This window comes from Sphingomonas insulae, assembly GCF_010450875.1.
Lineage (GTDB): Bacteria > Pseudomonadota > Alphaproteobacteria > Sphingomonadales > Sphingomonadaceae > Sphingomonas > Sphingomonas insulae.
The window spans coordinates 868,262-924,494 of sequence record NZ_CP048422.1 but is presented as its reverse complement, the minus strand read 5'-3'; the positions used below and the strand labels follow the sequence as shown (position 1 = coordinate 924,494).

At 68.3% G+C, this 56,233-nt stretch carries 47 protein-coding genes, 2 tRNA genes and 4 pseudogenes (2 of these 53 cut by a window edge); 21 read left to right on the top strand and 32 right to left on the bottom strand.

What is annotated here, in order from left to right; all coding sequences use genetic code 11:
* The 3 genes from GTH33_RS06015 to GTH33_RS06005 all read right to left on the bottom strand — a co-directional run.
* Positions 1-974: the 5' portion of a phage portal protein gene (locus GTH33_RS06015; RefSeq protein ID WP_163957628.1), read on the bottom strand. The gene continues 130 nt to the left of window position 1, outside the view; 974 of the gene's 1,104 nt are visible here — the first part of the coding sequence; it begins with the start codon at positions 972-974; its stop codon lies off the left edge, out of view.
* A gap of 443 nt (positions 975-1,417) precedes the next feature.
* Positions 1,418-2,749 carry a DNA-packaging protein gene (locus GTH33_RS06010; protein WP_163957626.1) on the bottom strand — a complete coding sequence of 444 codons (1,332 nt, stop codon included), beginning with the start codon at positions 2,747-2,749 and terminating at the stop codon, positions 1,418-1,420.
* The gene (locus GTH33_RS06005; RefSeq protein ID WP_163957624.1) at positions 2,746-3,282 is read right to left on the bottom strand and encodes a hypothetical protein; all 537 of its coding nucleotides are present in this window, start codon (positions 3,280-3,282) and stop codon (positions 2,746-2,748) included. Before GTH33_RS06005 ends, GTH33_RS06010 begins: the two co-directional genes overlap by 4 nt.
* Before the next feature lie 285 nt (positions 3,283-3,567).
* On the opposite strand from GTH33_RS06005, the gene GTH33_RS06000 reads away from it, so the two are divergent.
* Positions 3,568-4,272: a PAS domain-containing protein gene (locus tag GTH33_RS06000; protein ID WP_163957622.1), complete on the top strand. Its 705-nt coding sequence runs from the start codon at positions 3,568-3,570 to the stop codon at positions 4,270-4,272.
* 16 nt (positions 4,273-4,288) lie between these two features.
* Here the strand turns inward: GTH33_RS06000 and GTH33_RS05995 are convergent, their stop codons facing one another.
* The 4 genes from GTH33_RS05995 to GTH33_RS05980 all read right to left on the bottom strand — a co-directional run bounded on the left by GTH33_RS05995 (position 4,289) and on the right by GTH33_RS05980 (position 6,435).
* Positions 4,289-4,579, bottom strand: a complete 291-nt coding sequence (locus tag GTH33_RS05995) for a hypothetical protein (RefSeq protein ID WP_163957620.1) — start codon at positions 4,577-4,579, stop codon at positions 4,289-4,291.
* A gap of 64 nt (positions 4,580-4,643) precedes the next feature.
* Positions 4,644-4,832, bottom strand: a complete 189-nt coding sequence (locus GTH33_RS05990; RefSeq protein WP_163957618.1) for a hypothetical protein — start codon at positions 4,830-4,832, stop codon at positions 4,644-4,646.
* Between the two features lie 99 nt (positions 4,833-4,931).
* On the bottom strand, positions 4,932-5,876 hold the full coding sequence (gene dapF / locus GTH33_RS05985; protein ID WP_212592681.1) for a diaminopimelate epimerase: 945 nt from the start codon (positions 5,874-5,876) through the stop codon (positions 4,932-4,934).
* A gap of 121 nt (positions 5,877-5,997) precedes the next feature.
* Complete coding sequence (locus GTH33_RS05980; protein WP_163957615.1) at positions 5,998-6,435, bottom strand: DUF6456 domain-containing protein; 438 nt, start codon at positions 6,433-6,435, stop codon at positions 5,998-6,000.
* Positions 6,436-6,524: 89 nt separating this feature from the next.
* Here GTH33_RS05980 and GTH33_RS05975 point away from each other — a divergent pair, with 89 nt between their 5' ends.
* The 3 genes from GTH33_RS05975 (at position 6,525) to GTH33_RS05965 (ending at position 9,708) form a co-directional block, all read left to right on the top strand.
* Positions 6,525-7,088 carry a helix-turn-helix domain-containing protein gene (locus GTH33_RS05975; protein WP_163957612.1) on the top strand — a complete coding sequence of 188 codons (564 nt, stop codon included), beginning with the start codon at positions 6,525-6,527 and terminating at the stop codon, positions 7,086-7,088.
* A 229-nt stretch (positions 7,089-7,317) separates the two neighbouring features.
* On the top strand, positions 7,318-9,162 hold the full coding sequence (locus tag GTH33_RS05970) for an ABC-F family ATP-binding cassette domain-containing protein (protein ID WP_163959654.1): 1,845 nt from the start codon (positions 7,318-7,320) through the stop codon (positions 9,160-9,162).
* A gap of 237 nt (positions 9,163-9,399) precedes the next feature.
* Positions 9,400-9,708, top strand: a complete 309-nt coding sequence (locus GTH33_RS05965; protein ID WP_163957611.1) for an ArsR/SmtB family transcription factor — start codon at positions 9,400-9,402, stop codon at positions 9,706-9,708.
* Between the two features lie 413 nt (positions 9,709-10,121).
* Here GTH33_RS05965 and GTH33_RS05960 read toward each other — a convergent pair.
* Both GTH33_RS05960 and GTH33_RS18120 read right to left on the bottom strand, forming a co-directional pair.
* A pseudogene (locus GTH33_RS05960) lies at positions 10,122-10,396 on the bottom strand (DUF3297 family protein).
* Between the two features lie 94 nt (positions 10,397-10,490).
* Positions 10,491-10,859: a hypothetical protein gene (locus GTH33_RS18120; protein ID WP_163957609.1), complete on the bottom strand. Its 369-nt coding sequence runs from the start codon at positions 10,857-10,859 to the stop codon at positions 10,491-10,493.
* A 311-nt stretch (positions 10,860-11,170) separates the two neighbouring features.
* On the opposite strand from GTH33_RS18120, the gene GTH33_RS05950 reads away from it, so the two are divergent.
* Positions 11,171-13,471, top strand: coding sequence for a TonB-dependent receptor (locus GTH33_RS05950; protein WP_163959649.1), 2,301 nt, complete (start codon positions 11,171-11,173; stop codon positions 13,469-13,471).
* Between the two features lie 230 nt (positions 13,472-13,701).
* On the opposite strand, the gene typA is transcribed toward GTH33_RS05950, so the two are convergent.
* Together typA and GTH33_RS05940 are read right to left on the bottom strand one after the other, a co-directional pair.
* Complete coding sequence (gene typA / locus GTH33_RS05945) at positions 13,702-15,546, bottom strand: translational GTPase TypA (RefSeq protein WP_163957607.1); 1,845 nt, start codon at positions 15,544-15,546, stop codon at positions 13,702-13,704.
* A 212-nt stretch (positions 15,547-15,758) separates the two neighbouring features.
* A complete protein-coding gene (locus GTH33_RS05940) occupies positions 15,759-16,817 on the bottom strand; it encodes an NAD(P)H-dependent flavin oxidoreductase (RefSeq protein WP_163957605.1) in 1,059 nt (352 codons plus the stop codon).
* A 452-nt stretch (positions 16,818-17,269) separates the two neighbouring features.
* Here GTH33_RS05940 and GTH33_RS05935 point away from each other — a divergent pair, with 452 nt between their 5' ends.
* From GTH33_RS05935 to GTH33_RS05925, 3 genes are all read left to right on the top strand, one after another.
* Complete coding sequence (locus tag GTH33_RS05935; protein WP_163959647.1) at positions 17,270-18,496, top strand: toxic anion resistance protein; 1,227 nt, start codon at positions 17,270-17,272, stop codon at positions 18,494-18,496.
* A 4-nt stretch (positions 18,497-18,500) separates the two neighbouring features.
* Positions 18,501-19,226: a hypothetical protein gene (locus tag GTH33_RS05930; RefSeq protein WP_163957603.1), complete on the top strand. Its 726-nt coding sequence runs from the start codon at positions 18,501-18,503 to the stop codon at positions 19,224-19,226.
* Positions 19,227-19,332: 106 nt separating this feature from the next.
* Complete coding sequence (locus GTH33_RS05925; protein WP_163957601.1) at positions 19,333-21,054, top strand: histidine kinase famiy protein; 1,722 nt, start codon at positions 19,333-19,335, stop codon at positions 21,052-21,054.
* A 7-nt stretch (positions 21,055-21,061) separates the two neighbouring features.
* Here GTH33_RS05925 and GTH33_RS05920 read toward each other — a convergent pair.
* The 6 genes from GTH33_RS05920 to GTH33_RS05895 all read right to left on the bottom strand — a co-directional run bounded on the left by GTH33_RS05920 (position 21,062) and on the right by GTH33_RS05895 (position 25,705).
* Positions 21,062-21,137, bottom strand: a tRNA-Val gene (locus GTH33_RS05920).
* Between the two features lie 66 nt (positions 21,138-21,203).
* Positions 21,204-22,139, bottom strand: a complete 936-nt coding sequence (locus GTH33_RS05915) for a MarR family winged helix-turn-helix transcriptional regulator (protein ID WP_243848359.1) — start codon at positions 22,137-22,139, stop codon at positions 21,204-21,206.
* Between the two features lie 182 nt (positions 22,140-22,321).
* On the bottom strand, positions 22,322-23,842 hold the full coding sequence (locus tag GTH33_RS05910) for an NAD(P)(+) transhydrogenase (Re/Si-specific) subunit beta (protein ID WP_163957597.1): 1,521 nt from the start codon (positions 23,840-23,842) through the stop codon (positions 22,322-22,324).
* Positions 23,843-23,933: 91 nt separating this feature from the next.
* Positions 23,934-24,245 (bottom strand): NAD(P) transhydrogenase subunit alpha part 2, encoded by a 312-nt coding sequence (locus tag GTH33_RS05905; RefSeq protein ID WP_163957595.1) that lies wholly within the window; start codon positions 24,243-24,245, stop codon positions 23,934-23,936.
* 186 nt (positions 24,246-24,431) lie between these two features.
* A complete protein-coding gene (locus GTH33_RS05900; RefSeq protein ID WP_163957592.1) occupies positions 24,432-25,568 on the bottom strand; it encodes an NAD(P) transhydrogenase subunit alpha in 1,137 nt (378 codons plus the stop codon).
* 11 nt (positions 25,569-25,579) lie between these two features.
* Positions 25,580-25,705: an aa3-type cytochrome c oxidase subunit IV gene (locus tag GTH33_RS05895; RefSeq protein WP_249055008.1), complete on the bottom strand. Its 126-nt coding sequence runs from the start codon at positions 25,703-25,705 to the stop codon at positions 25,580-25,582.
* Positions 25,706-25,858: 153 nt separating this feature from the next.
* On the opposite strand from GTH33_RS05895, the gene GTH33_RS05890 reads away from it, so the two are divergent.
* A complete protein-coding gene (locus GTH33_RS05890) occupies positions 25,859-27,280 on the top strand; it encodes a sigma-54-dependent transcriptional regulator (RefSeq protein ID WP_163957590.1) in 1,422 nt (473 codons plus the stop codon).
* 81 nt (positions 27,281-27,361) lie between these two features.
* Positions 27,362-28,108, top strand: a complete 747-nt coding sequence (locus GTH33_RS05885; protein ID WP_163957588.1) for an SDR family NAD(P)-dependent oxidoreductase — start codon at positions 27,362-27,364, stop codon at positions 28,106-28,108.
* Here GTH33_RS05885 and GTH33_RS05880 read toward each other — a convergent pair whose 3' ends face one another.
* The 7 genes from GTH33_RS05880 to glmM form a co-directional block, all read right to left on the bottom strand.
* Entirely contained in the window at positions 28,109-28,993 is an 885-nt protein-coding gene (locus GTH33_RS05880) for a bestrophin family protein (RefSeq protein ID WP_163957586.1), read from the bottom strand.
* Positions 28,994-29,064: 71 nt separating this feature from the next.
* Positions 29,065-30,120 carry a dihydropteroate synthase gene (folP, locus tag GTH33_RS05875; protein ID WP_163957584.1) on the bottom strand — a complete coding sequence of 352 codons (1,056 nt, stop codon included), beginning with the start codon at positions 30,118-30,120 and terminating at the stop codon, positions 29,065-29,067.
* Between the two features lie 168 nt (positions 30,121-30,288).
* Positions 30,289-31,443: a site-specific DNA-methyltransferase gene (locus GTH33_RS05870; RefSeq protein WP_163957583.1), complete on the bottom strand. Its 1,155-nt coding sequence runs from the start codon at positions 31,441-31,443 to the stop codon at positions 30,289-30,291.
* 174 nt (positions 31,444-31,617) lie between these two features.
* On the bottom strand, positions 31,618-32,286 hold the full coding sequence (locus GTH33_RS05865) for a ribonuclease HII (RefSeq protein ID WP_163957581.1): 669 nt from the start codon (positions 32,284-32,286) through the stop codon (positions 31,618-31,620).
* Between the two features lies 1 nt (position 32,287).
* On the bottom strand, positions 32,288-33,109 hold the full coding sequence (gene thiD, locus GTH33_RS05860) for a bifunctional hydroxymethylpyrimidine kinase/phosphomethylpyrimidine kinase (protein WP_163959643.1): 822 nt from the start codon (positions 33,107-33,109) through the stop codon (positions 32,288-32,290).
* Between the two features lie 704 nt (positions 33,110-33,813).
* Positions 33,814-34,038, bottom strand: a complete 225-nt coding sequence (locus GTH33_RS05855) for a DUF1272 domain-containing protein (RefSeq protein ID WP_163957578.1) — start codon at positions 34,036-34,038, stop codon at positions 33,814-33,816.
* Positions 34,038-35,378 (bottom strand): phosphoglucosamine mutase, encoded by a 1,341-nt coding sequence (gene glmM / locus GTH33_RS05850; RefSeq protein ID WP_163957576.1) that lies wholly within the window; start codon positions 35,376-35,378, stop codon positions 34,038-34,040. The genes GTH33_RS05855 and glmM overlap by 1 nt, the downstream gene beginning before the upstream one ends.
* A gap of 59 nt (positions 35,379-35,437) precedes the next feature.
* On the opposite strand from glmM, the gene GTH33_RS05845 reads away from it, so the two are divergent.
* Positions 35,438-36,694: a dicarboxylate/amino acid:cation symporter gene (locus GTH33_RS05845; protein ID WP_163959641.1), complete on the top strand. Its 1,257-nt coding sequence runs from the start codon at positions 35,438-35,440 to the stop codon at positions 36,692-36,694.
* Positions 36,695-36,783: 89 nt separating this feature from the next.
* Here the strand turns inward: GTH33_RS05845 and GTH33_RS05840 are convergent, their stop codons facing one another.
* Positions 36,784-38,598, bottom strand: coding sequence for a peptide MFS transporter (locus tag GTH33_RS05840; protein WP_163957574.1), 1,815 nt, complete (start codon positions 38,596-38,598; stop codon positions 36,784-36,786).
* A 140-nt stretch (positions 38,599-38,738) separates the two neighbouring features.
* On the opposite strand from GTH33_RS05840, the gene GTH33_RS05835 reads away from it, so the two are divergent.
* Together GTH33_RS05835 and GTH33_RS05830 are read left to right on the top strand one after the other, a co-directional pair.
* Positions 38,739-39,308, top strand: a complete 570-nt coding sequence (locus tag GTH33_RS05835) for a nitroreductase family protein (protein WP_163957572.1) — start codon at positions 38,739-38,741, stop codon at positions 39,306-39,308.
* A gap of 60 nt (positions 39,309-39,368) precedes the next feature.
* The gene (locus GTH33_RS05830) at positions 39,369-39,725 is read left to right on the top strand and encodes a GntR family transcriptional regulator (protein WP_163957570.1); all 357 of its coding nucleotides are present in this window, start codon (positions 39,369-39,371) and stop codon (positions 39,723-39,725) included.
* 227 nt (positions 39,726-39,952) lie between these two features.
* Here the strand turns inward: GTH33_RS05830 and GTH33_RS05825 are convergent, their stop codons facing one another.
* Positions 39,953-40,783: an arylamine N-acetyltransferase family protein gene (locus GTH33_RS05825; protein ID WP_163957568.1), complete on the bottom strand. Its 831-nt coding sequence runs from the start codon at positions 40,781-40,783 to the stop codon at positions 39,953-39,955.
* Positions 40,784-41,066: 283 nt separating this feature from the next.
* Positions 41,067-42,785, bottom strand: coding sequence for an acyl-CoA dehydrogenase family protein (locus GTH33_RS05820; RefSeq protein WP_163957566.1), 1,719 nt, complete (start codon positions 42,783-42,785; stop codon positions 41,067-41,069).
* A gap of 36 nt (positions 42,786-42,821) precedes the next feature.
* Here GTH33_RS05820 and GTH33_RS05815 point away from each other — a divergent pair, with 36 nt between their 5' ends.
* Entirely contained in the window at positions 42,822-43,745 is a 924-nt protein-coding gene (locus tag GTH33_RS05815; protein ID WP_249055006.1) for an L-threonylcarbamoyladenylate synthase, read from the top strand.
* Positions 43,746-43,847: 102 nt separating this feature from the next.
* Here the strand turns inward: GTH33_RS05815 and GTH33_RS05810 are convergent, their stop codons facing one another.
* The 3 genes and pseudogenes from GTH33_RS05810 to GTH33_RS05800 form a co-directional block, all read right to left on the bottom strand.
* Positions 43,848-44,243 carry an acyl-CoA thioesterase gene (locus GTH33_RS05810; protein WP_208404119.1) on the bottom strand — a complete coding sequence of 132 codons (396 nt, stop codon included), beginning with the start codon at positions 44,241-44,243 and terminating at the stop codon, positions 43,848-43,850.
* Positions 44,240-44,805 (bottom strand): annotated as a pseudogene (locus tag GTH33_RS05805) (DedA family protein). Before GTH33_RS05805 ends, GTH33_RS05810 begins: the two are co-directional and overlap by 4 nt.
* Before the next feature lie 4 nt (positions 44,806-44,809).
* Positions 44,810-46,870, bottom strand: a complete 2,061-nt coding sequence (locus GTH33_RS05800) for a S9 family peptidase (protein ID WP_163957562.1) — start codon at positions 46,868-46,870, stop codon at positions 44,810-44,812.
* A gap of 130 nt (positions 46,871-47,000) precedes the next feature.
* Between GTH33_RS05800 and GTH33_RS05795 the strand changes: the two genes are divergently transcribed.
* The 3 genes and pseudogenes from GTH33_RS05795 (at position 47,001) to GTH33_RS05785 (ending at position 51,648) form a co-directional block, all read left to right on the top strand.
* Positions 47,001-48,356, top strand: a complete 1,356-nt coding sequence (locus GTH33_RS05795; protein ID WP_163957561.1) for a methyl-accepting chemotaxis protein — start codon at positions 47,001-47,003, stop codon at positions 48,354-48,356.
* 115 nt (positions 48,357-48,471) lie between these two features.
* On the top strand, positions 48,472-49,401 hold the full coding sequence (locus GTH33_RS05790) for a DUF808 domain-containing protein (protein ID WP_163959636.1): 930 nt from the start codon (positions 48,472-48,474) through the stop codon (positions 49,399-49,401).
* 445 nt (positions 49,402-49,846) lie between these two features.
* Positions 49,847-51,648: pseudogene (locus tag GTH33_RS05785) on the top strand (aminopeptidase P family protein).
* 23 nt (positions 51,649-51,671) lie between these two features.
* Here GTH33_RS05785 and GTH33_RS05780 read toward each other — a convergent pair.
* On the bottom strand, positions 51,672-51,878 hold the full coding sequence (locus GTH33_RS05780) for a hypothetical protein (RefSeq protein ID WP_163956795.1): 207 nt from the start codon (positions 51,876-51,878) through the stop codon (positions 51,672-51,674).
* 176 nt (positions 51,879-52,054) lie between these two features.
* Here GTH33_RS05780 and GTH33_RS05775 point away from each other — a divergent pair.
* Positions 52,055-52,129 (top strand) — tRNA-Thr (locus GTH33_RS05775).
* Between the two features lie 440 nt (positions 52,130-52,569).
* Here the strand turns inward: GTH33_RS05775 and GTH33_RS05770 are convergent.
* Positions 52,570-53,682, bottom strand: coding sequence for a hypothetical protein (locus GTH33_RS05770; protein ID WP_163957558.1), 1,113 nt, complete (start codon positions 53,680-53,682; stop codon positions 52,570-52,572).
* 687 nt (positions 53,683-54,369) lie between these two features.
* On the opposite strand from GTH33_RS05770, the gene paoA reads away from it, so the two are divergent.
* The 3 genes and pseudogenes from paoA to paoC form a co-directional block, all read left to right on the top strand.
* A complete protein-coding gene (paoA, locus tag GTH33_RS05765; protein ID WP_163957556.1) occupies positions 54,370-54,999 on the top strand; it encodes an aldehyde dehydrogenase iron-sulfur subunit PaoA in 630 nt (209 codons plus the stop codon).
* On the top strand, positions 54,996-55,955 hold the full coding sequence (locus GTH33_RS05760) for an FAD binding domain-containing protein (RefSeq protein ID WP_163957555.1): 960 nt from the start codon (positions 54,996-54,998) through the stop codon (positions 55,953-55,955). Before paoA ends, GTH33_RS05760 begins: the two co-directional genes overlap by 4 nt.
* Positions 55,952-56,233 (top strand): annotated as a pseudogene (gene paoC, locus GTH33_RS05755) (aldehyde oxidoreductase molybdenum-binding subunit PaoC); it runs 1,928 nt beyond the window's last position. Before GTH33_RS05760 ends, paoC begins: the two are co-directional and overlap by 4 nt.

Here is a 56,233-nt window from a genome sequence, read left to right as displayed (position 1 = left end):
GCCCCGTCGAACCATCCCGCCAGCCCCTGCGCCAGCGTCGCCAGGATCGCGTCTGCCAGCGGCAACACCGTCAGCCGCCACAATGCCCGGTTCGCCTCGCGATAATTGGCATAGGTCGCATCGCCGGGCAGGCCGAGCAGCATCGGCGGCACCCCGAACGCCAGCGCGATCTCGCGCGCCGCGCCCTCCTTCAGCCCGACGAAGTCCATGTCGGCTGGCGACAGCGACAGCGCCTGCCACTTGAGCCCGCCCTCCAGCAGCATCGGCCGCCCGGCATTGCCCGCGCCCGCGAACCCCGCCTCCATCTCCGCCTTCAGCCGCTCGAACTGCTCCGCGCTCAGCGCCGCGCCATCGCCCGGATCGTACACCAGCGCCCCCGATGGCCGCGCCGCATTGTCCAGCAGCGCCTTGTTCCACCGCCCCGCCGCATTGTGCACCGCCACCGCGCCCGATGCCGCCCCCAGGCAGCCCATGCCGTAATGGTCGTCGACCGGATTGAAGCTGCGGATATGCACCACATCCGGTCGCGGCCCCTCGGCATCCAGCCGCGTCCGCCGCTCGCCCACCGCATAGCGATAGGCGGTCGGCCACCCGCCCGCATCCACCTCGACGCTCACCCGTTCCGGCCGCAGCGCATACAGCGCCGCCGCGGCGCCCTCCGCATCGCGCAGCACCTGGACATAGGCGTTGCCGTGCAACAGCAGCTGCGCCGCGACCGTCTCCAGCAGCGCCTGCCCGCCGGATCGCGCCTGCACCAATGCCAACACCTCGGCGGCACTGGCCTTCAATGGTGCCGCGCAGACGCTTTCCGCGACCAGCTTCACCGCCCGCTGTGCGATCGCATTGCCCGCGAACCCGTCCCGCACCTGCGCCTCATACGACCGCGGCCATTCCCCCAGCGCCACGCCCGACCCGGCACGCGACAACGCCGGCCGCCCGCCCTCGCGAGCGGCCTTCCACCCAAACAACCGCATGATGATCTCCCCCTAAAACCCTCCCGCCACGGGAAGGGGAACCGCTGCCATCGGCAGTGATGAAAGCGCGGCCGCAAAGGCCGCCCGATGTGTGAGTCACGGATCAGGAAGGGGTGCCACGCAGAGACGCGGAGAAAGGGAAAAAACAAGAGGGGCAAACAACGCACCCCACCCGTCATCCCGACGAAAGTCGGGACCCATGCCCCCACGACGCCAATGATGACCCGCACCAACCACCCACAACGCAACCATAGGTCCCGACGTTCGTCGGGATGACGAGGGAGGCGAAAGAAGCGCACCCCCTCCGCGCCTCCGCGTCTTCGCGCGAAAACCCCCTTCTTCTCCACGCCTCCGCGCCTCCGCGTGAACCCGATCTCACTCCGCAGCCGCACCGTCGCGCAGCCTCAGCGCCCCGGCACCGTTCCCTCCCCGGCCACGCCCCGCTACAACTCCCGCACCCCGGCCGCGCCACGCCGCCCCAGCATCAGTTCGGTCAACGCCCACACCAGCGCATCGGCGCGATCCGGCGACCGCCCCGGCCCCTGATAGCCGCCGCCGGCGACCAGCCCGCACATCTCGTCCTCCAGCGCCGCGAAGCGTCCGCAGTGTCGGACCCGCCCCCGCTCGTACAGGGTCGCGACCGGCTCCGCCCGCGCCACCTTGCCACGGCTCGCCCGCACCAGCTTCACCGGCAACGCGACGTCCGCCGCCAGCAGCACCGATCGGACCATCGCACCGCCCTGGTTGGCCTCCGCCACCACCCGGTCCGCCCGGTGTTGCGCCGCGCAATCCGCCACCGCCCGCGCCCACGCCTCGGGCGAATGCGCGGCGATGCTGGCATCGGCCAGGACATGGGCGATGCCGTCGCCATCCACGCCGACCGCGACGATGCCGCAGGCGTCGCCGACGCCGTCGCCCTCGATCGCTCCCGCCGGCGGGTCGACACCGACCACCACCCGTACCAGGTCGCCCGGCGCATCGCACCGGCACGCCTCCAGCCGCGCGCGCGACCACAGCGCCCCTGCCAGATCGTCGATCATCTCGCCGTCCAGTTCCTGCCGCCCCAGCGCCGTGCCGCCATAACTGTCCTCGACATGCTCGACGAACACGTCCGGCAGGAACGGATTGTCGCGCGTCCGCCCCCGCGTCTCGACCAGCCCGCGCGCGCGCAGCACGCGCTTCATCAGGTTGGTCGGCCGCGGCGTCGTCGTCACCAGCACGCGCGGATGCGGGCCGCGCCGCATTCCCATCATCAGATTGTCCCAGGCCGCATCGCCGCGCCGCCATTTCGCCAGCTCGTCGCACCATGCCGCATGATGTTCCGGCCCGCGCAGCTGGTCCGGCACGTCCGCCGAATAGACGAACGCGCGCGCACCGTTGGGCCAGCGCACCTCGCCGTGGCTCATCGTATAGCGCGGCGTCTTGCCCGCCTTCGCCACCGCGCGCAGCCCGCTCGGCCCCTCGATCATCACCCGCCGCACGTCCGCCGCGGTCGATCCGACCAGCGCGATCATCGCGTCGGGGTCGGCGGCGATCCGCGTCACCCACTCCGCTCCGGCGCGGGTCTTGCCGAATCCGCGCCCGGCGCGGATCAGCCAGATCCGCCAGTCGTCGCCCTCCGGTGCCTCCTGTCCGGGTTGCGCCCAGCCGCCCCGCTCCCATCGTTCCGCCAGTTCCAGCCGCACGTCGGCGGTCAGCGAACGCACCAGCGTGGCGCGTTCGTCCGCCGGCAGGGCCGCCAGCCGCGCCATCACCTCGGCCGATCGGCCGCTCATGCCGGCGTCTCCCCGGCGGCGCGGGCCTTGCGCGCCGCCAGCGCGTCGAGCTTGGCAAGGATCGCGGCATCCGCCTGTTCCCGCGTCGCGACCACCTGCGCCGGGCCGCGCGACCGCACCCGCCCCTCTCGCCGCGCCCGGTACAGGTTGAGCAGCTTGAACGCCTCGTCATACGCCAGCGGTTCGACACCGGCGCTGTCGCCGGCGACGGTCCCGCCGCCACCCGCCATCGCATGGCCGATCATCCGCATTTCCAGCAGCAGATAGCCCGCATCGATCATCCGCTGCCATTCGGCCGCAAACGGTTTGCTGATCCGCCGTTGGTAATGCACCTGCGACGGCTGGACACCGATCGCCGCGGCCGCCGCGGTGACGTTACAATTGCACGCCAGATGCGCGAAGAACGTGGCGCGCATGGCCGCCGTCCACCGCACCTTCACCCCCGACCGGCGCCGCGTCACCGCGCCATCACCAACCCCGACCGCCACCGCCACCGTCATCGCGGTTCCCGCATCCTTCCCGTCGCCGTCCATCGCCGCCCCCTGCATCCCACCACCTGAACGCGCATCGGGCCGGCAGCGACATGGGGGGTACCCAAGCCGCTCCGGCCCGACTCGCAATTCTTCAGCGTTCCTGTTATGTACCCAATGAGCGTGACGAAGTCAATCTGTTTGTACCAGATCGGTTATCCTGCTCGGTCGGTCGATGGTGATCGCCGGCGGGGCTTGATCCGCTCCGGCGATGGTCCGTACAATTGTCCCTTCTCGTCCCAAATCCTCCACCACCCTTTCACCGTTTCGTACAGGCAGCCTTTCACCATGTATCCTGCAGCGGGACCGATCGCCCATGGCATGATCGGCCTCGACCTTCAGATCGCGGATCTCGACGACGCCTACAGGACGCTGCTCGGCCTGCCCCGCGCGGCGACGCCCGATCGCTCCGCGCTCGACGTCCTGCATCCCGACGATCGCTTGGCCGGCGAACGGTTCCTGCGCCGCGTCTGGGACGAGGGCACGACGCTGTCCGCCACCCTCCGTCACCTCCATGCCGATGGCCGGGCGATCTGGGTCAACCTTTACGTATCGCGGCTCGGCGGTGATGCCGGCCGCCGCCTCGTCGTCACCTGTCGACCCTTGCCGCCGCAGGGGGAGCGCCCCTCGACCGTCGAGGCGCAATGGCAGGTCGCACGGCTGCTGCTCCAGGCACTCGACGGCGGCAAGCGGGCGTTCGGCGACGCGCTGATCGGCAATCCCGCCACCGAGATCCTGCTGATCGGCTATGTCGCGGAAGCAGAGGCGCGGGCCGTGGCGGCGGGCGAGATCGCCGGGCGGATCAACGTGGCCTGGCCGCTCACCCGGCGCTGGCTCGCCGCGCTGATCGATGCGGGCTTCATCGAGCCGGAAATCGGCGGTCCGATCGGTCCCGACACCCCGGTCCGCCTCAGCGTCCGGGCGCTGGCGATGCTCGAGGCGATCTTTACCGCGCTCGTCGCCGTCGTGCAGGGGCCGCTGGTCCCGGCCTAGGCGTCGGCCGGCGCGATCAGGGGCGTCGCGATCGCTTCAGCGCCCGTGGCAACGCCGACCGGACGCGGGCCAGCCAGCTCGGGCGCGGCGGCGGCGTCAGGGTGGTGACGATCGGCTGGAATTCGTGCGGCTCGAACGGTACCTGCGCCAGGTCGAGCATCAGGCCGGTGACGTGCTTGCCCAGCGTCGCGTGATTGTCGGCGTCGTAGGTCGCGCGCAACGCCTGGCCCAACGGGTACAATTTGCCGTCCTGCCGGAACGCCATATCCCGCTCGTCGCCATCCGCTTTGCCGAATCCATCCGTCATCGCGCCCTCGTTCCGACCCACCAACGATCGGACGGCGGCAAGGGTTCACGTCAGCGGATCGAACCTATTCGACCGACGATTCGTCGCCCTGGTCGTCGTTGGCAGCCTCTGCCGGGTCGCCGCCATAGCAGCGATCTAGATAGTGATTGGCGATGATGTAATGCGCGCGCACCGCCAGCGGATGGGTTGCCCGTTGCGCCAGTTCCAGTTCCGTCTCCGCCCGCTCGTAGAAATAGATCGTGTCGTCCCGCATCGTCTGCACTTCTGTCTTGCCGGGCGGGCCGGGTCGTTGCCCGCCGCCGCCATCATCTGGATATATCAGGCATAACGCCCGGGCCCGCCGCCTGTGCCGCTATCGTCCGGCGGTGTCGGCGATATGTGCCCAGGCCGCGATTTCGTCGTCGGCATGCGCCGCGACCACCAGGTCGCCGGCACGCCCGGCAGCGATGTCGACCGCAACCGACCCGCACCATTCCCATGTCGCATTGCCCGACAGGCTGACCATCGCGTCCTCGCTCACCTCGGCGCGGACCAGCCCGCCCTTGTTGAACACCGTGATCGGCGCGCCATAGTCCAGCCGCCCGGTCAGGCACGCCGCGAACGCCGATGCCGCCATCGCGCTGCCACAGCTGTCGGTCAGGCCGACGCCGCGCTCGAACGTGCGCACGAACAGATCCTTGCCGCGCACCTCGACGAACGACACGTTGGCGCGGTTGGGCAGCCAGTCCGGCGCCGCCTCGCACGCCGTGCCGATCGCGACCAGTTCCGCCTCGTCCACCGCATCGACGAACGTCACCAGATGCGGATTGGGCATCGCCACCGCGGTGAACGCCCGCGCGCTGCCCAGCGGCGCCACCCGCGCCTCGACGATCCGCTCGACGCCCGCCGCCAGCGGCCAGTCGCGCACGTCCAGCCCCGCCGGTCCCGCCGTCTCGCGCACCGTATACACCCCCGGCGCCAGATCGGCATCGCGCGCCGCCAGCGCGCTCGACGTCTTCAGCCGCACCCGCGCGGCATCGATCCCCAGCGCCTCGAATCCCAGCCGCGCGACGCAGCGCAGCCCGTTCAGGCACGTCTCCGCCTCGCTGCCGTCGGAATTGAACATCGTCATCGCAAAGGCGTGCTCACCATCGCCCGGGCCGAGCAGCAGCAGCCCGTCGCCACCCACCGGGCCGCGCCGGTCGGCGAGCGCCCGCGCCACCGCCGCCCATTCCGCGCCGGACAGCGTCAGCGCCCGCGCGTCGATCAACGGAAAATCGTTGCCCGAACCATGGCATTTCACGAAGTCGAACCGCACGTGCTGCATCCCCTGCGGTCCCCGCGGGCCGCTTATGTTCTCGTCTGCCGCGCCGTTACACCCGCCCCGCCGGCCACGGCAAACGATAATGATCCGGCCACGGCAACCACTTACCATCCGCTCACGGCAGCCGGTAATGGTCCGCCAGCCGGTCGAGCGCTAGCGTCAGCACCAGCCGCCCCGCCCGCGCCGGCCAACCCAGCCCCTTTTCGGCCACCGGCAGCGCGTCCCCTGCGCAGATCACCCGCCACGCGATATCCTGCAACCCCGCGCCCGCCGCCGCCATGGCGGCATCGAACCGCGCCTTTGCCGCCACCTGCGCCATCACCGGGTCCAGCCCGCCGCCGCCCGCGCCGCCACCATCCACCCGCGCCGCCCAGCGCATCGTCACCCGCGCGCCCAGCGCCGCCGTCTCGTAATCGCCGCGCAGCCGCTCGCCCGCCTCCAACTGCCGCGCATCGACCAGTCCGCGCGCACGCAGCCAGCCGAGCGGCGATTCGGCCACGTTGACGCGCACGCTCCGTCCCACGCCCACCGTCCGTTCCACCAGTTCCCGCATCGCCCATTCCCTTCCTCGAGTCGGTCCGGACTTGCCATGCCGTCAGCTTTGTAGGACAGAGAAATAACCGCAGCGGTTAAGGATCGCCGATGATTACCGCCATAAGACAGGTACGTAGGGCCAAGAACCTGACGCTGGACGAAGTCGCGCGCCGCTGCGTGCCTCCAACAACTGCCCAGACGATCGGCCGGCTGGAGACCGGCACCCGCACCGTCTCGGTCGCCTGGCTCAACCGCATCGCCGCCGCGCTCGACGTCGCGCCCGCCGATCTCGTCACCCTGCCCGACCGTGCTGCGCTGCCCGTCGCCGCGACGCTGGATGCGGAGGGCGCGCACGCCCCCCGCCAGCCGCTCACCCTCACCGCGCCACAGCCCTCGGCCGGCGGCGTCGCCATCGCGGTGACCGGTAGCACCGCCGACTATCGCGCCGGCGACCACATCTGGTGCGACCTGCGCGCCCCCGATGCCTTTACCCAGGCGCTCAATCGCGACGTCCTCGTCCCCGTCCCCGCCGGTCGCTTCCTGTTCGCTCGCCTGATCGGCATCGACGGCGACGCCCTCCTCCTCCTGCCGCTAACCCCGGGGGCTCGCCCCACATCGATCGCCTCACCCGCCTGGTTAGCCCAGGCCACCCGCCTGATCCGCACGTTGTAGGGTCACGCGAAGACGCGAAGACGCAAAGAGGCAAGCGCCGCAGGCAACCGCCGGCACATACCTTCGAACGACGGGAGAAACGCCGTCGCCCGGCGCAACCTCTTCGCGCCTTCGCGCCTTCGCGCCTTCGCGCCTTCGCGCCTTCGCGTGAATCACCCTTCTCGCCGAGACGATCCCCCCGAACACCCCCGGCTTTAGCTGCACCGCAACATCTGCTATGGCCGCCACCATGCTCAACCTCAACGGCATCACCGTGCGCCTCGGCGGCCGCACGATCCTCGACGGCGCATCCGCGGCGCTGCCCCCCGGCAGCCGCGTCGGCCTGATCGGTCGCAACGGCGCGGGCAAGTCGACGCTCGTGCGCGTCATCGCCGGCATGCTCGAACCCGACGACGGCAGCGCCGACATGCCGCGCGGCGCCCGCCTCGGCTATATCGCGCAGGAAGCGCCGTCAGGCACCGCCACCCCGTTCGACACGGTGCTCGCCGCCGACACCGAACGCGCCGCGCTGATGCTCGAATCGGAAACCAGCGAAGATCCGGACCGCCTCGGCGACGTCTACGAACGGCTGATCGCGATCGACGCCTATACCGCCCCGATGCGCGCCGCGCAGATCCTGCTCGGCCTCGGCTTCGACGAGGACATGCAGCAGCGCCCGCTCGACAGTTTCTCGGGCGGCTGGAAGATGCGCGTCGCCCTCGCCGCGCTGCTGTTCTCGCAGCCCGACCTGCTGCTCCTCGACGAACCCTCGAACCACCTCGATCTCGAAGCGGTGATGTGGCTCGAGGATTTCCTCGTCGGCTACAAGGCGACGATCGTCGTCGTCAGCCACGAACGCGATTTCCTCAACAACGTCGTCGATCACATTCTCCACCTCCAGAACGGCAAGATCACGCTCTACGCCGGCGGCTATGACAGCTTCGAGCGCCAGCGCGCCGAGCGCATGGCGCAGCTTGCCGCCGCCAAGGCCAACCAGGATGCGCAGCGCGCCAAGCTGCAGGATTACGTCGCACGCAACTCGGCGCGCGCCTCCACCGCCAAACAGGCGCAAAGCCGGCAGAAGATGCTGGCGAAGATGCAGCCGATCGCCGAACTCGCCAACGATCCCTCGCTCTCGTTCGACTTCCCCGATCCCACCGAACTGCGCCCCCCGCTCATCACGCTCGACATGGCGAGCGTCGGCTACAGCGAAACGCCGATCCTCAAGCGGCTCAACATGCGTCTCGACCCCGACGATCGCGTCGCGCTGTTGGGGCGCAACGGCAACGGCAAGACCACGCTCGCCCGTCTGCTCGCCGCGCAGCTGACGCCGATGGACGGAGAGATGGCGTCGTCGGGCAAGATGAAGGTCGGCTATTTCACCCAGTATCAGGTCGAGGAACTCGACGCCGACGATACGCCGCTCGAGCACATGACCCGCATCATGCGCGGCGCCAGCCCCGCCGCGGTCCGCGCGCAGCTTGGCCGCTTCGGCTTTTCGGGTGACAAGGCAGTGGGCAAGGTCGGCCGCATGTCCGGCGGTGAAAAGGCGCGGCTCGCGCTCGCGCTCATCACCCGCGACGCGCCGCACATGCTGATCCTCGACGAACCGACCAACCACCTCGACGTCGACGCGCGCGAAGCGCTGGTGCAGGCGCTCAACGCCTATACCGGCGCCGTCGTGCTGGTCAGCCACGATCGCCACATGCTGGAAATGACCGCCGACCGCCTCGTGCTGGTCGACAACGGCACCGCGAAGGAATTCGACGGCACGCTCGACGATTACATCGCCTTCGTCCTCGCCGGCGACAAGCAGCCCGAACCCAAGGCGAAGAAGCCGAAGGGCAAGCCGATCGACCGCGACGCCGAAAAGCTGCGCCGCAAGGCGATCCGCGATGCCGAAGCGGAGATCGCGGCGCTCACCAACGACCGCAACGCGATCGACCGCGCGATGTTCGATCCCAAGACCGCCGAACCCCGCTTCGCCAAACTCGCGATGAGCGACCTGATGAAGCGCCGCGCCGACGTGCAGGACCAGATCGAAACGCTCGAGGCGAAATGGCTGGAAGCGACCGAGGCGCTGGAAGCGGCGTGATACCGCGGATCGCGCACTGAATTACCAGGCGTACCATTTCGTCACCCCGGACCGGTTCCGGGGTGACGGGGTCAGGCCTGCACCGTCTTTCGGATCAGACCGCCACCACGCCCGAGCAGGACCTGCTAGGATCGCAACCAAACGGTTGCACCTTGGTAACATCTGGCTCAGAAGCAACTTCAAGGTTGCAATATCCGCAACCCACCGGTTGCCGCTCAGGCAACCAGAAGGGTGCCGATGCACAAACCTGTCGAAGCCGCCCGCCTCTTCGCGGCCCTCGCCGATCCTACCCGTCTGGCATTGCTGGTGATCCTGCGCAGCGGCCCGCCCCGTTCGATCGCGCGCCTGTCCGCCAATTCCGGCATGACGCGCCAGGCCGTCACCAAGCATCTGCGCATTCTCGAAGACGCCGCGCTCGTCCTGGTCGCACGAACCGGCCGCGAAACCCACTATAGCTATCGCCCCGGCGCCCTCGACACCGCCCGCACCGCGCTGGACGCGATCGCTGGCAACTGGACCGCCATCGCACCATCGACGGAGGGCTGACGTCCGGGCCCCGATCGCGCGCGCAGCCGTGAAGCAGACGGGGTTCACGCGGAGGCGCGAAGGCGCGGAGAAGCAAAGGGAGAGAGCGGCGCTCCCACCCACCACCGTCACCCCGGACATGGTCCGGGGTCCACGCTGCGGCGAGGCGCGCGGCAGACACAGCAAGCGCCCCAGCCGCCCGGCAGACCCCGGAACACGTCCCGGGTGACGACTGCCCCCTTATCACCGGCCCAAGCCTAAATGACGCTGAAGGAGTCCCACCCCTTCGCGTCTTCGCGTCTTCGCGCGAAAACACCTGTCATCCTTCTTCTCCGCGCCTCCGCGCCTCCGCGTGAACCCCTCGACCCAACACGCAAAAAAGGCGCGAAAGCCAAAGCCCCGCGCCTTTCGAACTTTCGACGATGTGCTTGGCCTCAGCCCTCGGCGTCGCCCTCACCCGCGTCACTCGCCGCAGGCCGCTCGAACCACGCCTCGACCTCGCCGTTCAGCTTCAGCGTCAGCGGCCGGCCGTGGCGGTCGACCTTCTTGCCAAGCGCGACGCGGATCCAGCCGGCGGGGCGGTCGTATTCCTCGACGTCCTTGCGCTCGACACCCTTGAAACGGATGCCGATGCCGCGCTCCAGCGCGGGCTGGTCGAAATAGGGGCTCGACGGATCGGTCGACAGGCGATCGGGGGCGTATCGGTCATGTCCGCGCGCTTAACCGCATCCTCCCCGGCCCGCTACGAAAAAGCGGCGCGGACGTAAGCCCGCGCCGCCTTCCCGACGAAACGCCGTGTCGGCTCAATAGCCGTAACCGTATCCGTAGCCGTCGCCGTAGCGCGATCCATAGTCGTAATAGCGCTCACGAACGACCACGCGCGGGGGCGGCGGCGGGGCATAGTAGCGATCGCGATACACGACCCGCGGCGGGGGCGGCGGCGCGTCGTAATAATAACCGCGGTCGTAATAGCGGTCGCGGTTGCTGCTGGCGACCGCCGCGCCGATCCCCAGGCCGACGATCCCGCCGAGCAACGCACCCGCAGCCACGTCGCCGCCGCCGCGGTGATGGCGATAGCCGCCCCAACGCTGCGCATCGGCCGGGGCCGCCGCCGTCAGCGCGGTCGCGGCCAGGGCGATGCCAAGGCCTGCCTTCTTCATCAATGCATTCATGACGCTTACTCCTCATCACAACGCTGGAGGGAAAACGCACAACGATCCAAGCGTGTTGCATCCCGTCTAGGCGAGTCGCCCTGAACCGGTCCGGAATGCGATGTTCATGCGCGGTTTATGCCTGCCGCATCGTCACGTTCATTCACGAAGCCGACACAATCCGCGCCTACCGCGCGGGCAAGCCCGGGGGGGCGCCATGCATCAGGGCACGACGACGCGGGGGCGACACCCGCGCGCTGCCGACCCGGCACCTTCCCCTTGCGCATCATCCAAAGGGGACCTTCGTGACCATATCTCGCTCGCTCAAGACCATGTTGCTGCTCGGCGCCGCCGGCCTCGCCGCGCCCGCATTCGTCGCGCCCGCCCTCGCCCAGACCGTGACGCCCGCCACCGATTCGCCTGCCGCTACGGCGGCGCCGGCCGACACCGGCGATCTCGGCGACATCGTCGTCACCGCGGAACGACGGTCGGAAAACCTGCAGCGCGTGCCGCTGTCGGTGGGCGTCGTCGGCGGCAGCGACCTGCGCACCTTCCAGGCGGGCGGCGAGGACATCCTGGCGCTCTCCGGCCGCGTCCCCGGCCTGTATATCGAAACGACGACCGGCCGCATCTTCCCGCGCTTCTACATCCGCGGCCTCGGCAACATCGATTTCTATCTCGGCGCCAGCCAGCCGGTCTCGATCATCCAGGACGACGTGGTCCTCGAACATGTCGTGCTGAAATCGAACCCCGTCTACGACGTCAACCAGGTCGAGGTGCTGCGCGGGCCGCAGGGGTCGCTCTTCGGGCGCAACACCACCGCGGGCATCATCAAGTTCGACACGATCCGCCCCAGCCAGACCTGGCAGGGCCGCGCCGCCGCCTCGTTCGGCAGCTATGCGACGACGACGCTCGATGCCGGCGTCGGCGGGCCGCTGGTGGCGGACAAGGTCGCCGTCCGCCTGTCGGGCCTGATCCAGCATCGCAACGACTGGATCGACAACACCTTCGCCGGGATCAGCGCCGATGGCACCCCCACTCCGCAGCGCAATGCGATGGGCGGCTTCGACGAACGCGACGTCCGCCTCCAGGTGCTGCTGACCCCGACCGAGGCGTTCAGCGTCAACGTGTCGGGCCATGCCCGCGGCTATCACGGCACCTCGACGATCTTCCACCGCGCCGCGCTCAGGAAGGGGGCGAACTCGGTCTCCGCCGAACCGCGCGACAGCATCGCGCTCGACGAGGGCCGGAACAACCCGCAGGATTACGACACCTACGGCACGTCGGTGAACGCCGCCTACGACTTCGGGCCGGTGACGCTCACCTCGATCAGCGCCTATGAGACGACCTCGGGCTACAGCCGCGGCGATACCGACGGCGGCGCGGCGGCGAACTTCCCGGTGGCGGGCAAGGCCAACGGCTTCGGCCTCAGCCAGGGCAACGTCCGCGCGCTCGGCCAGTATACGCAGGAAGTGCGACTGGCGAGCGCGGCGAACCAGCGCTTCACGTGGCAGGTCGGCGGCTTCTACTTCAACCAGAACGACACCACCGATTTCTACCAGCGCACCTTCTTCCTCATCCGTCCCGACGTGAACGGGACGCAGCCCAATCCGAACAACTGGGTGCGCCTGCATAACGTCAACACCAGCTGGGCGCTGTTCGGCCAGGCGAGCTACAAGGTCACGCCCGACCTGACGCTGACCGGCGGCTTTCGCGAAACGGAGGATACCAAGAAGACGACGCTGCTGAAGGCGGCGAGCGCCACCTATGCCGGCCGTCGCTATGTCCGCCTGTCGGACACCACGCCCAGCTGGGACGTGTCGGCGCTGTATCAGGTCGATGCGGACAACAGCCTGTACGCCCGCGTCGCCCGCGGTTTCCGCGGGCCGACGATCCAGGGCCGCTCGGCGGTGTTCAACGCCGATTTCACCACCGCGAACAGCGAAACGATCACCAGCTACGAAGTCGGATCGAAGAGCCTGCTGCTCGACGGGCGGCTGCGCTTCAACGCATCGCTGTTCACCTATACGGTCGACGACATCCAGCTGAACGGCAACGACGTCAACGGCAACGGCGTGCTGTTCAATGCGGACAAGGCGCGCGCTTACGGCGTCGAGATCGACACGCAGTTCCGCCCCGTGCCCAACCTCACCCTGACGCTCGGCGCGAGCGCGCTCGCCTCGAAGATCAGGGACACGCGCGTCTACGCGCAGGTCTGCGCGCTCAACGGCGTGGTGGTCTGCACCGTGCAGGATCCGACGATCCGCGGCGGCCTGTTCGCGCAGATCGACGGCAACCCGCTGCCCAACGCGCCGCGCTGGAACCTCGATGCGACCGCGCGCTACGACGTGCCGCTCGGCAATGGCGGCCGGGTGTTCGCCGCGACCGACTGGAACGTGCAGGGCTACACCAATTTCGTGCTCTACAAGACGCGCGAATTCTACGCCGACGGCAATTTCGAAGGGGGCCTGAAAATCGGCTACACCAGCCCCGACGAGAACTACGAGGTCGCCGCCTTCGCCCGCAACATCACCAACGAAAAGAACCTGAAGGGCGTCATCGAAAACTACATGGCCGCCGTCTTCAACGAACCCCGTATTATCGGGGTGTCGGTGTCCGGCCGCTTCCGCTGATCCGTTATTAAGTCAATACTTGGGGCGATGTCGAAAGACGTCGCCCTTTATTACACACGCCTCACCCCCGTCATTGCGAGCGTAGCGAAGCAACAGAGCCGGACCAGGACGCGCTGGATCGCTTAGCGACGCCCGCAATGACGCATGGACGGCAGCCCGCCGCCGCCAACGAAAAAGGGGCGCCCGATCACCCGGACGCCCCCTCTTCGAACCGCAAACCGACCGGTGGCTTACGCCGCCATCTTCGCCCGCGACGCCTTCTTGCGCTCGTGCGGATCCAGGTGGCGCTTGCGCAGGCGGATCGACTTCGGGGTCACCTCGACCATCTCGTCGTCGTCGATATAGGCGATCGCCTGCTCCAGCGTCGCACGCTTCGGCGGGGTCAGCCGGACCTGGTCGTCCTTGCCGCCGCTGGCGCGGAAGTTGGTCAGCGCCTTGGTCTTCATCGGATTGACCTCGAGGTCGTCCGGCTTGGCGTTCTCGCCGACGATCATGCCCTCGTACAACGCCTCGCCATGGCCGACGAACAGGATGCCGCGCTCTTCCAGCGGACCCAGCGCATAGCTGTTGGCTTCACCGGCGCCGTTCGAGATCAGCACGCCGTTCTTGCGGCCTTCGATCTTGCCCTTGTGGGGCCCGTACTTCTCGAACAACCGGTTCATGATGCCGGTACCGCGCGTGTCCGACAGGAACTCGCCGTGATAGCCGATCATGCCGCGCGATGGCGCCGAGAAGGTGATGCGCGTCTTGCCGCCGGTCGACGGACGCATGTCGGTAAGCTCCGCCTTGCGCAGGTTCATCTTCTCGACGACCGTGCCCGAATGCTCGTCGTCGACGTCGATGATGACGGTCTCGTACGGCTCGGTCTTGTTGCCGTTCTCGTCCTCGCCGAACAGCACGCGCGGGCGGCTGATGCCCAGCTCGAAGCCCTCGCGGCGCATCGTCTCGATCAGCACGCCGAGCTGCAGTTCGCCGCGGCCGGCGACTTCGAAGCTGTCGCGATCCGACGCCTCGGTCACCTTCACGGCGACGTTCGATTCGGCCTCGCGGAACAGGCGGTCGCGGATCATGCGGCTCGTCACCTTGGTGCCCTCGCGGCCCGCCATCGGCGAATCGTTCACCGCGAAGCGCATCGACAGCGTCGGCGGATCGATCGGCTGCGCATGCAGCGGCTCGCTGACGGTGATGTCGGCGATCGTGTTGGCGACGGTCGCGACGGTCAGCCCGGCGAGGCTGATGATGTCGCCCGCCTTCGCCTCGTCGACCGGCACGCGGTCCAGGCCGCGGAACGACATGATCTTCGACGCGCGGCCCGTCTCGACGATGTTGCCGTCGTTATCGAGCGCGTGGATCGCCTGGTTGGTCTTCACCGTCCCCGAATTGACGCGGCCCGTGAGGATGCGGCCGAGGAAGTTGTCGCGGTCGAGCAGCGTCACCAGGAACGTGAACGGCACGTCCTCCACTTCCACCTTCGGCGCCGGCACGTGGCTGACGATCGTCTCGAACATCGGGATCAGCGTGCCTTCGCGCGCGTCCATGTCGGTCGAGGCATAGCCGTTGCGGCCCGAGGCGTAGAGCACCGGGAAATCGAGCTGTTCGTCGTTGGCGTCCAGCGACACGAACAGGTCGAACACCTCGTCCAGCACTTCCTGGATGCGCGCGTCGGGGCGATCGACCTTGTTGACGACGACGATCGGCTTCAGGCCCAGCGCCAGCGCCTTGCCGGTGACGAACTTCGTCTGCGGCATCGCGCCTTCCGACGAATCGACCAGCAGGACGACGCCGTCGACCATCGACAGGATGCGCTCCACCTCGCCGCCGAAGTCGGCGTGGCCGGGGGTGTCGACGATGTTGATGCGGATGCTTTCGCCACCACCCGGCGGCGTCCAGTCGACCGAGGTCGGCTTGGCGAGAATGGTGATCCCGCGCTCTTTCTCGAGGTCGTTCGAATCCATCGCCCGCTCTTCGACGCGCTGGTTATCGCGGAAGGTGCCGGACTGGCGGAACAACTGGTCGACGAGCGTGGTCTTGCCGTGGTCGACGTGCGCGATGATCGCCACGTTGCGGAGGCTCATGGGAATTCCTGATGTGATAGGGTATTGGGCGCGCCCATAGCCGAAATGTTGGCCTGCGGGAAGGGGGCGGGGTTTTGCCGCGGGCAAGCCCGCATCGCCGGACGGCCGCGATGCCGAACCAGGGCCGAACCAGGGCCGAACCGCCGCCGGACCCGCACCGGACCGACATCGCGATCTGGGCGGGGAAAGGCACGGGGCGGCAGCGGCGCCCCTCAGGCCCGGCTGCGACCAAGCTCCTCGCGCAACACGCGAACCAGGTCCGCTGCGGGCATCGACCGACACAGTGGCGCACCCTGCCCCGCCCATTGCGCACCGAAGCCATGCTCGCCCTGCGCCTTGGCCGCGGCGTGCAGAGCCTTCCCCGCGTCATAGGCGATGGGATAGGACGGCGGCAGCCGGTCCCCGACGCATGCGCTCAGCGCGGTGAAGCGATTGGCCAGCGCGCGCGCTGGCCGGCCGGAAATGAGCGATGTCAGGACCGTGTGATAGGCGCCGGGTCCCGACAGAGCCGCTCGATAGCCATCGTCGGCGGCCGATTCCGGGCATGCCACGAATGCGGTGCCGAGCTGCGCTGCGACGGCACCGAGATCGAGTGCGGCCGCGATGCCGGCGCCGTCCATGATCCCGCCTGCCGCAATCACCGGCAAGCCTGCCTTTCGCACCAGCAGCCGGGTCAGCGCGACCATGCCGAGGGCGTCGTCGGCGGCGGCGGTATCGAACACGCCGCGATGGCCGCCCGCCTCGATCCCCTGCGCGACCACGGCGTCGATTCCTGCCGCCTGGACGGTGCGTGCCTCGTCGAGGCTGGTCGCGGTCGCCATCAGGTAGATGCCCCGCGCCCGCAGCGCCGACAGCACGTCCGGCGATGGCAACCCGAAGTGGAAGCTGACCACCGGCGGCGCCAGATCCAGCAGCATCGCCAGCATCGCGGGGTCGTCGGCAAAGCTCGTGTAGATGGTCCTGAGCGCCGCTGGCGGTGGTGCGCCGAACCCCGCGAACACGGGGGCGAGCCAGTCCAGCCAGTCCGCCTCCCGGACGGGATCGGGGTCGGCACGGGCATGGACGAACAGATTGACGTTGAAAGCGCGGTGCGTGCGCCCGCGCAGCTCCTCGATCATCACGCATGCGCTGGCCGCGTCGGTCGCGCCCACCCCGATCGACCCGAGCCCTCCCGCCTCGGACACGGCGGCAGCCAGCAAGGGCGTGGCGACGCCCGCCATCGGCGCCTGGATCAGGGGCAGTTCCAGCCCGAGCTTTTCGATGAAGGACATACGTGCGCAGGATCCCGTCATGACCGATCGTCGGCTTATGACCGCGTCGGCACCCTAAGTGAACGGCGGCGTCCGGGCGAACCTCCTCCAACATCCGGTCTCCGGTCGTCATCTGCTTGTGGTCGACGAAACGTCCGGACATGTCGCTGTCCTACATCGTGTCGAACCGCTACACCTGTCGCCATGGCTACGCCCGTCTCCTCCCCGACCGCCCGCAGCGGGCATATCGGGGGATGCGTTTCCGGATGTGACGTACCGTCAACTTCGCCAACTTCCGGCAACATATCGCCCGGTCGCGACTCGGTTCGCCCGACGGCCGGTACCGAACGGCACGCATCGCGACGCCCGTACGATATTGCGCGGCGTATTATTAGCATGACACACTTGAACGGGGCCGTCCCAACCGGCACATTGCCCCAGACGATCGGGCGACAGCCTGTTGGAGGACGATGATGGCGACGACCGCGGATACCCTGAATGCGCAACCGGGGACTGCTCAACCGGACCTGGTGCTGACCCCGCCCGATCCGGTGCCGACGGTCGCCGCCGAACGCGCCGCGGGCCTCGTGCCGATCGACGAGGCGAAGAAGACGCAGCTCGAAACCCGTGTCGACACTTTCGTCGCGGAACTGGTCGCGCAGGACGTCAACAGTCCCGAATTCGGCAAGCGCGTCGATGCGATCACCGCGATGGGCGCAAAGGAAATCCGCGACGCGGCGGGACAGTCGAACCGGTTCCTCGATCGGCCGATCCGCGCCATGGACAAGGATAGCGGCGTCGGCGCCGATCTTGCCCAGCTGCGCCGGGTGATCGAGGACCTTGATCCCGGTCGCAAGGGCGCGCTGTCTGGCCCGAAGAAGATTTTCGGCATCATCCCGTTCGGGTCGAAGATGCGCGACTATTTCGACAGCTATCAATCGTCGCAGACGCACATCAGCTCGATCCTCAAGAACCTTGCCGGCGGCAAGGACGAACTGCTGATGGACAATGCCGCGATCGATACCGAACGTGCCAATCTGTGGTCGGCGATGGGCCGCCTGGAACAGATGATCCACCTCAGCAAGGCGATGGACGCCCGGCTGGAGGACAAGGCCAACGAACTCGACCACACCGATCCCGCCAAGGCGAAGGCGATCCGCGAGACCGCTCTGTTCTACACGCGCCAGCGCACGCAGGACCTGCTGACGCAGATGGCGGTGACGGTGCAGGGCTATCTGGCGCTCGACCTCGTCAAAAAGAACAACGTCGAACTGGTGAAGGGGGTCGACCGCGCATCCACCACCACCGTGTCCGCCCTGCGCACCGCGGTGACGGTGGCGCAGGCGCTGACCAACCAGAAGCTGGTGCTGGAATCGATCACCCAGCTCAACACAACGACCGCGAACATCATCGATTCGACCGGCAAGCTGCTGCGGTCCAATACCGCGGCGATCCACGAACAGGCCGCCGCCTCGACCATCCCGCTGGAAACGCTGCAACGCGCCTTCCAGAACATCTACGACACGATGGATGCGATCGACAGCTTCAAGCTGAAGGCGCTCGATTCGATGAAGACGACGGTCACCGCGCTCGGCAGCGAAGTCGAGAAATCGAGGGGCTATATCGCCCGGGCCGAAGGTGCCAGCCAGGGCGCGCTGAAGGGTCCCGGCGGCGACCAGTATCGCCTGGAATCGCTCTGATCCCATGACCGAGGTCGACCAGCAGATCGAACGCGCCCGCGCCGTGATGGCCCGGATCAGCGAGGACTATCGCGGGTCCGCAGGCGCGCAATATCGCGCGCACGGCAAGCGGCTGAAGCGCAAGGCGACCAGCGTCGGCACGCGGCTGGCGATGATCTGCGCGGTCAATGCGATCATCCTGATCGCGGCGGCGGTCGCGGGCATGGTCGTGCCGCTGGGGATGTTCGGTGGGCTGGCGGTGCTGTTGCTCATGGCGGCGGTGACGATCGGGATCGCCATCGCACCGGCCCCGCGTGCGCCCAGTGAAAAGGTGCTGCGCGAGGTCGACATCAAGTCCTTGCCCGCCAAGACCGAACGATGGCTCGACGCGCAGCGCCCCGCCCTGCCCGCCCCGGCGCGGGGGCTGGTCGACCAGATCGGCGTGCGACTGGAAACGCTGTCGCCGCAACTCGGCCGGCTGGACGGACGCGAGGAAGAGGCGTTCGAGGTCCGTCGCCTGATCGGCGAACAATTGCCCGCGTTCGTCAACGATTACGCCCGCGTGCCCGAACCGTTGCGCCGGGTGGAACGCAACGGCAAGACGCCCGACGCCGAACTGGTCGCCGGCCTGAAGCTGATCGAACAGGAAATCGCCGACATGACGGCGCGGCTGGCGCAGAACGATCTCGATAGCCTGTCCACCCGCGGCCGCTATCTCGAGATCAAATATCGCGACGATGCCGGTCGATGAAGCCGCTGGGCGGGCGCTCGTCGATGGCATCCGGTGGCCATGACGTCCGGTTCCGGGCTGCGCTCCGCCTTGTCCCGTCCTGTCGCCTGCGCCATATATTTTGCCCATGACGACTGATGATGATGCGCGGCAGGTGACCGGCGTTCCCGCGCAGGGCACGATCGACAGCGGCCACGACGATCCGATCGGCCGGCCCGGCCTGCGCCACTGGCGTGAAAGTACGATAACCCGTCCCGGACTCGACGATCGCGGCAGTGTGTTCTTCGCCGCGATCGAAATGACGCGGATGCCGATGATCCTGACCGACCCCAATCAGGACGACAATCCGATCGCCTTCGCCAACAAGGCGTTCCTCGACCTGACCGGCTACGAGGAAGAAGAGGTCCTGGGCCGCAACTGCCGCTTCCTGCAGGGCGCGCAGACCGACCGCAACAGCGTCGCCGACCTGCGCGATGCGGTCGCCGCGCGGCAGTCGATCGCGGTGGAACTGCTCAACTACCGCCGCGACGGATCGGCGTTCTGGAATGCCGTCTTCATCGGGCCGGTGTACGATACCGGCGGGAAGCTGCTGTATTTCTTCGCCAGTCAGCTCGACGTCACTCGCCGCCGCAACACCGAACAAAGCTACCGGCAGGCGCAGAAGATGGAATCGATCGGCCAGCTGACCGCCGGCCTTGCGCACGACTTCAACAATCTGCTGCAAGTGGTGAACGGCAACCTCGACCTGCTCGCTGCCGTCACGCACGACGACCGCACCAAGCGCTACGTCGCCGCCGCGCAATCCGCCGCCGAACGCGGTGCCAAGCTGACCCGGCAGCTGCTGGCCTTCGCCCGCAAGACCCGCCTCGAACCGCGGCCGGTCGATCTCAGCCACCTCATCACCGAATTCGGCGACGTGATGGAAAGCTCGATCAACAAGCGGGTGGACCTGCACCTCAGCCTCCGCCGCGGCCTGCCGCACGTCGTCATCGATCCCGACCAGCTCGAAATGGCGCTGCTCAACATCGTCAACAATGCGCGGGACGCGATGTCCGCTGGCGGGATGGTGACCATCTCGACCTTGCCGCTCAAGCTGACGGCGGACGACGCGCGCGATCTGGCACCGGGCGACTATGTGATGCTCGAAGTGCGCGACGAGGGCCCGGGGATGCCCGCCGACGTGCTGGAACGCGCGACCGAACCGTTCTTCACCACCAAGGGCGTCGGCCAGGGAACCGGTCTCGGGCTTGCCATGGCGAGCGGATTCGTTCGCCAGTCCGGCGGCCGGCTCGAAATCGACAGCGAACCGGGTCGTGGCACGGCGGTGAAGATGATCTTCCCGATCGCGCGCGCCGCCCTCGCCGCCGCCGCCGAGGAGCAGGCGGAACCGACGGCTGTCGCGCCGACGCCGCCCAGTGGTTACGTCGATCACGTCCTGATCGTCGAGGATAACGAGGAAGTGCTTGCAATCGCTAGTGAAATCCTCACCAGCGCCGGCTATCGCGTCACCACCGCCATCAGCGGCGAACAGGGCCTGAAGACGTTCGAGGCTGTGCATGACGACGATCACGTCGACCTGCTGTTCACCGACCTGGTGATGCCGGGCGGCATGAATGGCCTGATGCTGGCGGATGCTGTGATCGAGCGTGACCCGACGGTGTCGGTGCTGTTGACCACCGGATATAACGAGGAACTGGTGGTCAACGGCCCACGCAAGCGGGCTACCGATGTCCTCAGCAAGCCCTATCGGCGGTCCGAGCTGCTCGATCGGGTCCGTCAGGCGCTGAACCGGCGCGGCAGCGGTGGTCCCCGGCGACAGCGGTCGGATTTCGGCGCGGTGGAGGCATGATCGGATATGGTGGGCGCTGACGGGTTCGAACCGCCGACCTACTCGGTGTAAACGAGCCGCTCTACCAGCTGAGCTAAGCGCCCTCATACGGGAACGCAGCCACTGCCAAAGCACGGGGCGCTGCGCAAGGGGCAACCCGCGCTTCCGCGCTACATCTTGCGCACCGCCACCATATAGCCGCGCATCGCCTCGCTGGCCCGGGGCGACAGGGCCATGAACGCGCGGCGGCGGTCGACCGGATCGGGATGGCGGACGAACAGCGCCATCTCCGTCATCTTGGTGATCCACCGCAACGCCGTCGTCGGCGCGACGCCGGCGGCGATGCAAAGGCTCGACACGCTCACCCGCGTTCCTTCAAGCTCCGCCGCATACAGGTCCAGCAGCATCTCCCACGCCGGGTCCTCGAACAGGGCTTCGCCGCCGAACTGGCCGAAAAACACGCCGCGTTTCTGGCGGATCGCGATGAGCCGGCGTACCTCCTGCGCCCGGACCGACGTGGTGAAGGCGGGGGCACCGGGTTCGGCATCGTACCCCGGCCGGCGATCGGCGATCTCGCCGGTCGCCTGATGCACGTCGCGGCTGAGGTCGCTGACCAGCCGGGCGATTTCCGCCACCCGGTCGTTGAGCCGGGTCAGCGGTGGCCGGGGACCTTCCGCGCGATATCCGTCCCGGGCCGGTTCCTCGACGGTGCGGCCGAGATCGGCGTGCAACGTCGGGAGCGGCGGAGCGGCGGCGGCCCTAAGCGCGGCGACGCGTTCGTCCATGGTCGGCGCGCAGAGCAGCCTGACGTCGGGGCCGAGCAGATGACCGGCGACGAGGTCGATTTGGTCGGCGGTGATGGCGACGACCGCCGGTGCCACTGCCGCGACGATGAACTGTGCCAGGACCGGCAGGATTTCGTCCAGGCGATCATCCGCGATCCCGGCCGCTTCGATGACCAGGACCGGCCATCCGGCGATGCGTGGCAGCGTGTCCGCCGCCGCCGACCACGGGACGCGGCGGATCAGGCGGCCGCCGGCCTGGACGATCGCCGTATCGAACGGCCCCGCCGCATCGGCGATCAGCAGCATGGCGCTACCCCGCATGGCGTACGGACAGGTTGCCCCTGCCGTCGTCCCGCTTCCGTTGGCCATCGCGATCCCCATGGCCTGAGGATAGGCAACATGACCCGCGGATAGTATTGATTCACCTCCATTTCAGCGGCAACCCGACGACGCGAAACACGATCGTCGATGTAAAACCTCCAAAAGGGATGCATCAGACAATATCAGTCGAGCGACTTCACGATCTCCTCGACCATCTTCTTGGCATCGGCGAGCAGCATCATCGTGTTATCCATATAGAACACGTCGTTGTCGACGCCCGCATAACCGACACCGCCCATCGATCGCTTGATGAACAACACGGTCTTCGCCTTTTCGACATCGAGCACCGGCATGCCGTAGATCGGCGAGGTCTTGTCGGTCTTGGCGGCGGGATTGGTGACGTCGTTGGCGCCGATGACGAAGGCGACGTCGGTCTGCGCGAATTCGGAGTTGATGTCCTCCAGTTCGAACACCTCGTCATACGGCACGTTCGCCTCGGCGAGCAGCACGTTCATATGGCCGGGCATACGGCCGGCGACCGGATGGATCGCGTATTTCACGCGGACGCCATGATCCTTCAGCTTGTCGCCCATTTCGCGCAGGGCGTGCTGTGCCTGTGCGACCGCCATGCCGTAGCCGGGAACGATGATGACCTGTTCGGCCTGGCTCATGAGGAAGGCGGCATCCTCCGCCGAGCCGCGCTTCCACGGGCGATCGATCTTGGCCCCGTCGCCACCGCCGCCGCCGGTATCCGCACCGAAACCGCCCGCAATCACGCTGATGAAGCTGCGGTTCATCGCGCGGCACATGATATAGCTGAGGATCGCGCCCGACGAGCCGACCAGCGCGCCGGTGATGATCATCGCGCTGTTGTGGAGGGTGAAGCCCATCGCCGCGGCGGCCCAGCCCGAATAACTGTTCAGCATCGACACGACGACGGGCATGTCGGCGCCGCCGATCGGGATGATGAGCAGGAAGCCGATCGCGAAGCTGAGCAGCGTGATCGTCCAGAAGATCCAGGAGCTCTGATCCTGCGTGAACCAGGCGACCAGCAGCACGATCGCGGCGAGCACGGCGAGGTTGATGACGTGGCGACCGGGCAGCATGATCGGCTTGCCGCCCATGTTGCCGTTGAGCTTCAGGAAGGCGATGACGCTGCCGGAAAAGGTGATCGCGCCGATCGCGACGCCCAGCCCCATTTCGATCCGGCTGACCGGACGGATGACGGCGAAGGGGTCGCCGATCATTGGGATGACCATGTCGGCGATGCCGAAGGCGACGGGGTTGAGATAGGCGGCGCAGGCGACGAGCACGGCGGCGAGGCCGACGAGGCTGTGGAAGGCGGCGACCAGCTGCGGCATGTCGGTCATCGCGATACGCCGCGCCGTCGTCAGGCCGATGACCGCACCGATGCCGATGGCGGCGAGGATTTCGAGAATCGCGACGAGGTCGAGCCGTGCGAACAGCGGACCGGTCGACGAGATCACCCCCTCCGGCCCGGCGAGCACCAGACCCACCGCCTGCATCGGCACATGCGTCACCAGCGTCGTCACCACCGCGATGGTCATGCCGATCATGCCGAAGCGGTTGCCGCGCTGGCTCGACGTCGGCGACGACAGGCCACGCAGCGCCAGGATGAAGCACACCCCGGCGACCAGATAGGCGAGCGCCGCGAACGAGCTGCCGGTGCTTACATGTTCCATATTCCAGTCCCCCTCGTCACCCCGGCGTGAGCCGGGGTCCCGCTACCTTTCCCGCTGCCAGGCGGGACCCCGGCGCACGCCGGGGTGACGATCAGTGCTTCGCCGGCGCAGGCCGGTCCTTTTTCTTGTACATCGCGAGCATGCGGCTGGTGACCGCGAAGCCGCCGAAGATGTTGACGCTGGCGAGCACGACGCCGAGCAGCCCGAGCCATTTCGACGTCGATGCGCCCGGGGCGCTGCCGGCAGCGGCGCCTGCGATGAGCGCGCCGACGATGATGACCGACGAGATGGCGTTGGTCACCGCCATCAGCGGCGTATGCAGCGCCGGCGTCACCGACCAGACGACATAATATCCAACAAAGCAGGCCATGACGAAGATCGACAGGATCGCAACGAAGTCCATAGTCAGCTCCTCATCGACCGATCGGCGGAATACCGATACCTTCAAAGTTGGCGAAGTTTACGACACGCACCCCCCTGGTTTGCCATACCCGAAAATCGAACGCGTGGGCGCAGCGGTCTGGCGAGGGGAATGGTGCGATCATAGGCGGCAGGTTAGGCAGATCGGCGGCGTGTAGGACAGCCCCCGTCACGCGCCGAGCAACCGCGCGTTGACGATCTGGCCACCCCTGGTCAGGCGGACGGCGTCGCCGATCTCTTCGTCGAGCACCGGACGCCCGGCCTCCTTGTCCCAGAAGGTCGACAGGAAGTTGTACAGATTCCGGCCGAACAGCGCCGAGGCATCGGCGGGCAGGCGCGAGGCGACGTTGCGGTGGCCGACGATCTTGACGCCGTGCCGGACGACGATCTCGCCCGCGACCGCACCTTCGACGTTGCCGCCCTGTTCTACCGCGAGGTCGACGATGACGCTGCCCGGCTTCATGCTGGCGACCTGCGCATCGGTGATGAGGCGCGGTGCCGGACGGCCCGGAATCAGCGCGGTGGTGATGACGATATCCTGTTTGGCGATATGCGACGACACCAGTTCGGCCTGCGCCGCCTTGTATTCATCGCTCATCTCGCCGGCATAGCCGCCCGAGCCCTCGCCCTCGATCCCCTTCACGTTCTCGACGAAGATCGGCTTGGCGCCCAGCGACTGGATCTGCTCACGCGTGGCGGAGCGGACGTCGGTGGCCGACACCTGGGCACCCAGCCGGCGTGCGGTGGCGATCGCCTGCAACCCGGCGACACCGACACCCATAACGAAGGCCTTGGCAGCGCTGACCGTGCCGGCCGCGGTCATCATCATCGGAAAGGCGCGGCCGTATTCGGATGCGGCGTCGAGCACCGCCTTGTAGCCGGCGAGGTTGGATTGCGACGACAGGATGTCCATCGACTGCGCGCGGGTGATGCGCGGCATGAATTCCATCGCCAGCGCTTCGTAACCGCCGGCGGCATAGGCATCGACGCGGTCGCGCCCATTCGCTCCGGCCCCGAAGGGGTTGAGACCGGCGACGATCCATGCGCCGGCGGCGGTACCGGCCAGCCCGGCCGGATCGGGCCCCTGGACGCCAAGCACGATGTCGGCCCCCGCCAGCGTCGCCGCACGATCGCCGACGATGGCGCCGGCATCGCGATAGGCCTGGTCGGCGTAGGTGGCGGCTTCGCCCGCCCCCGCCTCGATGGCGACCTCTGCGCCCAGCGCGACGAATTTCCTGGCTGTTTCCGGCGTCGCGGCAACACGCCGCTCGCCGTCTGCATGTTCCTTGAGAACGGCGATCTTCATCTGAGCGACGCTTACGAGATCAGCCAGATCACCAGCGCAGCGATCACCGCGCAGGCGACCGTGCCCCACTTCATCATGCCCGTCACACTCGAATAGGTCGCCTCGTGCGCCTTCATGTCACCGTTGCCGGCCATCATCCAACCCCTGCTTGCCCGCGGCGCATGGCGCCTTTGCCCGATTACCTGCCCGCAAAGCTCCGCCCCCGTCAAGGCAGGCAAAGGCTGGTCGGGCTTAAGCCGGCCTTTACACCTCCATTGTATCACCTGCCCCAAACCGGGACGGGAAAATTTATGACGCGCAACGGGCAGCGCCTGCTTCTGCTGATCGACGACGAACCCGCACAGCGCCGATTGGTGTCGGCACTGGCGGCACGCGCGGGCTGGCGATCGATCTTCGCCGCCGAGGGCGAGATGGCATTGGCTCAACTGGGCACGCAGGACGGCATGCAGCTGGATGCGATCCTGCTCGACCATTGGGCGCCCGACGCCGATGCCGCGCCGCTGATCGCCGAATTGCGCGAACGCCGCCCGGCGCTGCCGATCCTGCTGCTGACCGCCAACGGTTCGGTCGCGCATGCCGTTGCCGCGATGCGGGCGGGGGCGACCGATTTCCTGGTCAAGCCGCTGGCCCCCGAACGCCTGCTCGCCGCGCTGGAGGCGGCGGTCGCGGGCACCGCGGCGGGGGAATTGCGGCCGCTGACCGAGAAGATCCCCGCCTTGCTCGCGTTCGACGAGATCGTCGGATCGTCGCCCGACTTCCGCGCCGCGCTGGCGATCGCGGCAAAGGCGGCGCGCGCGCGCGTGCCGGTGCTGGTCGAAGGCGAGAGCGGCGTCGGCAAGGAGGTGGTCGCCGATGCGATCCATGCCGCCAGCCCGCGGTCCAAGAAATCGATGGTCACCGTCAATTGCGGCGCGATCCCCGCCAACCTGGTCGAATCCGAGCTGTTCGGCCATGAGAAGGGCGCGTTCACCGGCGCATTCGAACGCAAGATCGGCCGCTTCGCCGACGCCGACGGCGGCACCATCCTGCTCGACGAGATCGGCGAGATGCCGCTGGAGACGCAGGTCAAGCTGCTGCGCGTGCTGCAATCCGGCGAAATCCAGCCGATCGGTGCCCGCCATGCCCGCGAGGTAGACGTGCGGGTGATCGCCGCGACCAACAAGAAATTGCTCGAGGAGGTCGAGGCGGGACGGTTCCGCGAAGACCTGTATTATCGGCTCAACGTGGTGCAGGTGACGATCCCGCCGCTGCGCGAACGGCTGGGTGACGTGCCGGCGCTTGCCCGCCACCTGCTGGCGCGGATCGCGCAGCAGCCGGGGCTTCGACCGCTGGGCATCACCGACGATGCGCTGGCGCTGCTGGTCCAATATGATTGGCCGGGCAACGTGCGCCAGTTGCAGAACGCGCTCTTCCGCGCGGCGGTGCTGTGCGAGGGTGCGGCGCTGACGCGGGCGGATTTCCCACAGATCGCAGCGCTGGGCGACCGGCGGACCGGGGTGATCGGATCGGCGAACATATCGGGCGGCGGCGTGACGCTGTTCCGGCCGGACGGGAACCTGCGCCCGCTGGAGGATATCGAGGCGGACGTCATCCGCCTGGCCATCGGTCACTATCGAGGGCGGATGACCGAGGTCGCGCGGCGGCTGGGGATCGGCCGGTCGACGCTGTACCGCAAGCTGGGCGAACTCGGCATCGACAACGCCGCCGCCTGAGTCTGAGCCTGAGCCTGAGCCTGAGCCTGCCCCGGAAACGCCTGCGTTGCCGGTCGGCGGTTCGGTGCCTAGGCTGAGGGCATGTCCTTCGCCGATCGCCACATCCTCGTCACCGGTGCCGCATCCGGCATCGGCCTTGCCACCGCGCACCACCTGGCCGCGGCCGGGGTCGCGCGGCTGGTGCTGGTCGACCGCGATGCGGCGGCGGTGGCGCGGATCGTCCTGCCGTGCACGCTCGACCTGCTGCCCGGCGATGTCGCCGACGAAGCGTTCTGGGATAGCGCGGCACCCTATCTGGTCGGCATCGACGGTGCCGTGGTCAATGCGGGCGTGGCGGGGGCCGGCGCGATCACCGACCTGGACTATGCGGAATGGCGGCGCATCCTGGGCGTCAACCTGGACGGGGCGTTCCTGACGCTGCGCGCGGCGATGCGGGCGATGACGACCGGCGGCGCGATCGTCGCCACCGCCTCCGCCGCGGGGATCAGGCCGGAGATCGGTGTCGCGGCCTATGGCGCATCAAAGGCCGGGCTGATCCATCTGGTCAAGGTCGCCGCCAAGGAAGGCGCCGCCAACCACATCCGCGTCAATGCGATCGCGCCCGCCGGGGTGGAAACGCCGGTGTGGGATGCGATCCCGATGTTCGCCGACCGCGTCGCCGCGATCGGTCGCGATGCCGCCTTTGCCGAACTGGCGGCGATGGCCACGCCGCTCGGCCGCTACGCCAAGCCCGAAGAGGTCGCGGCGCAGATCGCATTCCTGCTTTCCGATGCGGCGGCGCTCGTCACCGGTACCTGCCTGGTCAGCGACGGCGGCTATACGCTGTGATTACCACAGGACGCCCTTCACCGGCGTGACCGGGCCGGGTGCGGTGTCACCGATCGACTGGAGCAAATCGATCTCGATCGTGCGGCACATCGCGGTCAGGGGGACGTCGTGCACGGTGTTGGCGAAGGGATCGACGAGGTCGTCGCCGATCTGGAGCACGGCGAGGAACATCAGCCCGGCCACCGTCGAGCCGAGCGGCGTCGCGAAGCCCAGCGTCTCGACTAGCCCGATCGGCAGCAGGATGCAGAAGATGTGGGTGAACAGCGTCGGGAAGAAGCGATATTGATTGGGCAGCGGCGTGTTCTTCAGCCGCTCCATCCCCCCTTGCGCGTTGGCGATGTCGACCAGGGTCGATTCCATCCGCGACTGCTGGATGGTGTCGATCCAGCCGGCGCGACGCGCATCGTCGATCCGGCGACCGGTGCCGTCGAGCAACCCGTTGGCGATGTTGGTGCGGGCGAGCGCCGGCTCCGCCTCGCCGCGCGACAGATAGTGGAGCACCTGATCGTCGGTCGGCTGGCGGCGCAACTGGCAGCGCAGCGCGTTCACATAGGCGATCTGGCGCAGCACGATCGTGCGGCGCAGATCGTGCGCCTCGCCCACCGGCAGGAAGTTGCGCGCTTCACGGCTGAGGTTGCGCGAGGCGTTGATCATCGCACCCCACAGGACGCGCCCTTCCCACCAGCGCTGGTAGGCGGAATTGTCGCGGAAGCCGATCAGCAGCGCCAGCACCGTGCCGAACAGGGTCAGCGGCAACGACGGCGCCTTGAACGGCAATATGAAATAGGTGACGGTGACGACCACGTCCCAGATGAACAGGACGAGCAGCGGCTTCCAGACTTCGGAGACGATGCGGGTGAGGCGGGGCGTGGATGCAACGATCATAAGCGATCCTGATGGGGTCGAAACGGTCCGAACGCATCACCTTTCGGTTTGCTGCAACGCAAAATTACGGTTCAGCCACCCACCAGTGCGCGATCCCGCATGCCCCGCCACACCTTGAGCGCCTGAACGCTCGCGGCGACATCGTGCACGCGCAGCAGCTGGACGCCCGCTTCCGCCCCCTTCAGCGCCAGCGCAAGGCTGCCGCCGAGCCGCGCCGCCACCGGTGCCTCGTTGTCGAGCGCGCCGATCATCCGCTTGCGGCTGGCGCCGAGCATGATCGGGCAGCCGAGGCCGTGGAACATCGCCAGGCCGTTGATGAGCGCGAGGTTCTCGGCCAGCGTCTTGCCGAAGCCGATGCCGGGATCGACGATGATCCGCGACCGGTCGACGCCGCCCGCGACGACCGCGGCGATGCGCGCCTCCAGCCAGTCGAACACCTCGGTCAGCACGTCGCGATAGCCGGTGCGGGCGTGGCCGCCCTCCGCAGGGTCGGGCGAGTGCATCAGCACCACCGGGCATTGCGCCCGCGCCACCACGGCCAGCGCGCGGTCGTCCCACAACAGCGCCGAGACGTCGTTGACGAGGTGCGCGCCGGCGGCGAGCGCCGCCTCCATCACCGCAGCCTTGCGGGTGTCGATCGACACCGGCGTGCCGCTGCGGGCGAGGCGTTCGACGACCGGGACCACCCGGGCGATCTCGTCACCCTCCCACACCTGCGCGGCGCCGGGCCGCGTCGATTCGCCGCCGAGGTCGATCAGCGCCGCACCGGCCACCGCCATGTCGACGCCGGCCGCGGCGGCGGCAGCGGGGTCGTCGCCATGCGCGCCGCCGTCGGAGAAGCTGTCCGGCGTGACGTTGAGGATGCCGGCGACCAGCGACTGGTCGAGGCGCAGCGTGCGATCGCCGAGTTGCAGGGCCAGGCGCGGAGCGGTGATCGCGGCATGGCGCGCGACGGCGCGGTCGCCGAGGGTCGCGACGTCGGCAACCGGGACGGCACGGCGCCGGCCATCCTCGATCACCTCATAAGCGGCGAACCACTGCATCCCGCCGGCGAGCCGCGCGACGGTACCGTCGGGATGCGTCATCGGGGTGTCGACGAACTGGACGGGGCGGAGGTGCAGGGTCATCGGCGGGTGTCATCCCCGGTTCGATCCAACAAGACAAGTCGCCTTCTCGTTGCTTCCGGGAACGGGATGGTGGCGCCGGATAGCGGCAGCGGAAGGGCGCCCGAAGCGGCCCCTCCTCAGGCCGGACTGGACATGGCTGCCCCTCCCCGTGCCGGGGAGGAGCCATGGTCAGGGCTGCGTTGCGAGCAGGTAGGTCTGGCGAAGCGTGTCGATCGGTTGCAGCTTGCCCGCCGCCTCGTGGTGCCAGAAGGTCCAGCCGTTGCAGGCCGGCGCGCCCTGCAGCGTCGCGCCGAGCTTGTGGATCGAACCGGTCGCGCCGCAGTCGCTGAGCAGGCTGCCGTCGGCGCGGATCGTCACGCGGAAGCGACGCTTGGTATCGGTCAGCACCGCGCCGGGCGTGAGATAGCCGTTCTCGACCAGCACGCCGAACGCCACCTTGGGCTGCTGGCGCGGGCTCTGCATCGTCGCCAGCGCCGATTCGTCGAGAGGCAGGGCGGCGGCGATCCGCTCTTCCGCCGCCGCGATGTAATCGCCCTCGCGCTCGATACCGATCCAGTGGCGACCGAGCCGCTTGGCGACCGCGCCGGTGGTGCCGGTGCCGAAGAACGGGTCGACGACGACGTCGCCCGGCTTGGTGCAGGCGAGCAGGATGCGATACAGCAACGCCTCGGGCTTCTGGGTGGGATGAACCTTCACACCCCCCTTCTTCAGCCGTTCGCCGCCGCCGCAGATCGGGAATTCCCAGTCCGAGCGCATCTGCAATTCATCGTTCAGCGTCTTCATGCTGCGATAGTTGAAGGTGTATTTGGCGCCTTCGCCCTTTGCCGCCCAGATCAGCGTTTCATGCGCGTTGGTGAAGCGGGTGCCGCGGAAGTTCGGCATCGGATTGGCTTTCCGCCAGACGATGTCGTTGAGGATCCAATAGCCCAGGTCCTGCACCGCCGCGCCGACGCGGAAGATGTTGTGATAGCTGCCGATCACCCAGATCGTGCCGTCATCCTTGAGGATGCGATGCGCCTCTGCCAGCCAGGCGCGGGTGAAGGCGTCATAGGCGGCGAACGTATCGAACTTGTCCCAGTCGTCGGTGACGGCATCGACGTGGCTGCCGTCCGGGCGGAACAATTCGCCGCCGAGCTGGAGATTATAGGGCGGGTCGGCGAAGACCATGTCGACCGACTTGTCGGGCAACGCCCGCATCGCCGCGATGCAATCGCCGCGGATGATCCGGTCCAGCGGCAACGGGGCGGCAGGCGTCCCGGCGGGAGTCGCCACCGCTGCGCGCGCCGCGACGCGCGGCTGCCTGACCTTGTCGATTACTGGCATGACGTCCCCCTTGCCCGCCTATTCGCGCGAAACAGGGGACTCACGTCAAGCGTGCATTGGTTAACGCCGCCTTGGACCGCCGCCCCGACACAGTGCCACAGGACGCGCCCTGCCCAAGATATGGGGAGAGCAATTCCGGCCCTCCCCCAGCGATGGGGGTGTGACTCAAAAGACTCAGGCGCGAAAATGGTTGGCATCCGGCGCCGGTTGCGGGGCCGCGCCGACGGCATCGGGCGCGATTCGGGCGAAGGCGGCGGCAACCGGTGCGAAACTGCGGCGGTGAATCGGGGTCGGGCCGTGTTCGACCAGCGCGGCAAGATGGTGCCTGCAGCCATAGCCCTTGTTCGAATGCCAGTGGTAATGCGGATAGGCGACGGCATGTTCGAGCATGATCCCGTCGCGGGTATGCTTGGCGACGATCGAGGCGGCGGCGATCGACAGGCTGTGCGCATCGCCGCCGACGATCGCGGTCGCGGCATAGGACCAGCGCGGCAGGCGGTTGCCATCGACCAGCACATGGCCGGGATCGCAGCCGAGGCGTGCCGTCAGGGCATCGACCGCCAGCGTCATCGCCTTCATCGTCGCCCAATAGATGTTGAGCGTATCGATCTCCGCCGGCTCGACGATGCCGACGCCGAATATGCCGCGCGCCTGGATCAGCCCGCACAGCCGGGCGCGTTCGGCGGCGGACAGCGCCTTGGAATCGTCGATGCCGCGCGGCACGCCCTTTGCCGGCAACACCACCGCGGCGGCGACGACCGGCCCGGCGAGCGGCCCGCGCCCCGCCTCGTCCACCCCGGCGACGGGCGGCAGACAGGCTTTTTCGTGCTTCAGTCCGGGCATATCACGACCATTTCGCTGCAACAGCGGCGGCATCCCCGCCATCCGGGTCCGTCGCCGCCGACAGGTCATAATAAGGCGTGCGCCCCAACGCATGCCCCATCGGGCCGTGTCCACCGCCCAATCCGGGCGCCTTGCCGAGTGCCGCCGCGACGAAGGCGATCGCACGGTCGCAGGCCGCGGCCAGCGCCATGCCCCCGGCAAGGCCCGTCGCGATGCCGCTGGCGAGCGTACAGCCGGTGCCGTGGCTGTGGCGGGTGACGATGCGCGGGTGCGTCCAGACGGTTTGCGCGCCGTCGGCGGCGACCAGCCGGTCCCGGACGACATCGCCATCGGCATGGCCGCCCTTCACCAGCAGCGCCGCGCCATGCGCGCGTACGGCGTGCTCGCCGCCCAGCACGTCGAGTTCGGGCAGGTTGGGCGTGACGATGGTCGCACCGCGCATCAGCCGCGCGAAGGCGGCGATCGTTTCCGCATCCGCCAGCACCGATCCGCTGGTGGCGACCATGACCGGATCGAACACGACCGGCACGGCAAGCGCGTCGAGCACGTCCGCCACGGCATGCGCGACGGCGGCGGACCCGATCATGCCGATCTTCACCGCATCGACGCCGATGTCGGCGATCACGCTGCGCATCTGGGCGACGACCATGTCCGCCGGGACGGAATGCACCGCCTGCACGCCCAGCGTGTTCTGCGCGGTGATCGCGGTGATCGCGGTCATGGCGTGGCCGCCGAGCATCGTGACGGTCTTGATATCCGCCTGGATCCCGGCGCCGCCACCCGAATCGGACCCGGCGACGATGAGGACGCGCGGGATCACGATCCGCACCGAAAGTTGCCGAAGTTGACACTACGTGCGGGTCGAAATCGCTTTCGGGGCGGTGGCATCCGGTGGTGATGGGCGACGGCGCTGGCGAGAGGGCGCTTCATGTCGTCGGCCATGCCAGTTCGCGGGCGTGTAGGACAGACGGATTGTGCATGCGGGGGCGTGGAGGGTTGCGCCCGCGTCAGGTTTGGCGTGCCGCGATGGATGTATGCGCGAAGCATGTTCACGCGAAGGCGCGAAGACGCGACGGCGTTGTGCTCGTGGCGGTCCTTGCGTGCCACTGTGTGCGTGCGAGAGAAGATATGTTCACGCGGAGGCGCGGAGGCGCGGAGGAGGTCGCGCATCGGGTTGCGGCAGCTCTCGATATTCTCGGTTTCGCGGGCCGTGCCGTTGCGAGAGGCGATCGTGCTGCCGCGGGCGCAACCCCTCCGCGCCTCCGCGCCTCCGCGTGAACATATCTTCCTGCTTTGGTGGGGATCTTCCGGGAGGGCTATGTTCGCCCCGCCCGTCATCCTTGTGTACGTCGGCAGCCATGGAGGCGCGACCGTGGTGGAAGGGGGGGCGCCAACGGTCGGCACCGATACCGTGGGTTCCGGCATTCGCCGGAATGACGGATCGGGAGGTGCGGTGACCGCTTCGTGGCTTGGCGGCTTCGCGGCTGGGCGTGCCCAGCCTGCGATCCCGTCCGCCGGGGCGCATCGTCAGCCCTGGAAGCGGCGGTCCGTCGAGGCCGGGTGCGCTTTCAGGACGCGGCCGACGCGGGTCGGGCGGTCCATCAGTTCGCCGGCGCAATTGGGGCAGCGTTCGTCCAGCTCATCGGCGCATTCGGTGCAGAAGGTGCATTCCTGCGAGCAGATGAACGCGCCCGGCGCGTCGGCCGGCAGGTCGGCGCCGCAGCGTTCGCAATCGGGGCGCATGTCCAGCATCAGGCGGCGGCCTGGCGGACGGCGTCGCAGATGCGATCGACCCAGGTTTCGACCTGGCGGGCATCGTCGCCCTCCGCCATCACGCGGATCACCGGTTCGGTGCCGGACGGGCGGATGACGAGGCGGCCGGTGCCGGCGAGATCCGCCTCGGCAGCGGCGATGACCGATCGGACCGATTCGTGTTCCAGCGGCTTGCCGCCGGCGAAGCGCACGTTCTTGAGCAATTGCGGCAGCGGTTCGAAGCGGTGCAGCACCTCGCTGGCGGGGGCGCCGGCGCGCTTCAGTTCGGCGAGCACCTGCAACGCCGCGACCAGCCCGTCGCCGGTGGTGCCATAGTCCGACAGGATGATGTGGCCGGACTGTTCGCCGCCGACGTTATAGCCCGACCCGCGCATCTTTTCGAGCACGTAGCGGTCGCCGACCGCGGTGCGGACGAGGCCCAGCCCCTGCGCCGACAGGTGGCGTTCGAGGCCGAGGTTGGACATGACCGTCGCGACCAGTCCGCCGCCCGCCAGCCGGCCGGCGCGCGCCCAGCTGGCGGCGATCGTCGCCATCAGCTGGTCGCCGTCGACCACCTGGCCCTTTTCATCGACGATGATGAGCCGGTCGGCATCGCCGTCCAGCGCGATGCCGATGTCCGCGCCGGCCGCGACGACGGTTTCCGACAGCGTCTGCGGCGCGGTCGAGCCGACGTCGCGGTTGATGTTGGTGCCGTTGGGGTTCACCCCGATCGAGACCACGTCGGCGCCCAATTCCCACAGCGCCGACGGTGCGACCTTATAGGCGGCACCGTTGGCGCAATCGATGACGACGCGCAGGCCATCGAGGCGCAGATTGTCCGGGAACGTCGCCTTGGCGAAGTGGATGTAGCGGCCCTGCGCATCCTCGATCCGGCGGGCGCGGCCGATCTGTGCCGACGGCGACAGCGGCACGTCGCTGTCGATCAGCTGCTCGATCGTCATCTCCGCCTCGTCGGACAGCTTGTAGCCATCCGGCCCGAACAGCTTGATGCCGTTGTCGGCGAAGGGATTGTGGCTGGCGGAGATCATGACGCCGATGTCGGCCCGCATCGACTGGGTCAGCATCGCCACCGCCGGGGTGGGCAGCGGACCGACCATGATGACGTCCATGCCGACGCTGGTGAAACCGGCGACCAGTGCCGATTCGAGCATATAGCCCGACAGCCGCGTGTCCTTGCCGATCAGGACGCGATGCTTGTGGTCGCCGCGCTGGAAATAGGCGCCGGCGGCCATGCCGACCTTCATCGCCATCGCCGCGGTCATCGCGCCGGCGTTGGTCGCCCCGCGGATGCCGTCGGTGCCGAAGTATTTCCTTGCCATCGCGTGCGTTCCGTTCCGCTATGCCGTCCGTTCCGTTCCCCGATGCGCCAAGGACGATGATGTCGCAAGCCACCCGTATCCTTCTCGCGCTGGTCCTCGGCATCGGCATCGGCATGCTGGCGGTGACGCTGGACAAGACGTGGGCGATGCGGGCGACCGGCGTCACCCAGCCGATCGGCGAGGCGTGGCTGCACGCGTTGCAGATGGTGATCGTGCCGCTGATCGTCGGCCTGCTGGTCACCGGCATCGCCGCCACCGCCGAGGCGGCGAAGGCGGGGCGGATCGCCGGCCGCGCGGTGGTGCTGTTCGTCGTGGTGCTGTGGGGCACGACGCTGATGTCGGCGGCGATGATGCCGATCCTGCTCGACCTGTGGCCGCTGCCCGATGCCTGGTCGCAGGCGCTGCGCGCCGCGCTGACGGGGGCGCCGACGATGGGCAAGGTGCCGACGCTGGCGGATTTCTTCAACACGATCGTGCCGACCAACGTCGTCGCGGCGGCGGCGGGCGATGCGTTCCTGCCGCTGACGGTGTTCACGCTCGCCTTCGCCTTCGCCATCACGCGGCTGGAGACGGATTCGCGGCGGCGGCTGACCGACCTGTTCCAGAGCATTACCGATGCGATGCTGGTCATCATCGGCTGGGTGCTGCGCCTCGCGCCGGTCGGCATCTTCGCTCTGGCCTATGGCGTCGGCGCGCGGACCGGGGCGGCGGCGTTCGGCGCGCTGGTGCATTACATCGTGCTGGTGTCGTCGATCGGCTTCGTCGTGCTGCTGGCAGGCTATCTGGTGGCGCGGTTCGGCGGGGGCGTGCCGTTCGTCGCCTTCGCCCGGGCGGTGGCGCCCGCACAGGCGGTGGCGATCAGCACGCAATCCTCGCTCGCCTCGCTGCCGGCGATGCTGAAGGGGTCGGCGGAGATCGGCGTGGCGCCGGCGACGGCGGGGATCGTGCTGCCGGTGGCGGTGGCGATATTCCGCGCGACCAGCCCGGCGATGAACCTGGCCGTGGCGCTGTACGTCGCGCACTGGCTGGGGGTGGCCATCGGGCCGGGCCAGCTGGCCGCGGGCGTCGCGACGGCGGCGATCACGACGATGGGATCGGTGTCGCTGCCGGGTACGATCAGCTTCTTCGCCAGCGTCGCGCCGGTGGCGTTCGCGATGGGCGTGCCGATCGAGGCGCTGGGCCTGCTGGTCGCGGTGGAGACGGTGCCGGACCTGTTCCGCACGGTCGGCAACGTGACGATGGACGTGGCGGTGACGAGCGTGGTGGGGCGGCGGACGGAGGGCCGCGGCGCCGACGGGCGCGGCGGCGGGGGCTGACCGGGGGCTGGCCACGAGCTGGCCGGGGCGTTGATGCGGAGGGGCGGTCGGGCCGGAGCTTGCGCCCGGGACCGCCCCCTCCGCCGGGGTCACTTCACGCCGTGCATCCACTTCTTGAGCGGCCAGGACAGCAGCAGCAGGACGATGCCGAGGCCGATCGCCCATTCGGCGATCAGCGTGAACACGCCGTTGTAGGTGTCCAGGCTGACCTTGAGGTTGGTCACCTGTCCGCCGACGGTTTCGACGCTGGCGACCTGCGCGATCATGCCGGCGAAATATTGCGCGACCGAGATCGAGAGGAACCACACGCCCATCATCAGACCGACGATGCGCGCGATCGACAGCTTGGTGATCATCGACAGCCCGACCGGCGAGATGCACAGTTCGGCCAGCGAGTGGATCAGGTAGAGGCCGGCGAGCCACCAGATGCCGACCTTGAAGTCCGGCCCGACGAAGCTGCTGCCCCAGACGAGGAACAGGAAGCCCGCGCCGACGCCCATCAGCGCGAGGCCGAACTTGACCGGGATCGATGGTTCGCGGCCCGCTGCCGCCAGCTTCGTCCACATCGCCGCCATGATCGGGGCGAACAGCACGATGAACAGCGCGTTGAACGTCTGCGTCTGCCCGGCCGAGATCGGATAGCCGAAGACGTGGAGGTCGGTGTTGCGGTCGGCGAACAGCGTCAGGCTGGACCCCGCCTGTTCGAACAGCGTCCAGAACACGACGTTGAAGGTGATGAGCACCATCGCCGCCAGCATCATCTGGAATTCGGTGCGGCTGCCCGACACGAAGCTCCAGATGAGGATACCGGGGACGGCGATGATGAAGGTGCCGAACAGCAATTTGCCCATCAGCGGCAGCGCCAGCACATAGGCGACCATCGATCCCGCACCCGCGGTCGATTCCGCGCTGTTCATCAGATTGACGAACAGCAGGTAGAACAGGGGAATGCCGATCAGCGCCGCCGCATAGATCCCCAACGTGCGGTTCGCCGGCTGTCCCGCGGGCTGTTCGCCATAGCCGTTGAGGCGACCGCCGTCGAACTGCACCAGCACCCACGACAGCAGCATGCCGACCGCGGCGAGGCCGAAGCCCGCCCACCAGCCCAGGCCATCCCACACGCCCGGAATGCCGACCGCGAGCAACGGGCAGAGGAATTGCGACAACAGCGAGCCGAGGTTGAGGCCCATGTAGAAGATGGTGAAGCCGCTGTCCCGGCGCCGGTCGCCCTGCGCGTACAATTCGCCGACCATGGTCGAGATGTTGGGCTTGAAGAAGCCGTTGCCGACCGAGACCATGCACAGCGCGATCAGCATCAGCGTGGTGTAGAACGGGCTGCGCGCGCCGTCGGAGGCGAAGCCGCCCTTGGCGATGGTCCGTGCCGGCTGGCCGTCGGCACCGAGCAGCGCCACGGTGCCGTCGTCGTTGCCCTTGATCGCCAGCTTGGCCGCGCCATCGACGATGTAGCGGGTTTCGACGCCGTTGGCGCGTTCGACCGATACCTCATAACGCTGGCCGTCGATCGTCGCATAGGGCTTGGCCGCCTCGCCGCCGAAGCAGAGCGTGAAATAGCCCAATGCCATCAGGATCGCGCCGAACTTCACCGCGCGCTTCGAGCCGAGATACTGGTCGGCGAGATATCCGCCGACCAGCGGGGTCAGATACACCAGCGCGGTGTAGCCGCCGTACAGGCCGGTGGCGGCCCGGTCGCCGAACAGGAAATGCTGCGTCAGATAGAGCGTGAGCAGCGCCCGCATGCCGTAATAGCCGAAGCGTTCCCACATTTCGGTGGTGAACAGCCGCGCGAGCTGGCGCGGATGGCCGAACCAGGTCTTTTCGTCCGCCGGATTGACGTGACTGATATCCGGTTCGGCGCGGTTGTCCGCCGTCGGGGTGTCCACCATGCATTACGCTCCCTGATACTCTGTCTGATACTCTGGCTCTGATGCGCTGGAGCGCGTCGCGGCTCCCCGACCATCTGGTATCAAGAGTAACGACAAAGCCACGGCTGTAAACATCGCCGCCGCCCGCTATGTGCGAGCCCATGTTCAACGACACCTCCACACCGCTCGCGTTGCTCGCCACCCGCCGATCCGGCAAGCCGCGCGACCTGGTCGGTCCGGGCCCCTCGCCCGAGCAGATCGACGCGATGATCGGCATCGCCGCTCGCACCCCCGACCATGGCAAGCTGGCGCCGTGGCGGTTCGTGGTCGTCGACGATCGGACGGCGCTGTCACGGCTGATCGTCGATGCCTATCGCGCCGAACGGCCGCAGGCGGCCCGGGCGGAGCTCGATTCGCTCGACCAGTTCGCCCGGCAGGCGCCGGCGCTGGTGGTCGTGCTGTCCTCGCCCAGCCCCGCCAGCCACATCCCGCTGTGGGAGCAGGAGCTGTCGGCGGGCGCGGCGACGATGAACCTGCTCCACGCGGCGCATGCGATGGGGTTCGCGGGCGGCTGGCTGACCGGCTGGCCGACGTTTTCGCCGGTGGTGCGCGATGCGTTCGGCGCCGCCCACGAACGCATCGCGGGCTTCGTCTTCATCGGCACGCCGGGCCGGCCGCTCGACGAGCGGCCCCGCCCGGACATGGCACGGATCGTCTCGCATTGGCCATGAAGGGATAGCGAACAGCGGGTTACGAGTGGACCTTTTCGCCCATTGCTGTATTAAGCCAGCATGACAGCGCTGAGCAACGAGGATAGCCCGGTCTACATCCGGCTGCGGGGCACGATCGCGGCGGGCATCCTGCGCGGCGATTACCGGGCGGGCGACCAGCTGCCCTCGGTCCGGGCGTTCGCGGCCGAACATGGCGCCAACCCGCTGACCGTCGCCAAGGCGTATCAGAGCTTTCAGGACGACGGCTATGTCGAGGTGCGCCGCGGCGTCGGCATGTTCGTGCTGCCGGGCGCGTCGGACAAGCTGCGCGCGGCGGAGCGGGCGAACTTCGTCGAGACGCAATGGCCGCGCATCCTGGGGTATATCGACCTGCTGGGACTCGACGCCGCCGACCTGCTGGAGCACGAGCGGGCCTGACTTTTTGATGAGGAGGCGGGGAACGCAGCGGTTGCGCGTCCGCCCTGCTCACGGTGCCGGCAACGTGCACATCTTGGGCAAATGGCAGAAGGTTTTCACGCGGAGGCGCGGAGGTGTTGCGTTAGCCGCGAGCGCGGTCCGTCACATCATGCCGTGGTGCCGCAGAGGTGAGCACAGCCTGCGGCGCAACACCTCCGCGCCTCCGCGCCTCCGCGTGAACATCCCCCTCAGAACAGGCCTAAAGCGGCGACATCCTCGGGTGTCAGGTCGATGCCGAACATCAACGACATGCGCATGCGATAGACGCGCGGGTCGGTGATGTCGGCGCGGGTCGTGTTGTCGCCGGCGCGGCGGTGGTAATGGCGATCGGTGAGCGCCGCGAGGCCGTGGGGCAGGACGATACTTGCGATCGTCACCTGCGTGAAGCGGCTTGCCGGCGCGGTCGAGGTCCAGTGGTTGGACAGCGCCAGATCGGCGTCGAACACCTCGGTCGTGTGAAAGCTGTATTGCGGTTGCCAGCCATCCGCCCCGCCGTCGCCCGCGCGGCGCCCGTCGGTCGATCCGGGATCGCCGCGGCGGCTGAGCAGCCACCCGTGGTCGGCGTCGCGATCGAGCCGGAACGCGGCGCCGTCCGACGCCTCCGCCTGCCAGCCGTCGACGAGCGCCATGACCGGTGCATAGCTCCCGCCGAAACCGGCATCGGCGATCCATTCCCGCCCGTCGATGGTGACGAGGCTAAGCGTGTGGGTGAGCGGCGGCGTCTCCGTCGCGCCGAGCCGGACGCGGGCGAGCAGCGGGCGAACCTGGAAACCGAGCGCGGCGAGCGCGTCCATGAACAGGCGGTTCTGTTCGAAGCAATAGCCGCCGCGCTTGGCGGTGACGAGCTTGGCGAAGACGCTGTCGCTGTCGATCGCGATGCCGCGGCCGAGGCGGACGTCGAGATTTTCGAACGGGATCGACAGGCGATGTTCGCGCTGAAGCCGGCCGAGGCCTTCGGAATCGGAGGTGACGCGGGCGGGCAGGCCGATGCGGACGAGATAGGCGTCGAGGTCGAACATGCATGCCGAGTGCGCGAGGTTGGGTGGCGAATGCAAGGGGTTCGCGGTTGGTCCAGCCGTCATCGGGGTGGAACCGTGCCGCTTGCCGTGAGGACGTTCGCCGGGATGACGACGCATGCGTGGCGTTTTGCGCAGACCCTCTGTCCGTGGCGAAGCCGCAGTCCTGCCGGTGCCAAGAAGTGGCGCACCGGCGGGACGTGATGACGGAGGGGCAGTCTAGCCGCGTTGCGGCCGCCGCTGCCCCCTCCATCATTCGGCCATGCCGCTCCGTTCCGGAGAGGGATCAGGCGGCGAATGCCTCCGCCGGCACCGCGTAGAGGACGTCGGCGCTGGCCGACGCCGCCGCCTTCAGACCCATCGCCTCCGGCACGATCTGGTCGAGGTAGAAGCGGACCGCCGCGCGCTTCACCACCGCAAAGTCCTCGTCGCCGGTCGCGTGGCGGCCCTCGCGCTCCATCAGCCAGCCGCAGACCGCGACCGAGGTCATCGTCAGGAACGGATAGCTTGCCGCCAGCTTGTCGTCGGCATCGGCGGTGGCGAGGCGGTGGGCGATGGCGTCGATGGTATCGATCAGCGCGACGAGGTCGGGATGCTGCGCCTCAACACGCATGTCGGCGACCAGCGCAGCGAAGGCGCCGCCATTGTCGAGGGCCAGCTTGCGCCCGACGAGGTCGGCGGCCTGGATGCCGTTGGTGCCTTCGTAGATCGGGGTGATGCGGGCATCGCGGAAATATTGCGCCGCGCCGGTTTCCTCGACGTAGCCCATGCCGCCATGGACCTGCACGCCGAGGCTCGCGACCTCGTTGCCGATGTCGGTGCCGTGCGCCTTGGCGAGCGGCGTCACCACCTCCAGCCGGTTCTTCGCGGCGCCATCGCCGAGGCCGGCGCGATCGACCTGTCCGGCGGCGTAATAGACGAGCGCGCGTGCCGCCTGCGTCTGCGCCTTCATGCGCAGCAGCATGCGGCGGACGTCGGGATGGTCGACGATGCGCACCGGTGCCTTGTCGGCCGAGCCGGCGCGCGCCGACTGGACGCGTTCCAGCGCATAGCCGACCGCCTTTTGCGTCGCGCCCTCGGCAATCTGCACGCCCTGCAGACCGACGTTCAGGCGCGCGTTGTTCATCATCGTGAACATCGCACGCATGCCGCCATGTTCGGCGCCGATCAGTTCGCCGACGCAATCGTCGTGATCGCCGAAGCTCAGCACACAGGTCGGCGAGGCGTGCAGCCCCATCTTGTGTTCGATCGACACGACGCGGACGTCGTTGAAGGCGCCGGGCGTGCCGTCGTCGTTCAGGCGGAATTTGGGGACGAGGAACAGGCTGATCCCGCGCGTGCCCGCCGGCGCATCGGGCGTACGCGCGAGGACGAGATGGACGATGTTGTCGGCCATGTCGTGGTCGCCGAACGAGATGTAGATCTTGGTGCCCTTGATGCTCCACTTGCCGTCGCCCAGCGGTTTGGCGGTGGCGCGCAATGCACCGACGTCGCTGCCCGCCTGCGGTTCGGTGAGATTCATCGTGCCGGTCCACGCCCCGGTGGCGAGATGCGGCAGGTAGAGCGCCTGCTGTTCGGGGGTGCCGTGGTGGATCAGCGCCTCGATCGCGCCGACGGTCAGCGTCGGGCAGAGCGCGAAGCCCATGTTGGCGCTGCCCAGCGTGTCGAGCACCGCGGTCTGGATCGCGAAGGGCAGGCCCTGCCCACCGAAATCCTCGGCTACGCCGATCGTGCCCCAGCCGCCCTCGACATAGTCCTTGTACGCCTTGATGAAGCTTGCCGGCATGTGGACGCCGTCGGGCGACCATTTCGCGCCGACGGTATCGCCCTCGCGGTTGAGCGGCGCCCATTCGCCGGCGGCGAATTCGCCGACCCCCGCCAGCACGGCGTCGACCACGTCCGGGCTGGCCGCGGCGAAGCGGGTCGTGCCGGCGAGTTCGTCGATGCGGACGACATGCTCCAGCACGAAACGCTGGTCGGCGACGGCGGCGGTAAAGGACATCATTCTCTCCCAGGATCGTCCGCGATATAGCCGTTCCGGATGGCCGATCCAAACCCGCGCATCTTACGTTACGGCATGGCCGCGATCGCCGAAGCGGCGCAGCGAATCGGTCGCGGCGAATGCGTCGCGGTGCCGACCGAGACGGTCTATGGCCTGGCCGCCGACGCCGGCGATGCGGCGGCGGTGGCGGGCATCTATGCCGCCAAGGGGCGGCCGAGCTTCAACCCGCTGATCGTGCATGTCGCCGATCTGGCCGCGGCGGAGGCGCTGGCGGTGTTCGACGACGATGCGAGGGCGCTGGCGACGATGTTCTGGCCGGGACCGCTGACGTTGGTGCTGCCGCTGCGCGCGGATGCGCCGATCGCATCGCTGGTAACCGCGGGGCTGGCGACGGTGGCGATCCGGGTGCCGCGGCACCGCGCGATGCAGGCGTTGCTGGCGGCGTGCGGGCGCCCGCTGGCGGCGCCGTCGGCGAATGCCAGCAACGGCATCAGCCCGACGCGCGCGGCGCATGTCGCGGCGAGCCTGGGTGCGCGCGTGCCGCTGATCCTGGACGACGGGGCGACCGAGGCGGGACTGGAATCGACCATCGTCGCGGGGCGGACGATCCTGCGGCCGGGGCCGATCGTCGCGGCGGACCTGCCGTTTGCGTTCGTGCCGCGCGTGGACGATGCGGCGATCACCGCGCCGGGGCAGCTGGCGACGCATTATGCGCCGCGCAAGCCGTTGCGGCTTGGCGCGACGACGGCGGCGGCGGGCGAATGGCTGATCGGCTTCGGTCCGATCGCCGGCGACGACACGCTGTCGGCCAGCGGCGACCTGCGCGAGGCGGCGGCGCGGCTGTTCGATGCGCTGCACCGCGCCGATGCGAGCGATGCCGCGGGAATCGCGGTGGCGCCGGTGCCGGACGAGGGGCTGGGGGTGGCGATCAACGATCGGCTGGCGCGCGCCGCGCATCGCTGAGGTATCGCGCCTGCCCTCATCCTTCGCCGCCTTCGGCGTCTTTCCCTCTCCCCATGAGAGAGGGAGAGCGGCGCGTAGCGCCGGACAAGGTGAGGACGGCGCTTAATCCAGGAAGGGCGCCGCGATCTCCGGCCGGACGCGCAACAGCCGCCCGGTCGCCCGCTCGATCAGCGCCCAGGTGGTGACCGCTTCCACCCTCACCCTGCCATCCGCACCGGTGAAGCGCACGTGCCGGTCGAACCGCGCGCCCTTGGGCGGTTCCGGCACCCAGGTCTCGCCGGTCACCGTCTCGCCCGCCGCGACGTTGCCGCGATAGTCGATCTCATGCCGGGTCACGACCCAGACCAGCGTGTCGACCTGCTCCGCCGGGACGACCGCCTGCCAGTGTGCGACGGCGATGTCCTGGATCCAGCGCACCCAGACCGCATTGTTGACGTGGCCGAGTTCGTCGATGTCGCCCGGCGTCGCGGTAATGGCCAGCGTGAAGCGGCCGCTCATCCGTCCCTCCTGCGCCACCAGCGGATCGCGCCGAAGGCGAAGCCGAGCAGCACCGCCGCGCCGGCCACCCACAGCCATTGCCGGCCATGCGGCCGGTACCGGCCGAGCAGTTCGGCGATGCCGGTACCGAACACATAGCCCAGCCCGGTGAACAGCGCCCCCCACAGCATCGCTGCGACGGCGTTGATCCACAGGAAGGTGCGGGTCGGCACGTGGCTGGTCCCGATCGCGATCGGGCTGACGGTGCGCAGGCCGTAGAGGAAGCGGAAGGCGAAGATGAAGCCGACCGGATAGCGTTCCAGCGTGTCGAGCGCCCTGGCGAAGGCGGGCTTCGCCTGCGCGCGGCGGACCCAGCGATGATCGCGGAACCGCCGTCCCGCCGCGAAGAAGCACTGGTCGGCGACGAACGACCCCGCCGCCGCGGCGATCGCCGCACCGGGCAGCGACAGCATCCCCTCATGCGCGAAGAGGCCGCCGGCGAGCACCATCGTCTCGCCCTCGATACCCGCCCCAGGAAGACCGCGGCGAGGCCATAGTCGCCGATCAGTGCCTCGATCGTCATGCGATCACGCTGCGACGCCCAGCTGCCACAGGACGAAGGCGTGCTCCTCTGCCGCTTCGCGCAGGGATTCGAAGCGGCCCGACTTGCCGCCATGGCCCGCGCCCATGTTGGTCTTGAGCAGCAGGATGTTGTCGTCGGTCTTGAGCTCGCGCAGCTTCGCCGCCCATTTCGCCGGTTCCCAATAGGTGACGCGCGGATCGTTGAGCCCGCCCGAGATGAACATCGGCGGATAATCCTGCGCCCGCACGTTGTCGTACGGGCTGTACGAGCGGATGAGATCGAACGCCGCCCGGTCCTCGATCGGGTTGCCCCATTCGGGCCATTCGCCCGGCGTCAGCGGCAGATCGGCGTCGAGCATCGTGTTGAGCACGTCGACGAACGGCACGTCGGCGATCACCGCGCCCCACAATTCGGGATGCGAATTGACGATCGCGCCCATCAGTTCGCCGCCCGCCGACCGGCCGGCGGTGGCGATGCGGCCGGCGCTGGTCCAGCCGGCCGCGATCAGCCCCTGCGCGACGTCGACGAAATCGTTGAACGTGTTGGTGCGCTTGTCGAGCTTGCCGTCGTGATACCATTGCTGGCCGAGGTCGTCGCCGCCGCGGATATGCGCGATGGCATACGCGAAGCCGCGGTCGAGCAGCGACAGACGCCCGGTCGAGAAGCCCGGCGGGATCGCATAGCCATAGGCGCCGTAGGCATAGAGAAACAACGGCTGCGATCCGTCGCGCCGGAAGCCGGCGGGATAGACGATCGACACCGGCACCTGCGTCCCGTCGCGCACCGTGATCTTCAGCCGTTCGGTGGCATAGCCGGCCGCATCGTAGCCGGCGGGAATTTCCTGCACCTTCAGCACGGTCAGGTCGCCGGTCGCGACGTCGTAGTCGTAGACGGTGCCGGGGGTGACCATCGATTCGTAACCAAGGCGCAGCGTGTCGACCGCATATTCGGGATTGTCGCCCAGGCCCGCGGCGTAGCTCGCTTCCGGAAAGGTGATGCGCTGCGGCACGGTCGGCGCGTCGTAGCGGTGGATCGCGATCTGGTCCAAACCGTCCAGGCGGCCTTCGACGACGAAGAAGTCGCGATAGCATTCGACGCCGGTCATGTAGAAATGCGGGTCGGCGGGGATCAGTTCGCGCCAGTCGCCGGGCGCGTCGATGGTGGCGGTGCACAGCCGCCACATCGGATCGGTATCGTTGGTGTGGATGAAGAGCGTGCCGTCGTGGGCGTCGACGTCATATTCGCGCCCCTCCTGCCGGGGCGCGACCAGGATCGGCGTCGCGAAGGGATCGTCGGCGGGCAGCAGGCGGATTTCGCTGGTGACGTGGTCGCCGGTGCCGATGACGATCCACTGCCGGTCGCTGGTTTCGGCGACCGCGACGCGATAGCCCTCGTCATCCTCGTGAAACAGCTCGACATCGTCCTCGACCGGTGTCCCGAGCCGATGGAAGCGCGCATTGTCGGTCCGCCACTGGTCGTTGGCGAGGCCGTAGAGAAAGCCGCTGTCGTCGGCGGTCCACACGATTTCGGACAGCATGCCCGGAATGACGTCCGGCAGGTGTTCGCCGGTGTCGAGGTTCTTCACCCGCACCTCGAACCGCTCCGCACCGCTGTCGTCGATCGCATAGGCGAGCAGCGTCGCATCGTTGCTGACCGCGAACGCGCCGAGCCGGAAATATTCCTTGCCCTCCGCCAGCGCCGGCTCGTCGAGCAGCAACTGGTCGTCGCCCCCGGCGACGGGACGGCGCCACCATTTGCGATACTGGCCGCCGGTTTCGTACGCGGTCCAGTACAGCCAGTCGCCATCCTTCTGGGGCACGGACGATTCGTCTTCCTTGATCCGCGCCTTCATCTCTTCGTACAGGCGGTCGACCAGCGGCTGGTGCGGCGCCATAACACCCTCGAAATACGCGTTTTCCGCCTTCAGATAGGCCAGCACGTCCGGGTCCCCGACCTCGGGGTAGTTCGGGTCCTTCAGCCAGGCATAGGGGTCTTCGATCGTCACGCCATGGGCGGTGAAGCTGTGCGGACGGCGATCAGCGACGGGCGGTGTCATGTCGGTCATGCGACCGCCATAACGTCCATCGCCGGCTTGTCGACGCCTGCACGTGCGGCGGCGCACCTGCCGGGCCGTTAACCGATCCTTGTCGCGGTCCGCGGTAGACCGGGCCATCATCCACCTGGACGATCCATTCATGGGATTGGCGCTTTCCGGGGCAGCGGACCCTGCCGGCTCGCACGACGAGCGAATCCGCGCCTATGGCGTGGATGCGACGTTCGAGGCCGATCTGCGCGATTTTTGGGCGGACGTCGGCGCGGACTATATCCCGCACGTGCTGCCCGCGGTGTGGCGCCACCTGGCGGCATCGCCCCCCGCCCTCGCCCGTGCGTTTGCCGCGCTGGTCGGCGGCCCCGACGACGTCGTCCGCATCCATGCCGCCCAAGGCCGCTTCATGTGCGCGACCAAGAACGCGCGCTGGATCGAGGCGACGGTCGAGCGCTTCGCGGCCTATACCGATTATGGCGTCGAACCCTATGAACTGCTCGGGCTGCTCGGCGCATCCAATATCGCGATGATGGAGGCGCTCGCGCGGTGCTGCCCCGATCCGGCGCGCCACGCCCGGCTGGCGACGGCGATGGTGCGGCTGAGCGTGATGGAAGGCGAACTGGTCGCCACCGGTCTGCGCCGCCGCGCCTCCGCCGAGGCGGCCGCCCAGCTGGAGGCACAGGCGCGCGCGCTGCAGGAGCGCTTTACCGCGGTGATCGCCGAGGTCGGCGCCCGCAGCAGCGTGGTACGGGCGCAGGCCGGCGCACTCGGCACCAAGATCGACCGCATGCTCGTCGAGAATGCCGCCGCCGCCGCCGCGGTCGGCCAGTCGGTCGCGATCATGCAGGATGCGACCGGCACCGCGCAGTCGTTGCGCCAGGCGATGGAGCGCAGCCGCGCCGACTTCGAGCGCGCCTCGGCCATCGCCACGCGATCGGCGACGCAGGTCGGCACCGCCGTCGACCTGTTCGCGCGGCTGTCCGGCCACACCCGTTCGATCGAGCCGGTCGTCGCGCTGATCCACGACGTCGCCGGGCGGACCAACCTGCTGGCACTCAACGCGACGATCGAGGCGGCGCGCGCCGGCGATGCCGGCCGCGGTTTCGCGGTGGTCGCGCAGGAGGTGAAGCACCTCGCCCGCCAGACCGCATCGGCCAACGACGTCATCGCCCGCGAACTTGCCGGCATCCTCGCCATGGTCGCCGCGGCGACCGACGCCGGCGATGCGATCCGCGACAATGTCGGCGAGGTCGAACGATCCTCGCAGGCCGGTTACGCCACGATCCAGCGCGAGCTCGTCCGGCTGGAGGTGATCGCCCGCGCCACCGAACGGACGACGGCCGCCGCCGCCGGGATGGACGAGGCGCTGGCCGGCCTCACCCGCTTCGCCGACGACGTCGCGCAGGATATCGCCGCCTTCGGCAGCGCATTCGGCGAGGTCGACGACCAGTTGCAGGCGCTGCACGGCTCCGTCGGCGCATTCGTCACCTCCGTGCGGGGCTGATCCGCCGGACGGTCGTCCGGCAACAGTGCGGAAACACCTTCGCCGGTTGCGCCGCATGGGTACGCCCGGCATGGCGGGTGCGAACGCGGGGCGGATCGAACAGCGGGGACACGACATGGCAGGCGGACTGGTAGCATTGCTCGACGATATCGCGGCGATGGCGAAGCTTGCCGCCGCCAGCCTCGACGATGTCGCCGGCGCGGCGGGCAAGGCCGGGGCCAAGGCGGCTGGCGTGGTGATCGACGACACCGCGGTCACGCCAACCTATGTCGTCGGGCTCAGCCCGGCGCGCGAACTGCCGATCATCTGGAAGATCGCGCGCGGGTCGTTGCGCAACAAGCTGCTGTTCCTGCTGCCCGCCGCGCTGCTGCTGAGTGCGCTGGCGCCATGGGCGATCACGCCGATCCTGATGCTGGGCGGCGCATTCCTGTGTTTCGAGGCGGCCGAAAAGATCATCGGCGCGATCACCGGCCACGGCCACGGGCAGGACGCCGCCGCCGTCGCCGATGCCGCGGAACTGGAGGATCGCCAGGTGTCGGGCGCGATCCGCACCGACCTGATCCTGTCGGGCGAGATCATGGCGATCGCGCTCGGCGAGCTGGGCGATCAGACGTTGGTCAACCAGGCCATCGCGCTGGCGATCGTCGGCATCGCGATCACCGCCGGCGTCTATGGCGTCGTCGCGCTGATCGTGAAGATGGACGACATCGGCCTGCACCTCGCCCGGAAGCCCGGCGCGGGAGCGCAGGCGTTCGGCCGCGGCCTGGTCGCCGCGATGCCGCGGGTGCTGACGGCGCTGTCGCTGATCGGCACCGCGGCGATGGTCTGGGTCGGCGGCGGCATCATCGTCCACGGGATGGAGGCGTTCGGCCTCGCCGGCCTGCCGCATGCGATCCACGCCGCGGCGGAGGGCGCCGCGCATGCCGTCGGCGCGTTGCCGGGCGTGGTGAGCTGGATCGTCACCGCGATCGGATCGGGCATCGTCGGCCTGATCGTCGGCGGCATCATCGCCGGGGCGCTCCACCTGCTGCCAAGGAAGCATTGACGGCTGTTCCCGTCCGCCAACGGGCGCCAGACGCGTCCGCCATGAGGTCGGATCGATATTCAACAGCGAGAGGGCATTTGGACCAGCCCACCTCCCCGGCGGAGGCCGGGGCCCGATTGGGACAGCAGCTGTAACGCTGGAATGCGCCTCCTCGCCAGCCTGCCCCAACTGGGCCCCGGCCTTCGCCGGGGGGGTAGACGGCTGAATGTCGATACACCCTGTCACACTGCCACCCCGGACGGGGTCCGGGGACCATCTGCGGCGAGGCCGGGAATGTAAATCCGGCCGATCCCGTGCGGCCGCGTGGACCGCGGAACCCGTCCGGGGTGGCGGCGCGGGCGGGCGGGCGTCCTGCTCCGTAACCCCGATCGCGAACGCCCCCCTGTCCTCCCATGCCCCCCTGTGGCACGGTCGCGCCAGCGATAGACCGACACGGACACCGACCATGACCACCCATTCCGCCCGCCTCGCCGCCCTGCGCGCCGAACTCGCCCGCATCGGCCTCGACGGGTTCGTCGTGCCGCTGACCGACGAACATATGAGCGAATATGTCGGCGCCTATGCGCAGCGCCTCGGCTGGCTGACCGGCTTCGGCGGGTCGGCCGGCACCGCCGCGGTGCTCGGCGACCGCGCGGCGATCTTCACCGACGGCCGCTATACCCTGCAGGTCCGCGAACAGGTGTCCGCCGACGACTGGGCCTATGTGCCGGTGCCGCAGGAAAGCGTTGCCAGCTGGCTCGCCGCCCACGCCGTCGCCGGCCAGCGCATCGGCTACGACCCGTGGCTGCACACCAGCGGCTGGGTGAAGGACACCGCCGCCGCACTGGCCGACCGTGATGCCACGCTGGTACCGGTCGCCGCCAACCCGGTCGATGCGATCTGGACCGACCGCCCCGCCCCCTCCGACGCCCCGCTCACCGTGCACGACGATACCCACGCCGGCCGCTCGTCCGCCGCCAAGCGGGCGGAGATCGCCGACTGGCTGGCGGAACGGCAGGCCGACGCGGTCGTCCTCACCGCGCTCGATTCGATCGCCTGGGCGCTCAACGTGCGCGGCCTCGACGTCGCGCATACGCCGGTCGCCTTGTCCTATGCGATCGTCGGCAGCGACGGCACCACCGACCTGTTCGTCGCCCCCGGCAAGGTCGACGATGCGATCCGCCAGCACCTGGGCAATGCCGTCCGCCTGCACGATCGCCATGCCTTTGCCGGGGCGCTGGCGGGCTATGCCGGCAAGCGCGTCGCCGCCGATCCGGAACGCGCGGTCGCCGCGATCTTCGATGCACTGGCGCAGGGCGGGGCGAAGGTGCTGCCGCTTCGCGATCCGGTGGTGCTCGCCAAGGCGCTGAAGAACCCGGCGGAGGTCGACGGCCACCGTGCCGCCTCGGTCCGCGACGGCGCCGCGCTGACCCGCTTCCTGCGCTGGGTCGAGACGGAATGCCCCAAGGGGGGCAGACCGAACTGTCCGCCGCCGCGCGGCTGCTGGCGTTCCGCGAGGAAACCGGCTGCCTCCTCGACACCTCGTTCGACACGATCTCGGCGACCGGGGCGCATGGTGCCAGCCCGCATTATCACGTCACCGAGGAATCGAACGCCCCGATCCTGCCCGGCCAGCTGTTCCTGATCGATTCGGGCGGCCAATATGTCGACGGCACCACCGATGTCACCCGCGTCATGCCGATCGGCGCGCCGACCGCAGAGATGCGCGACCGCTTCACCCGCGTGCTGAAGGGGCATATCGCCATCGCCACCGCGATCTTTCCGGACGGTACGCCCGGCGCGCAGATCGACGGCTTCGCCCGGCGGCCGTTGTGGGAAGCTGGCCTCGACTTCGCGCATGGCACCGGCCACGGCATCGGCAGCTATCTGTCGGTGCACGAAGGACCGCAGCGGATCGCCGCGCCCAACTACCCCGGCGGCGCCTCGCTGGAACCGCTGCGCGCCGGCATGATGCTGTCCAACGAACCGGGCTATTACAAGGCGGGCGAATACGGCATCCGCATCGAGAACCTGCTGCTGACCGTGCCCGCGACGATCCCCGGCGGCGACCCCGATCGCGCGATGCTGGCGTTCGAGACGCTGACCTTCGCCCCGATCGAGCGCGACCTGATCGATCCCGATCTGCTGACCCCCGCCGAACGGGCCTGGCTCGATCGCTATCACGCCGCGGTCGCCGCGACGATCGGCCCGGTGCTGGACGGCGACGACCGGGCGTGGCTCGCATCAAAATGCGCGCCGCTGGACTGATCGCGCCGCGGGAGCGGATCGTCCTAGGTCCGCGTGGTTCCCGGATGCGGTCCGTCGCCGCCGGCGCCGTCATCCACCCGGTCGATGCCGACCGGGTGATCGGCGACGTCCGCCGGGGGCTGCGCCGGCGCCGGGGCGGCCACGCCGGCACGCGCCTGCGCCTTGCGCCGATGCAGGTTGGCGCGCAGCTGCGCGGCCAGCCGGGCGGCGCGTTCGTCCTTGTCGCTCATGCGGCGATCATGGCGGTCGTTCCCGCGACGATCACGGCGGTCGCTCCAGCGACGATCACGGCTGTCGCACGTGCGACGATGATTGTTTCCTGCATGCGATCGGCCTAAACACCTGCGTCGGCGCTTGACAATCCGTCCGCGAACGGGTCTAGGCGCGCTTCGCTCGAAAGGGCAGTGCTGCCGTAGCTCAGTGGTAGAGCGCATCCTTGGTAAGGCTGAGGTCGTGAGTTCAATCCTCACCGGCAGCACCATTTTTTGACGACTTGCCGCGCGAGTTCGTTTCGCACGGGCGCCGGGCCATGACGGGGACGGCATCTGCGTCGGAGGTCGTTCAACCGGATGCGGACGAGCTATGGGAAACGCCGCTGAGCCGGTCTCGTGATCGCGTCAGCCGAGACCGCCTCATTGGAAACCCATCGCGTACTTGCTCACTTTGCTGAGTCGCAACCGTGTTCGTGCCTGCGCTTTTCCGTGCGACTTCGGCGATCGCATGCCTCAAGTGGTGGTTGGCGGGGAACTCGTCCTTGATCGCCTGATCGCAACCACGGCCCCCACGGAGACGGAAGAACAAGCCGCTGGATAGCGGATTAGGCGCGTCGGAACCGAGCGGTCTTCGACACGTCGGCAGCGACCGCAAAAAAGCCAAACAGGTAGACCGTCTTACCGCCACGCACCACGTCTGCGGCTGGTTTCAGCGTTCGGGGCGAAGCATGGTCAGGGGACCACGGGCGTCGCGGTCCATATCCGGGCTATCAAATCCGTGCGATGCCGGCTGGAAGTATTGGCCACATTGCACAGGAATGTAGGATTTCCACCATTTTGGGCAAACGCGGGGATGTCCCTTCTCGTCGAATATCTCATCCAGACCGAAAAGCAGCGGCATAACCTCATCACGGGGGGCCGGATCCGGTTCGCCCGATGCGGGACAGTCACCGATACGGACAGCGTTGAAATACATGACATACGTGGCGAGCTCCCCCTTACCGCCACGGCGAAATGTCGCCTGGCTGCCCCGCCGGTCCAGTTCGATCGTATGGATCGCGGTGATGGCGTCGTCGCGCAGGTTCCCCCGCTTGTCCTCCCCGTAGACCAGCGACACCGCGTGTTTGCCGGCAAGAGAGCCCAGGACGTTTTCGCCGGATCGACCGGGACAGGTGAACCGAAGATTAGTGTATTTGGGGCCCACCGCGAGAGCGATCGGTCCGCAATCATACGTGCCGGGGCGGCGCAGGCGTTCGTTGACGGCCCGCTCCAGCATCTGCCGTACCGAGGTGTCGGGAAGGCATATGTTGAAGGAGCGAGGAGATGCCATGGGCATCTCCCCTGCCCCGCCCCTGCCGAATACACTGGTGCGCTCGATCTGCCACAGGCCGCCACGGATCGGGTCTCGCCGCCCCTCGATCACGATATCCCCATCTGGCGCTCCGGTGTGCGGAACGTTGCTGCCGGCATCGATCGGCGTGCCGGCGGGCCGGTTGGCGTCCGGCATCTCGTCCGTGATGGAAAGGATGCGCGACATGCCCAGGTGCTGGGCTTCTTCGATCATTGTCTTGACGCGGCGCATCATGCACCGTTTCGCCTGGGTGTTGGATGAGCGCCCCTGTTGTATGCACGTGCTCAATATGCGGCACATGGTTCGGTCGATTTCGGGATCGCCGCTCGACCTCTCGATCCGGCATTGCTGCAACGACCGGCCGGTCCAGTCATAGCTCAGGCGAACGTTGCGCATTCTCCGACCAGTCGCGGCGATCTCGTCGTTCGGCTTGCCTTGTCCGGACGAGGACGCCGCGTAGGCCACGCTCAAGCCTGCGGCGATCGCGCAGGGAATATATCTGCGTCGCATGCTATGCTCCTAACGGCGGACGATATCCGGGGCATCGACCCGGAGGCGACGACGATCCAGCCGTCATTGCGACGTTCGGATTGCGACGCTCCACCATCTAGAAGCGGGCCCGAATGGCGAGCGACACCACACGCCCGAACGGATCGAGATAGCCCGGCCAACGTCGAGGCTTTTGTCCCAACATTTATTGCATATCATGCCTTCATCGTTCTTAGCCGGATAACGATGATATAACGTTTGCGATTGATCAGGTTCGCATCTTAAGCCAAGCTGTAAATTATACCACCACGTGCAGGGCAGTTTCGATCAACTTTAATGTTACGCTTATCTGAAAAGCCATGTGACCTACGATCTTGGTTCGCTTGTCGCGTAACGGACCGTCAGTCGTCGTGACCGATTGTTGTCAGGGTTCGACGCGGGGTCGAACGTGGTCCACGTCATTCCCGCAGAAGCAGTTCTATTGCCGAAAGCTGGCCCACTTATCTCGGTGTCATCCGCGACAATTGGCTTGATGAGCAATGCTCAAGGCATCGTTGAACGAAACGCGCCTTCGATCGGGCCGATCCTGTCTTATATACAGGCTTGCGCACGCTTCGCATCCCGCCTGCCGTGCCGTTACGGGTCACCGATCATGCAAGGAGCAACGGCATGGCACCAGGACACGTCGAATTCTCGCGTCGCGGGATGCTGGTGAGCGGGGTCGCATCGGCCGCCGTCACCGCGCTGCCGGTCGAGGCAGGGGTGCCCGGGCCGGCGGCACCGCCCGCGACCATGCCGGTGTCGCTGACGGTCAACGGCAAACGCCACGACCTGACGCTCGATACGCGGACGACGCTGCTCGACGCCTTGCGCGAACATCTGCACCTGACCGGCACCAAGAAAGGCTGCGACCATGGCCAGTGCGGCGCCTGTACCGTCATCGTGGACGGCGCGCGGATCAACGCCTGCCTCAGCCTTGCCGTGCAGCACCAGGGCGATGCGGTGACGACGATCGAGGGGCTCGGCGCCCCCGGCCGGCTGCATCCGATGCAGGCGGCCTTCGTCAAGCATGACGGCTATCAGTGCGGCTATTGTACGCCGGGACAGATCTGTTCGGCGATCGCGGTGCTGGACGAGATACGGCGCGGGGTGCCGAGCCATGTGCAGGGCGACCTGACGGCGAAGCCGGGCTTTACCGACATCGAGATGCGGGAGCGGATGAGCGGCAACATCTGTCGCTGCGGCGCCTATTCCAACATCGCCGAGGCGATGGCCGAAGTCGCCGGAGAAACGGCATGAAGAGTTTCACCTACGACCGCGCGACGAGCGCGGCCGGTGCGGCCGCGGCGGTGGCCCGTGCACCGGGCGCGATGTTCCTGGCCGGGGGCACCAACCTGCTCGACCTGATGAAGCTGGAGATCGCGACGCCGACGCAGCTGATCGACGTGCAGGACCTGAAGCTGGACCGGATCGAGACGACGCCGGACGGCGGCCTTCGCATCGGCGCGTTCGTCAGCAACACCGCGCTTTCCGCCCATGCGGTGGTGCGGCGCGACTATGGCGTGCTCACCCGGGCAATCCAGGCGGGCGCCAGCGGCCAACTGCGGAACAAGGCCACCACGGCGGGCAACCTGTTGCAGCGCACCCGTTGCCCGTATTTCTATGACACCAACATGCCATGCAACAAACGCAAGCCCGGTTCGGGCTGTCCGGCGATCGGTGGTTGTTCGCGGCAGCTCGCGGTCGTGGGCGGTTCCGACCAGTGCATCGCAACCTATCCGGGCGACATGGCGCAGGCGATGCGGGTGCTCGACGCGACGATCGAGACGGTGAAGCCGGACGGGACGACCCGCGCGATCCCGATCGCCGACTTCCACCGCCTGCCCGGGGCGGCGCCCGACAGGGACAATGTGCTGGAGCATGGCGAACTCGTCACCGCAGTGACCCTGCCCGCGCCGATGGGTGGCCGGCATTTCTATCGCAAGGTGCGCGACCGCGCATCCTATGCCTTTGCCCTCGTGTCGGTGGCGGCGGTGATCCAGGAGGACGGCACCGGCCGGGTATCGTTCGGCGGCGTCGCGCCCAGGCCGTGGCGGGTGGAGGCGGCCGAGGCGGCATTGCCGCAGGGTGCCGCCGCCGTCACGCGGCGGGCGTTCGCCGATGCGAAGCCGACCGACGACAACAGGTTCAAGATGACGCTGGCGACGCGCACGCTCGCTGCCGTGATCGCCCAGGCAAAGGCGGAACGACCATGAAGTTCGACACGCCCGCAGGCGCGAACCCGACCGACCGGATGGCGGTACTGGGCAAGCCGATCGACCGCTACGAGGCGCGGCTGAAGACCACCGGCACGGCGACCTATGCCTATGAGTGGCAGGATGTCGCCCCCGGCTTCGCTTATGGTTACGTGCTCGGTGCGTCGGTGGCGAAGGGGCGGATCGCCGCGATCGACACGCGGGAGGCGGAACGCGCGCCCGGCGTGGTCGGCGTCGTCACTTACCTGAACGCGGGCAAGCCGGGCGTCGGCAAATTC

Excerpts from the sequence above, each read along its gene's own strand:
- GTH33_RS06010 (WP_163957626.1), bottom strand. The coding sequence starts at position 2,749 with ATGAGCGGCCGATCGGCCGAGGTGATGGCGCGGCTGGCGGCCCTGCCG.
- GTH33_RS06005 (WP_163957624.1), bottom strand. The coding sequence starts at position 3,282 with ATGGACGGCGACGGGAAGGATGCGGGAACCGCGATGACGGTGGCGGTG.
- GTH33_RS06000 (WP_163957622.1), top strand. The coding sequence starts at position 3,568 with ATGTATCCTGCAGCGGGACCGATCGCCCATGGCATGATCGGCCTCGAC.
- GTH33_RS05995 (WP_163957620.1), bottom strand. The coding sequence starts at position 4,579 with ATGACGGATGGATTCGGCAAAGCGGATGGCGACGAGCGGGATATGGCG.
- GTH33_RS05990 (WP_163957618.1), bottom strand. The coding sequence starts at position 4,832 with ATGCGGGACGACACGATCTATTTCTACGAGCGGGCGGAGACGGAACTG.
- GTH33_RS05980 (WP_163957615.1), bottom strand. The coding sequence starts at position 6,435 with ATGCGGGAACTGGTGGAACGGACGGTGGGCGTGGGACGGAGCGTGCGC.
- GTH33_RS05975 (WP_163957612.1), top strand. The coding sequence starts at position 6,525 with ATGATTACCGCCATAAGACAGGTACGTAGGGCCAAGAACCTGACGCTG.
- GTH33_RS05970 (WP_163959654.1), top strand. The coding sequence starts at position 7,318 with ATGCTCAACCTCAACGGCATCACCGTGCGCCTCGGCGGCCGCACGATC.
- GTH33_RS05965 (WP_163957611.1), top strand. The coding sequence starts at position 9,400 with ATGCACAAACCTGTCGAAGCCGCCCGCCTCTTCGCGGCCCTCGCCGAT.
- GTH33_RS18120 (WP_163957609.1), bottom strand. The coding sequence starts at position 10,859 with ATGAATGCATTGATGAAGAAGGCAGGCCTTGGCATCGCCCTGGCCGCG.
- GTH33_RS05950 (WP_163959649.1), top strand. The coding sequence starts at position 11,171 with ATGTTGCTGCTCGGCGCCGCCGGCCTCGCCGCGCCCGCATTCGTCGCG.
- typA (WP_163957607.1), bottom strand. The coding sequence starts at position 15,546 with ATGAGCCTCCGCAACGTGGCGATCATCGCGCACGTCGACCACGGCAAG.
- GTH33_RS05940 (WP_163957605.1), bottom strand. The coding sequence starts at position 16,817 with ATGTCCTTCATCGAAAAGCTCGGGCTGGAACTGCCCCTGATCCAGGCG.
- GTH33_RS05935 (WP_163959647.1), top strand. The coding sequence starts at position 17,270 with ATGGCGACGACCGCGGATACCCTGAATGCGCAACCGGGGACTGCTCAA.
- GTH33_RS05930 (WP_163957603.1), top strand. The coding sequence starts at position 18,501 with ATGACCGAGGTCGACCAGCAGATCGAACGCGCCCGCGCCGTGATGGCC.
- GTH33_RS05925 (WP_163957601.1), top strand. The coding sequence starts at position 19,333 with ATGACGACTGATGATGATGCGCGGCAGGTGACCGGCGTTCCCGCGCAG.
- GTH33_RS05915 (WP_243848359.1), bottom strand. The coding sequence starts at position 22,139 with ATGCGGGGTAGCGCCATGCTGCTGATCGCCGATGCGGCGGGGCCGTTC.
- GTH33_RS05910 (WP_163957597.1), bottom strand. The coding sequence starts at position 23,842 with ATGGAACATGTAAGCACCGGCAGCTCGTTCGCGGCGCTCGCCTATCTG.
- GTH33_RS05905 (WP_163957595.1), bottom strand. The coding sequence starts at position 24,245 with ATGGACTTCGTTGCGATCCTGTCGATCTTCGTCATGGCCTGCTTTGTT.
- GTH33_RS05900 (WP_163957592.1), bottom strand. The coding sequence starts at position 25,568 with ATGAAGATCGCCGTTCTCAAGGAACATGCAGACGGCGAGCGGCGTGTT.
- GTH33_RS05895 (WP_249055008.1), bottom strand. The coding sequence starts at position 25,705 with ATGATGGCCGGCAACGGTGACATGAAGGCGCACGAGGCGACCTATTCG.
- GTH33_RS05890 (WP_163957590.1), top strand. The coding sequence starts at position 25,859 with ATGACGCGCAACGGGCAGCGCCTGCTTCTGCTGATCGACGACGAACCC.
- GTH33_RS05885 (WP_163957588.1), top strand. The coding sequence starts at position 27,362 with ATGTCCTTCGCCGATCGCCACATCCTCGTCACCGGTGCCGCATCCGGC.
- GTH33_RS05880 (WP_163957586.1), bottom strand. The coding sequence starts at position 28,993 with ATGATCGTTGCATCCACGCCCCGCCTCACCCGCATCGTCTCCGAAGTC.
- folP (WP_163957584.1), bottom strand. The coding sequence starts at position 30,120 with ATGACCCTGCACCTCCGCCCCGTCCAGTTCGTCGACACCCCGATGACG.
- GTH33_RS05870 (WP_163957583.1), bottom strand. The coding sequence starts at position 31,443 with ATGCCAGTAATCGACAAGGTCAGGCAGCCGCGCGTCGCGGCGCGCGCA.
- GTH33_RS05865 (WP_163957581.1), bottom strand. The coding sequence starts at position 32,286 with ATGCCCGGACTGAAGCACGAAAAAGCCTGTCTGCCGCCCGTCGCCGGG.
- GTH33_RS05855 (WP_163957578.1), bottom strand. The coding sequence starts at position 34,038 with ATGCTGGACATGCGCCCCGATTGCGAACGCTGCGGCGCCGACCTGCCG.
- glmM (WP_163957576.1), bottom strand. The coding sequence starts at position 35,378 with ATGGCAAGGAAATACTTCGGCACCGACGGCATCCGCGGGGCGACCAAC.
- GTH33_RS05845 (WP_163959641.1), top strand. The coding sequence starts at position 35,438 with ATGTCGCAAGCCACCCGTATCCTTCTCGCGCTGGTCCTCGGCATCGGC.
- GTH33_RS05840 (WP_163957574.1), bottom strand. The coding sequence starts at position 38,598 with ATGGTGGACACCCCGACGGCGGACAACCGCGCCGAACCGGATATCAGT.
- GTH33_RS05835 (WP_163957572.1), top strand. The coding sequence starts at position 38,739 with ATGTTCAACGACACCTCCACACCGCTCGCGTTGCTCGCCACCCGCCGA.
- GTH33_RS05830 (WP_163957570.1), top strand. The coding sequence starts at position 39,369 with ATGACAGCGCTGAGCAACGAGGATAGCCCGGTCTACATCCGGCTGCGG.
- GTH33_RS05825 (WP_163957568.1), bottom strand. The coding sequence starts at position 40,783 with ATGTTCGACCTCGACGCCTATCTCGTCCGCATCGGCCTGCCCGCCCGC.
- GTH33_RS05820 (WP_163957566.1), bottom strand. The coding sequence starts at position 42,785 with ATGATGTCCTTTACCGCCGCCGTCGCCGACCAGCGTTTCGTGCTGGAG.
- GTH33_RS05815 (WP_249055006.1), top strand. The coding sequence starts at position 42,822 with ATGGCCGATCCAAACCCGCGCATCTTACGTTACGGCATGGCCGCGATC.
- GTH33_RS05810 (WP_208404119.1), bottom strand. The coding sequence starts at position 44,243 with ATGAGCGGCCGCTTCACGCTGGCCATTACCGCGACGCCGGGCGACATC.
- GTH33_RS05800 (WP_163957562.1), bottom strand. The coding sequence starts at position 46,870 with ATGACCGACATGACACCGCCCGTCGCTGATCGCCGTCCGCACAGCTTC.
- GTH33_RS05795 (WP_163957561.1), top strand. The coding sequence starts at position 47,001 with ATGGGATTGGCGCTTTCCGGGGCAGCGGACCCTGCCGGCTCGCACGAC.
- GTH33_RS05790 (WP_163959636.1), top strand. The coding sequence starts at position 48,472 with ATGGCAGGCGGACTGGTAGCATTGCTCGACGATATCGCGGCGATGGCG.
- GTH33_RS05780 (WP_163956795.1), bottom strand. The coding sequence starts at position 51,878 with ATGAGCGACAAGGACGAACGCGCCGCCCGGCTGGCCGCGCAGCTGCGC.
- paoA (WP_163957556.1), top strand. The coding sequence starts at position 54,370 with ATGGCACCAGGACACGTCGAATTCTCGCGTCGCGGGATGCTGGTGAGC.
- GTH33_RS05760 (WP_163957555.1), top strand. The coding sequence starts at position 54,996 with ATGAAGAGTTTCACCTACGACCGCGCGACGAGCGCGGCCGGTGCGGCC.